50 protein-coding genes and 2 pseudogenes (1 of these 52 running past the window's edge) are annotated in these 57,671 nt (G+C 70.4%); 33 read left to right on the top strand and 19 right to left on the bottom strand.

What is annotated here, in order from left to right; all coding sequences use genetic code 11:
- The 4 genes from VS93_RS09425 to VS93_RS09410 form a co-directional block, all read left to right on the top strand.
- Nucleotides 1-1,162, top strand: partial view of an acyl-CoA dehydrogenase family protein gene (locus VS93_RS09425; RefSeq protein WP_046469583.1) — the 3' portion only. Its footprint begins 479 nt before the window's first position; 1,162 of the gene's 1,641 nt are visible here — the last part of the coding sequence; the start codon falls outside the window, past its left edge; its stop codon occupies nucleotides 1,160-1,162.
- A gap of 309 nt (nucleotides 1,163-1,471) precedes the next feature.
- On the top strand, nucleotides 1,472-3,604 hold the full coding sequence (gene glgX / locus VS93_RS09420) for a glycogen debranching protein GlgX (protein ID WP_046469582.1): 2,133 nt from the start codon (nucleotides 1,472-1,474) through the stop codon (nucleotides 3,602-3,604).
- Between the two features lie 11 nt (nucleotides 3,605-3,615).
- On the top strand, nucleotides 3,616-4,380 hold the full coding sequence (locus VS93_RS09415; protein WP_046469581.1) for a pyrimidine reductase family protein: 765 nt from the start codon (nucleotides 3,616-3,618) through the stop codon (nucleotides 4,378-4,380).
- Nucleotides 4,381-4,626: 246 nt separating this feature from the next.
- A complete protein-coding gene (locus VS93_RS09410) occupies nucleotides 4,627-5,385 on the top strand; it encodes a GntR family transcriptional regulator (protein WP_082126754.1) in 759 nt (252 codons plus the stop codon).
- Nucleotides 5,386-5,600: 215 nt separating this feature from the next.
- On the opposite strand, the gene VS93_RS09405 is transcribed toward VS93_RS09410, so the two are convergent.
- The gene (locus VS93_RS09405; protein WP_052745631.1) at nucleotides 5,601-5,933 is read right to left on the bottom strand and encodes a hypothetical protein; all 333 of its coding nucleotides are present in this window, start codon (nucleotides 5,931-5,933) and stop codon (nucleotides 5,601-5,603) included.
- A 317-nt stretch (nucleotides 5,934-6,250) separates the two neighbouring features.
- On the opposite strand from VS93_RS09405, the gene msrB reads away from it, so the two are divergent.
- From msrB to pssA, 3 genes are all read left to right on the top strand, one after another.
- Entirely contained in the window at nucleotides 6,251-6,652 is a 402-nt protein-coding gene (gene msrB / locus VS93_RS09400) for a peptide-methionine (R)-S-oxide reductase MsrB (RefSeq protein WP_394298810.1), read from the top strand.
- Nucleotides 6,653-6,825: 173 nt separating this feature from the next.
- Nucleotides 6,826-7,479: a phosphatidylserine decarboxylase gene (locus VS93_RS09395; protein WP_046469578.1), complete on the top strand. Its 654-nt coding sequence runs from the start codon at nucleotides 6,826-6,828 to the stop codon at nucleotides 7,477-7,479.
- Nucleotides 7,466-8,302, top strand: coding sequence for a CDP-diacylglycerol--serine O-phosphatidyltransferase (gene pssA, locus VS93_RS09390; RefSeq protein ID WP_269082819.1), 837 nt, complete (start codon nucleotides 7,466-7,468; stop codon nucleotides 8,300-8,302). Before VS93_RS09395 ends, pssA begins: the two co-directional genes overlap by 14 nt.
- Before the next feature lie 108 nt (nucleotides 8,303-8,410).
- On the opposite strand, the gene hemQ is transcribed toward pssA, so the two are convergent.
- Both hemQ and hemG read right to left on the bottom strand, forming a co-directional pair.
- Nucleotides 8,411-9,070: a hydrogen peroxide-dependent heme synthase gene (gene hemQ / locus VS93_RS09385; protein WP_082126760.1), complete on the bottom strand. Its 660-nt coding sequence runs from the start codon at nucleotides 9,068-9,070 to the stop codon at nucleotides 8,411-8,413.
- Between the two features lie 65 nt (nucleotides 9,071-9,135).
- The gene (hemG, locus tag VS93_RS09380) at nucleotides 9,136-10,596 is read right to left on the bottom strand and encodes a protoporphyrinogen oxidase (protein WP_046469575.1); all 1,461 of its coding nucleotides are present in this window, start codon (nucleotides 10,594-10,596) and stop codon (nucleotides 9,136-9,138) included.
- A 151-nt stretch (nucleotides 10,597-10,747) separates the two neighbouring features.
- Between hemG and VS93_RS09375 the strand changes: the two genes are divergently transcribed.
- Nucleotides 10,748-11,764, top strand: a complete 1,017-nt coding sequence (locus VS93_RS09375) for a DUF4349 domain-containing protein (RefSeq protein WP_052745630.1) — start codon at nucleotides 10,748-10,750, stop codon at nucleotides 11,762-11,764.
- A 94-nt stretch (nucleotides 11,765-11,858) separates the two neighbouring features.
- Here VS93_RS09375 and hemE read toward each other — a convergent pair whose 3' ends face one another.
- Nucleotides 11,859-12,884, bottom strand: a complete 1,026-nt coding sequence (hemE, locus tag VS93_RS09370; protein ID WP_082126759.1) for a uroporphyrinogen decarboxylase — start codon at nucleotides 12,882-12,884, stop codon at nucleotides 11,859-11,861.
- Between the two features lie 352 nt (nucleotides 12,885-13,236).
- Between hemE and VS93_RS09365 the strand changes: the two genes are divergently transcribed.
- From VS93_RS09365 to VS93_RS09340, 7 genes are all read left to right on the top strand, one after another.
- Nucleotides 13,237-13,818, top strand: coding sequence for a DUF3000 domain-containing protein (locus VS93_RS09365; RefSeq protein WP_046469611.1), 582 nt, complete (start codon nucleotides 13,237-13,239; stop codon nucleotides 13,816-13,818).
- Between the two features lie 73 nt (nucleotides 13,819-13,891).
- The gene (locus tag VS93_RS09360; protein ID WP_046469610.1) at nucleotides 13,892-15,160 is read left to right on the top strand and encodes an HRDC domain-containing protein; all 1,269 of its coding nucleotides are present in this window, start codon (nucleotides 13,892-13,894) and stop codon (nucleotides 15,158-15,160) included.
- A gap of 190 nt (nucleotides 15,161-15,350) precedes the next feature.
- Nucleotides 15,351-15,596, top strand: a complete 246-nt coding sequence (locus tag VS93_RS33330; protein WP_394298809.1) for a hypothetical protein — start codon at nucleotides 15,351-15,353, stop codon at nucleotides 15,594-15,596.
- 187 nt (nucleotides 15,597-15,783) lie between these two features.
- Nucleotides 15,784-16,227 carry a tetratricopeptide repeat protein gene (locus VS93_RS33325; protein ID WP_394298808.1) on the top strand — a complete coding sequence of 148 codons (444 nt, stop codon included), beginning with the start codon at nucleotides 15,784-15,786 and terminating at the stop codon, nucleotides 16,225-16,227.
- 133 nt (nucleotides 16,228-16,360) lie between these two features.
- Nucleotides 16,361-17,542, top strand: a complete 1,182-nt coding sequence (locus VS93_RS09350) for a thiolase family protein (protein ID WP_046469574.1) — start codon at nucleotides 16,361-16,363, stop codon at nucleotides 17,540-17,542.
- A 106-nt stretch (nucleotides 17,543-17,648) separates the two neighbouring features.
- Nucleotides 17,649-19,751 carry a 3-hydroxyacyl-CoA dehydrogenase NAD-binding domain-containing protein gene (locus VS93_RS09345; RefSeq protein ID WP_046469573.1) on the top strand — a complete coding sequence of 701 codons (2,103 nt, stop codon included), beginning with the start codon at nucleotides 17,649-17,651 and terminating at the stop codon, nucleotides 19,749-19,751.
- A gap of 73 nt (nucleotides 19,752-19,824) precedes the next feature.
- Nucleotides 19,825-20,385: an STM3941 family protein gene (locus tag VS93_RS09340; RefSeq protein ID WP_046469572.1), complete on the top strand. Its 561-nt coding sequence runs from the start codon at nucleotides 19,825-19,827 to the stop codon at nucleotides 20,383-20,385.
- 16 nt (nucleotides 20,386-20,401) lie between these two features.
- On the opposite strand, the gene VS93_RS09335 is transcribed toward VS93_RS09340, so the two are convergent.
- The 4 genes from VS93_RS09335 to VS93_RS09320 form a co-directional block, all read right to left on the bottom strand.
- Nucleotides 20,402-22,615: an MMPL family transporter gene (locus tag VS93_RS09335; RefSeq protein WP_046469571.1), complete on the bottom strand. Its 2,214-nt coding sequence runs from the start codon at nucleotides 22,613-22,615 to the stop codon at nucleotides 20,402-20,404.
- 262 nt (nucleotides 22,616-22,877) lie between these two features.
- Complete coding sequence (locus VS93_RS09330) at nucleotides 22,878-24,212, bottom strand: ABC transporter substrate-binding protein (RefSeq protein WP_046469570.1); 1,335 nt, start codon at nucleotides 24,210-24,212, stop codon at nucleotides 22,878-22,880.
- 18 nt (nucleotides 24,213-24,230) lie between these two features.
- Nucleotides 24,231-25,118, bottom strand: coding sequence for a carbohydrate ABC transporter permease (locus VS93_RS09325; protein ID WP_046469609.1), 888 nt, complete (start codon nucleotides 25,116-25,118; stop codon nucleotides 24,231-24,233).
- Nucleotides 25,108-26,058 carry a carbohydrate ABC transporter permease gene (locus VS93_RS09320; protein WP_236700436.1) on the bottom strand — a complete coding sequence of 317 codons (951 nt, stop codon included), beginning with the start codon at nucleotides 26,056-26,058 and terminating at the stop codon, nucleotides 25,108-25,110. The genes VS93_RS09325 and VS93_RS09320 overlap by 11 nt, the downstream gene beginning before the upstream one ends.
- A gap of 454 nt (nucleotides 26,059-26,512) precedes the next feature.
- Here VS93_RS09320 and VS93_RS09315 point away from each other — a divergent pair.
- The 3 genes and pseudogenes from VS93_RS09315 to VS93_RS31315 all read left to right on the top strand — a co-directional run bounded on the left by VS93_RS09315 (nucleotide 26,513) and on the right by VS93_RS31315 (nucleotide 29,787).
- Nucleotides 26,513-27,788: pseudogene (locus VS93_RS09315) on the top strand (Gfo/Idh/MocA family oxidoreductase).
- Nucleotides 27,788-28,546, top strand: coding sequence for a Gfo/Idh/MocA family protein (locus VS93_RS31320; RefSeq protein WP_338022708.1), 759 nt, complete (start codon nucleotides 27,788-27,790; stop codon nucleotides 28,544-28,546). The pseudogene VS93_RS09315 and the gene VS93_RS31320 overlap by 1 nt, the downstream one beginning before the upstream one ends.
- A 2-nt stretch (nucleotides 28,547-28,548) precedes the next feature.
- A complete protein-coding gene (locus VS93_RS31315; protein WP_338022707.1) occupies nucleotides 28,549-29,787 on the top strand; it encodes a DUF6807 domain-containing protein in 1,239 nt (412 codons plus the stop codon).
- A 96-nt stretch (nucleotides 29,788-29,883) separates the two neighbouring features.
- Here VS93_RS31315 and VS93_RS09300 read toward each other — a convergent pair whose 3' ends face one another.
- Nucleotides 29,884-30,930: a LacI family DNA-binding transcriptional regulator gene (locus tag VS93_RS09300; protein WP_046469569.1), complete on the bottom strand. Its 1,047-nt coding sequence runs from the start codon at nucleotides 30,928-30,930 to the stop codon at nucleotides 29,884-29,886.
- A gap of 228 nt (nucleotides 30,931-31,158) precedes the next feature.
- On the opposite strand from VS93_RS09300, the gene VS93_RS09295 reads away from it, so the two are divergent.
- The 11 genes from VS93_RS09295 to VS93_RS09250 all read left to right on the top strand — a co-directional run bounded on the left by VS93_RS09295 (nucleotide 31,159) and on the right by VS93_RS09250 (nucleotide 43,374).
- Nucleotides 31,159-32,679: a sugar ABC transporter ATP-binding protein gene (locus VS93_RS09295; RefSeq protein WP_236700435.1), complete on the top strand. Its 1,521-nt coding sequence runs from the start codon at nucleotides 31,159-31,161 to the stop codon at nucleotides 32,677-32,679.
- Complete coding sequence (locus VS93_RS09290; protein ID WP_394298807.1) at nucleotides 32,676-33,716, top strand: ABC transporter permease; 1,041 nt, start codon at nucleotides 32,676-32,678, stop codon at nucleotides 33,714-33,716. The genes VS93_RS09295 and VS93_RS09290 overlap by 4 nt, the downstream gene beginning before the upstream one ends.
- A complete protein-coding gene (locus VS93_RS32900; RefSeq protein ID WP_338022706.1) occupies nucleotides 33,706-34,107 on the top strand; it encodes a hypothetical protein in 402 nt (133 codons plus the stop codon). Before VS93_RS09290 ends, VS93_RS32900 begins: the two co-directional genes overlap by 11 nt.
- A complete protein-coding gene (locus tag VS93_RS09285; RefSeq protein WP_338022705.1) occupies nucleotides 34,020-34,778 on the top strand; it encodes an ABC transporter permease in 759 nt (252 codons plus the stop codon). Before VS93_RS32900 ends, VS93_RS09285 begins: the two co-directional genes overlap by 88 nt.
- A gap of 7 nt (nucleotides 34,779-34,785) precedes the next feature.
- Nucleotides 34,786-35,859: a rhamnose ABC transporter substrate-binding protein gene (rhaS, locus tag VS93_RS09280; protein ID WP_046469568.1), complete on the top strand. Its 1,074-nt coding sequence runs from the start codon at nucleotides 34,786-34,788 to the stop codon at nucleotides 35,857-35,859.
- Between the two features lie 54 nt (nucleotides 35,860-35,913).
- Complete coding sequence (locus VS93_RS09275; protein ID WP_046469567.1) at nucleotides 35,914-36,231, top strand: L-rhamnose mutarotase; 318 nt, start codon at nucleotides 35,914-35,916, stop codon at nucleotides 36,229-36,231.
- 41 nt (nucleotides 36,232-36,272) lie between these two features.
- Nucleotides 36,273-37,439 (top strand): L-rhamnose isomerase, encoded by a 1,167-nt coding sequence (rhaI, locus tag VS93_RS09270; protein ID WP_046469566.1) that lies wholly within the window; start codon nucleotides 36,273-36,275, stop codon nucleotides 37,437-37,439.
- A gap of 44 nt (nucleotides 37,440-37,483) precedes the next feature.
- Entirely contained in the window at nucleotides 37,484-39,538 is a 2,055-nt protein-coding gene (locus VS93_RS09265; RefSeq protein ID WP_046469565.1) for a bifunctional rhamnulose-1-phosphate aldolase/short-chain dehydrogenase, read from the top strand.
- Nucleotides 39,539-39,795: 257 nt separating this feature from the next.
- A complete protein-coding gene (locus VS93_RS09260; protein ID WP_046469564.1) occupies nucleotides 39,796-41,250 on the top strand; it encodes a rhamnulokinase in 1,455 nt (484 codons plus the stop codon).
- 217 nt (nucleotides 41,251-41,467) lie between these two features.
- Nucleotides 41,468-42,226, top strand: a complete 759-nt coding sequence (locus VS93_RS09255) for a TetR/AcrR family transcriptional regulator (protein ID WP_046469563.1) — start codon at nucleotides 41,468-41,470, stop codon at nucleotides 42,224-42,226.
- A 110-nt stretch (nucleotides 42,227-42,336) separates the two neighbouring features.
- Nucleotides 42,337-43,374 carry a neutral zinc metallopeptidase gene (locus tag VS93_RS09250; RefSeq protein ID WP_156184745.1) on the top strand — a complete coding sequence of 346 codons (1,038 nt, stop codon included), beginning with the start codon at nucleotides 42,337-42,339 and terminating at the stop codon, nucleotides 43,372-43,374.
- 46 nt (nucleotides 43,375-43,420) lie between these two features.
- Here VS93_RS09250 and VS93_RS09245 read toward each other — a convergent pair whose 3' ends face one another.
- Nucleotides 43,421-44,797, bottom strand: coding sequence for an FAD-dependent oxidoreductase (locus VS93_RS09245; protein ID WP_046469562.1), 1,377 nt, complete (start codon nucleotides 44,795-44,797; stop codon nucleotides 43,421-43,423).
- Nucleotides 44,798-44,909: 112 nt separating this feature from the next.
- On the opposite strand from VS93_RS09245, the gene VS93_RS28985 reads away from it, so the two are divergent.
- Nucleotides 44,910-45,083: a hypothetical protein gene (locus VS93_RS28985; RefSeq protein ID WP_156184744.1), complete on the top strand. Its 174-nt coding sequence runs from the start codon at nucleotides 44,910-44,912 to the stop codon at nucleotides 45,081-45,083.
- An 87-nt stretch (nucleotides 45,084-45,170) separates the two neighbouring features.
- Here the strand turns inward: VS93_RS28985 and dxs are convergent, their stop codons facing one another.
- The 9 genes and pseudogenes from dxs to VS93_RS09200 all read right to left on the bottom strand — a co-directional run bounded on the left by dxs (nucleotide 45,171) and on the right by VS93_RS09200 (nucleotide 56,039).
- Nucleotides 45,171-47,087, bottom strand: coding sequence for a 1-deoxy-D-xylulose-5-phosphate synthase (dxs, locus tag VS93_RS09240; RefSeq protein WP_046469603.1), 1,917 nt, complete (start codon nucleotides 47,085-47,087; stop codon nucleotides 45,171-45,173).
- A gap of 161 nt (nucleotides 47,088-47,248) precedes the next feature.
- Nucleotides 47,249-47,812: a G/U mismatch-specific DNA glycosylase gene (gene mug, locus VS93_RS09235; RefSeq protein ID WP_046469561.1), complete on the bottom strand. Its 564-nt coding sequence runs from the start codon at nucleotides 47,810-47,812 to the stop codon at nucleotides 47,249-47,251.
- 21 nt (nucleotides 47,813-47,833) lie between these two features.
- Nucleotides 47,834-48,553, bottom strand: coding sequence for a sulfite exporter TauE/SafE family protein (locus VS93_RS09230; RefSeq protein ID WP_046469560.1), 720 nt, complete (start codon nucleotides 48,551-48,553; stop codon nucleotides 47,834-47,836).
- Between the two features lie 589 nt (nucleotides 48,554-49,142).
- Nucleotides 49,143-50,404 (bottom strand): annotated as a pseudogene (locus VS93_RS09225) (sugar ABC transporter permease).
- Nucleotides 50,404-51,189 (bottom strand): ATP-binding cassette domain-containing protein, encoded by a 786-nt coding sequence (locus tag VS93_RS09220; RefSeq protein ID WP_046469559.1) that lies wholly within the window; start codon nucleotides 51,187-51,189, stop codon nucleotides 50,404-50,406. The pseudogene VS93_RS09225 and the gene VS93_RS09220 overlap by 1 nt, the downstream one beginning before the upstream one ends.
- A 129-nt stretch (nucleotides 51,190-51,318) precedes the next feature.
- The gene (locus VS93_RS09215; RefSeq protein ID WP_236700434.1) at nucleotides 51,319-52,428 is read right to left on the bottom strand and encodes a substrate-binding domain-containing protein; all 1,110 of its coding nucleotides are present in this window, start codon (nucleotides 52,426-52,428) and stop codon (nucleotides 51,319-51,321) included.
- Between the two features lie 271 nt (nucleotides 52,429-52,699).
- Entirely contained in the window at nucleotides 52,700-53,878 is a 1,179-nt protein-coding gene (locus VS93_RS09210) for an ROK family transcriptional regulator (RefSeq protein WP_046469557.1), read from the bottom strand.
- Between the two features lie 168 nt (nucleotides 53,879-54,046).
- Nucleotides 54,047-54,292: a hypothetical protein gene (locus VS93_RS09205; protein WP_046469556.1), complete on the bottom strand. Its 246-nt coding sequence runs from the start codon at nucleotides 54,290-54,292 to the stop codon at nucleotides 54,047-54,049.
- A 118-nt stretch (nucleotides 54,293-54,410) separates the two neighbouring features.
- Complete coding sequence (locus VS93_RS09200) at nucleotides 54,411-56,039, bottom strand: molybdopterin-dependent oxidoreductase (RefSeq protein ID WP_046469602.1); 1,629 nt, start codon at nucleotides 56,037-56,039, stop codon at nucleotides 54,411-54,413.
- Nucleotides 56,040-56,265: 226 nt separating this feature from the next.
- Between VS93_RS09200 and sigK the strand changes: the two genes are divergently transcribed.
- The 3 genes from sigK to VS93_RS32890 are packed head-to-tail and all read left to right on the top strand — an operon-like array spanning nucleotide 56,266 to nucleotide 57,577.
- Nucleotides 56,266-56,835, top strand: a complete 570-nt coding sequence (gene sigK / locus VS93_RS09195) for an ECF RNA polymerase sigma factor SigK (RefSeq protein ID WP_201776585.1) — start codon at nucleotides 56,266-56,268, stop codon at nucleotides 56,833-56,835.
- Nucleotides 56,832-57,194 carry a zf-HC2 domain-containing protein gene (locus tag VS93_RS32895; protein WP_338022704.1) on the top strand — a complete coding sequence of 121 codons (363 nt, stop codon included), beginning with the start codon at nucleotides 56,832-56,834 and terminating at the stop codon, nucleotides 57,192-57,194. The genes sigK and VS93_RS32895 overlap by 4 nt, the downstream gene beginning before the upstream one ends.
- 8 nt (nucleotides 57,195-57,202) lie before the next feature.
- Entirely contained in the window at nucleotides 57,203-57,577 is a 375-nt protein-coding gene (locus VS93_RS32890; RefSeq protein ID WP_338022703.1) for an anti-sigma factor, read from the top strand.
- The last annotated feature ends 94 nt before the right edge of the window (nucleotides 57,578-57,671 follow it).

Here is a 57,671-nt window from a genome sequence, read left to right as displayed (position 1 = left end):
CTACGACTTCGGGCTGCGTCCGCCGCTCGGCAAGCAGGGGCTGCTGGCCGGGATGTCGATGACCGAGAAGCAGGGCGGCTCCGATGTCCGGGCGAACACCACGCGCGCCGTGCCCGCGGCCGACGGGAGCTACCGGCTGACCGGCCACAAGTGGTTCACCTCCGCCCCGATGGGCGACGTCTTGCTCACCCTCGCCCAGGCCCCGGAAGGGCTCACCTGCTTCCTGGTGCCGCGCGTGCTGGAGGACGGCACCCGCAACGCGCTGCTCATCCAGCGGCTCAAGGACAAGCTGGGCAACCGCTCCAACGCCTCCGCCGAGCTGGAGTACGACGGGGCCGCGGCGTGGCCGGTGGGTGAACCGGGCAAGGGGGTGCGCACCATCATCGAGATGGTCAACGGGACCCGGCTGGACTGCGTCATCGGGTCGGCCGCGGGGATGCGCGCCGGCCTGCTCCAGGCCGTGCACCACGCCTCGCAGCGTACGGCCTTCGGCTCCCTCCTCATCGACCAGCCGCTGATGCGCAACGTCCTCGCCGACCTGGCCCTGGAGTCGGAGGCGGCGACGACGCTGATGATGCGCCTGGCCGGCGCCGCCGACCGGGCGATCCGGGGCGACGAGGCCGAGGCGGCCTTCCGCCGGCTGGCGGTGGCCGTAGGCAAGTTCTGGGTCACCAAGCGGCTGCCGGCGCACTCCGCCGAGGCGCTGGAGTGCCTGGGCGGCAACGGCTACGTCGAGGAGTCGGGGATGCCGCGGCTGTTCCGCGAATCCCCACTGAACTCCATCTGGGAGGGCTCGGGCAACGTGGCCGCGCTGGACGTGCTGCGCGCGATGGGCAGGCAGCCCGACGCCGTGGAGGCGTTCCTGGCCGAGCTCGCCCGCGCCGAGGGCGCCGACCCCCGCTTCGACGGCGCCGTCAAGCGGCTCAGGACCGAATTCGGCGATCTGGACGACGTCGAGTTCCGCGCACGCGGCCTGGTGGAGCTGATGGCCCTCACGCTCCAGGCGTCCCTGCTGATCCGGTACGCCCCGGCACCGGTTTCCGACGCCTTCACCGCCTCGCGTCTGAGCGGCGACTGGGGCCGCGTGTTCGGCTCCCTGCCGCGCGGCATCGACACGAAAGCCATCATCGACCGGAACCGGCCGCGGGGCACCGAATCCTGAAGAATCCGAAAACGGAACAGATTATGCCGTGACCGGCGCCGAATCGGGCGGGCGCGGTTCCGTCCGATCCCCTTGCCGCCGGTCGGGCTCCCCGGCCGGACGCTCCGGACAGCCCGCCCGACCGCGGACCGGTCGGCGGCTTCTCCGTTTCCGGTCCGGTCGCGCCCGCGGGACACGGACCTGTCACCACAATGCCCCCGAAAGCGGACACGATTGCGGTTCCGGTCGGCGAGATGAGGAATACTCAGCAGGTCAGGGCGGAAGAACCCTCTCGTCATGTAACGGAGCGACACAGAGACGTTGGCGTCCATGGTGGAAGTCTGGCCGGGTACCCCGTACCCCCTCGGTGCGACCTACGACGGGTCGGGCACCAACTTCTCGTTGTTCTCGGAGGCCGCCGAACGCGTGGATCTCTGCCTCTTCGACGACGGCGGCACCGAGACCGCGGTGCCCCTCACCGAGAACGACGGCTTCGTCTGGCACGGCTACCTTCCCGGTGTCGGCCCGGGCCAGCGGTACGGTTACCGGGTGCACGGGCCGTACGCTCCCGAGCACGGCCTGCGCTGCAATCCGGCCAAACTGCTCGCCGACCCCTACGCCAAGGCCATCGACGGCACACTGACCTGGCACGAGTCGCTGTTCAGCTACCACTTCGACGAGCCGTCGCGCAAGAACACCCACGACAGCGCCCCCTACGTCCCCAAGTGCGTGGTCGTGAGCCCATTCTTCGACTGGGCCAATGAGAGCCGCCCGCGCGTTCCGTACCACAGGACCGTGATCTACGAGGCGCACGTGCGCGGGCTGACCATGCGGCACCCCGACATCCCCGACCACCAGCGCGGCACGTACGCCGGCCTGGCCCACCCGGCGATGGTCGACTACCTGACCTCGCTCGGGGTCACCGCGGTCGAGCTCATGCCGGTCCACCACTTCGTGCCCGAGCACGCGATGGTGGCACACGGGCTCACGAACTACTGGGGCTACAACACCCTGGCCTATCTCGCCCCGCACAGCGGGTACGCCGCAAACGGCTCCCAGGGCCAGCAGGTCCAGGAGTTCAAGGCCATGGTGAAATCGCTGCACGAGGCCGGGATCGAGGTGCTGCTGGACGTCGTCTACAACCACACCGCCGAGGGCGACCACATGGGGCCCACCCTCTCGCTGCGGGGCATCGACAACCTCAGCTACTACCGGGTGCGCGACGACGACCAGCGCTACTACCTCGACTACACGGGCTGCGGGAACAGCCTCAACGTGCGCCACCCGCACTCGTTGCAGCTCATCATGGACTCGCTGCGCTACTGGGTGACGGAGATGCACGTCGACGGTTTCCGGTTCGACCTGGCCTCGGCGCTCGCACGGGAGTTCCACGACGTCGACCGGCTCAGCACGTTCTTCGACATCGTCCACCAGGACCCGGTGATCTCGCAGGTGAAGCTGATCGCCGAGCCGTGGGACGTCGGGCCGGGGGGGTACCAGGTGGGCAACTTCCCTCCGTTGTGGAGCGAGTGGAACGGCAAGTACCGCGACACCGTCCGCGACTTCTGGCGCGGCCATGAGGTGGTCCCGGAGCTCGCCTCGCGGCTGACCGGCTCCAGCGACCTCTACCAGGAGGACGGCCGCCGCCCGGTCGCCTCTGTCAACTTCGTCACCTGCCACGACGGGTTCACCCTCGCCGACCTCGTCACCTACGGACACAAGCACAACGAGGCCAACGGCGAGAACAACCGCGACGGCACCGACGACAACCGCTCGTGGAACCACGGGGTGGAGGGGCCCTCGGAACACCCCGACGTCGCCGCGCTCCGCCGCCGCCAGGTGCGCAACTTCCTGGCCACGCTGTTCCTCTCGCAGGGGGTGGTCATGCTCTCGCACGGCGACGAGATCAGCCGCACCCAGGGAGGGAACAACAACGCCTACTGCCAGGACAACGAGATCTCCTGGGTCGACTGGAAGCAGGCCGCCGAGGAGGAGGACTTGCTCGACTTCGTGCGCGGGCTGGCCCGGCTGCGCCGCGAGCACCCGGTGTTCCGGCGCCGCCGGTTCTTCCAGGGCCGCCCGCCCCGCGGCGGCGAGCTGCGCGACATCGCCTGGCTGCGCCCTGACGGCGGCCAGATGAGCGAGCAGGACTGGGGCTCGGCCGGCCGGGCCCTGGGCGTCTTCCTGAACGGCGCCGCGATCACCGAGCCCGATCTGCGCGGAAGACGGGTGTCCGACGACTCCTTCCTGATGCTGCTCAACAGCGGCGCCGATGCCGTGGACTTCACCGTGCCCGGCCGCACGTACGGCGCCACGTGGGAAACCGTCCTCGACACCAACGACCCCGACGTGGCCGGCCGCCCGCTCGTTTCCGCCTCCGGTACGGTGCGGGTGGTCGACAGGGCACTGGTCCTGCTCAAACGCGTGTCGCGCCGAAGGGTGGCCGGCGCCGGGGGCGTCTAGGGTCGGGGAGCATGAGCTCTCTCGCCGATTCGGGCGCACCGCACTTCCGCGCGCTGCTGCCGCACCCAGCCCCGGACGTCGACCTCGCGACCGCCTACGCCTACCCCGCCGTTCTGAACCGGCCCTGGCTGCGCGCCAACATGATCGCCAGCGCTGATGGCGGGGCCTGGGGCCCCTCTGGGCGCAGCAGGGACCTCTCCTCAGCCGCCGACCGCACCGCCATGGGGATCCTTAGAGGGCTGTGCGACGTCGTGCTCGCCGGGGCCGGGACGGCCCGGATCGAGGGGTACCGCCCGGTGCGCCCTCGCGAGGTCTGGGGACGGCTGCGGGAGGGCCGCACCGCGACCCCTCCGGTCGCCGTGGTCACCCGCACCCTGGACCTCAACCCCGCCCTGCTGGCAGAGGCGCCTGAGGACGCGCGCACGATCGTCCTCACCACCGAGTCCGCGCCCGCCGCGCGGCGCCGCGCGGCCGCACGCAGCTCCGAGGTCGTCCTGGCCGGCGACGACTCGGTGCGCCCCGAGAAGGCCATGGCGGCTCTGGCGGAGCGCGGGCTGTTCCGGGTGCTCACCGAAGGCGGGCCGCACCTGCTGGCCGAATTCACCTCCGCCGGGCTTCTCGACGAGCTGTGCCTGACGGTGAGTCCGCACCTGACAGGGCCGGGCCCCTCTCGGATCGTGGCCGGGAACGTCCCCTCACACGCCCAAAACCTGGAACTCGGCCATCTCCTGGAGTCGGAGAGCTCCCTGTTCCTGCGCTATACGAAACGCGACTGACCTGCTTCTCTTTCGGCAGGGCACGCCTATGGCCGATTTCGGATGTCCGTGAACCACGCATAAAACATCCGGCAACCGGACATACCCGGAGTGTACCGCCGACGTCGGCCCTCCCTCATCGCAATCGGGTAAGTAATGGAACGGACCAGTATTCGCCCCCGAAAAACACAGTCCCGAGCTGGGAATGACCGACCGAGGACGACTCGATCAGTGTGACGACGCATTCCGGGCGAGAGGATGAACGCAGTGCCGACGTCCGAAAACGATTCCCCTCCGGTATACCGCGAAATCGCCGAGGCCGTACGCTCCGCCATCGCCTCCGGTGAACTTTCGGACGGAGACCGGGTCCCTGGCGAGAACGACCTGATGAAACAGTACGGGGTCGCCCGAGCCACCGCCCGCCAGGCCCTTTCGGTCCTTATCAACGAAGGCATCGTGGTCCCCATCCGGGGTTCGGGGATCTACGTACGCGCGTTCCGCCCGTTGCGGCGGCACGGCCCCCGGCGCCTCTCCCGGGAGCTGTGGGGCGCCGGGCGGGCCATCTGGCAGACCGATGCCGCCGACCGCGACTTCGAGACCGACAACATCACGGTGCGCGAGGTCCCCGCGGCCGAGCATGTGTCACGCGCGCTGGACCTGTCCGCGGATGAGCGGGTCGTGGAACGGCGGCGCCGGTACCGCCTGGACGGGCGCCCCATTCAGCTGGCGACGTCCTATCTGCCCGCGAAACTCGTGGCCGGAACCGCGGTCACCGAGATCGACACCGGTCCCGGCGGCATCTACGCCCGGCTGGCCGAACTGGGCCACGCCCCGGCCCACTTCACCGAGGAGATCCGGGTCCGGATGCCCACCCCCGCGGAGACCGAGGACCTGCAGCTCAGCGCCGGCACTCCGGTCCTGGACGTGCTGCGCACGGCGCTGACCGCGGAACACGTACCGGTCGAGCTGAACGAGATGACGCTGGACGGCGCCGCCTACGTCCTGCAGTACGACTTCGACGCCTGACCGCGGCAGCCGCCCGGGCAGGACGGGGTCCGGCGGCAGCGGGGTTTCCGGCCGGCGATCGGTGGGGGCCCGCCGGCGGGGACGGGGCGGCCGGGCCGCGGAACGGCTCGCGCTCTGTCCCGGAGGGCGTCCGGCGGCTCGCGGGAGGGCCGTAAACGCGGACGGGCCGGGGAGGACGGCCCCGGCCCGCCGTTATGCGCCTGTGCTTCCCGGCGCTAGTCCTCCTCGTTCGAGACCCTCTTGGTCTTCCTGTCCTTGGAGGCGAAGACCAGGTACAACAAGCCGAGGAACGCGGCGCCCACAGCGACCGCCCCGCCCGCTGCGGGGACCACGTCCCCGGTCCGGCTCATTGCCCACTCCGACAGGGCGAGCCCCAGCATGGAGGCGACGACCAGTGCTCCGGCACCGATCGCCAGCATCAACCACAGGAGCTTCTCGTCACTCAACGGGCGCGGCCGCGCCCGGTCGATGCGCGTCGCCGTGGCTGCGGCGGTGAGCGCGACGACCCATCGGATTTCGGTCGCGATCCCGGTGAGGAAGAGCCACACGGGGCGCAGTCCCTCACGGAATCGAATGGTGTGATGATCCAACCATAGACGGCAGTATTGCGCCCATCCAACGCGCAACGACTGCCGGTGCCCCAAACTCAACGGCTGCCGATACGTAACGAGCATCGCCACTTCTCCCGACTGCCTGTAGCCCTGTGGTCCCCCTACCCGGCAAGATCGGAAGCGAACTTCTCAAAGGCGAATATAGGGACATCTATCCATCGGACGGCGTTCGCCCCGCCGAACCGGAGGTCAGCGGAGGGGCGCGGGCGGCGCGTCCGGAGACTGCGGGTAGCGTCCGTACCATGGACGAAGCGATGACTCCGGTTCCCAAGACCGAAAAGGAGTGGCGCGAGCGGCTCGCTCCGGAAGAGTACGCTGTGCTGCGCCGGGGTGCCACGGAACAGCCGTGGAGCGGCGACTACGTCTCGACGGACACCGTCGGCGTCTACCGGTGCAGGGCGTGCGGCGCCGAACTCTTCCGCTCCGCCGAGAAGTTCGAGTCGCATTGCGGCTGGCCGAGTTTCCACGATCCCGCGGACACGGACGCGGTGACGCTGCACGAGGACCGGGCACTTGGCATGATACGTACCGAGGTTCGCTGCGCACGCTGCGATTCCCATCTCGGTCACGTGTTCCACGGTGAGGGCTATCCCACCCCCACCGACGACCGCTACTGCATCAATTCCGTGGCTCTCACCCTGGAGGCATACGACTAAGTGGCATAGCATCCTCCTTCATGGGCACCGTTGTCCGGGAGCCACGCATCACGCCTGCGCGTTCGCCGCCTGCGTGGCCCGTCCGACTCGCCCCCTTCGAGGCCCGCGTTCCCACCGTGCCCGCCCGCTCGAAGGTCCACCAGCCATGTAAGGCTCTTCGACGAAAGCTCCCGATGACCGACCACTCATACTCCACCGCCTCGCCCCGGCCGACCGTCCGCATGGCCCGCGGTTCCGCTCCGTGGCTCGTCCCCGCGTTCGCCATCGCCGGCGCCGCGGTCCTCACGGGTCGCGGATCGCGGCTGCGCACCGCTCTGGCCGTGCCCGCGGTCGGGCTGGCGGCCGGTATGGTCTGGTTCTTCCGCGACCCCGATCGCGGCCCGGCCACCGGACGGGTTCTCTCCGCCGCTGACGGTGTCGTGCAGAGCGTCGACGCCCAACCTGACGGCCGCACCCGGGTGGCGGTCTTCATGAACCCGCTCAACGTGCACGTCAACCGTGCGCCACTTGCGGGAACAGTGACCGGGGTAGAGCATCGTCCGGGGGGTTTCCGTCCCGCATTCGACAAGGACAGCGAGCGTAATGAACGCGTCATCTGGACCTTCGAAACCGAGATCGGTGAGATCACGGTCGTTCAAATCGCCGGCGCGATGGTCCGGCGTATCGTCCCGTATCTCACTGCGGGGCAGAAGGTGGAAAAGGGCGAGAGGATCGGGCTCATCCGGTTCGGGTCGCGGGTCGACGTCTACCTTCCGGCCGGGATCGCCCCGGCGGTGGAGACCGGGCAGCAGGTCCGCGCCGGAGAAACCCGCCTTGACGACGACTGACGGGGGCTTCGTGGACCCTGCCCTCGCGAACGCGGGAGAGCCCGTTCCCCGCACCCGGCTTGCGGTGGCCGACTACTTCACCCTCGGCAACGCGCTGTGCGGCTTCATGGCGGTGTGGCAGCTGGCGGCCGCCCAGTCCGCGCAGCTCTCGGCGGGCCTCCAGGGACCGATGGAACGCAACACCGTCGCGACGGCCGTCATCCTGCTGCTGATCGCCGCGGCATGCGACCTTTTCGACGGGCGCGTGGCGCGCAAGCTCGGCGGCAGCGGCATGGGAGCCGAACTGGACAACCTGGCCGACGTGATCAGCTTCGGGTTCGCGCCCGCGTTCTTCGTCGTCGTCTGGGGCACGATGGCCGGCGACGGCGGGGCCGCCCCGATCATCGCGGCGGCGGCCGTGCTGCTCGCTGTGGTGGTGCGCCTGGCGCGCTTCTCCTGCCAGGCACCGGGCGACAGCTACTTCACCGGGCTTCCCAGCCCCTTCGGGGCCATGGCCGTCATCACGATCGTGCTTCTCGACCCTCCCGTCTATCTGGGTGCCGCCGCTGTCCTGGTGATCGCGTGGCTGATGGTCAGCCGTATCGAGTACCCGAAGCCGCGGGGACGGCTGGCCTTCACCGTGCTGGCCTGGATCCTGGGCAGTGTGGCCTGCCTGACCGCGTGGGCGGTCGACGCCCCCGCCGGCACAGCGCTGCTCTACTCCGGGTCGAGCCTGGTGCTGATGCTCGTCCTGGTCATCCCGTTCTACGTCGTCGTGACACGGCGCCACGGCCGGGGCGAGGACGAGGAGGACCTGCCCCTGCCAAGCACGCAGGGCGGCTGAGGCGAAACGAGGAGCCTTGGCGGGCACGGACCGGGCCCGTCCCGCGGGGACGGGCCCGGAAGCGCCCTCACAGCCTTCTCAGTGGGCACACCGCGACGGTCGTGGCCCCTATCTCGGCGCCACGCCGGCGCCCAGCGCCTCCAACAGCTCCGCGGCGCTGTACCGGCGGCCGGTGTAGAACGGAACCTCCAGCCGGGTGTGCCGGCGGGCCTGCGCACCGCGCAGGTGCCGCATCAGGTCGACGATGCGGTGCAGCTCCCCCGCCTCGAAGGCGAGAAGCCACTCGTAGTCGCTGAGCCCGAAGGTGGAGACGGTGTTGGCCCGGACGTCGGCGAACCCGGCGGCCATCTTGCCGTGCTCGGCGAGCATGCTCCGCCGCTCGTCGTCGGGCAGCAGGTACCACTCGTAGGAGCGCACGAACGGGTAGACGCAGAGGTAGTCGCGCGGTTCCTCGCCCGCCAGGAACGCCGGGACGTGGGCGCGGTTGAATTCGGCCGGACGGTGCACGCCCATCGCCGACCACACCGGCTGGGCCGCGCGGCCCAGCCGCGTGCGGCGGAACGAGGAGTAGGTCTCCTGCAGCCTCTCGGGGCTGTGGCTGATCCACCAGAACATCATGTCGGCGTCGGCCCGGAACCCCTGGATGTCGTAGCAGCCGCGGGTCGTGACGCCCTTCTCGGCGCCACCGTCGAACAGCGCGGTGAGCTCGTCCGCGGCGGCGGTCCGCTCGACACCGGAGAGGTCCCCCGCCCTGAACACCGACCACATGGTGTAGCGGATGAGCTGGTTGAGCTCCTCCGGTTCGGGGGTGTCGTGGTTGCGCTCTCCCGTGGTCACGTATGGCTCCCTTGCTTCGTGGATGGTTGACGTGCGCCGCCGGCGGACCGGCTGGGGACGAGCCCGCGGGCGGCCTCGGTGGCTCCGGCGATGCAGGCTGGGATCCCCACACCGTCGTAGGCGGCCCCACACAGCGCGAGGCCGGGTCGGGCGGCGACCGCCGCGCGTGCCCGGGCGACCCGTTGCCGGTGGTCGACCGTGTACTGGGGCAGACCGCCGCCCCACCGGGTGACCCTCTGGTCGGCGGGCGGCCCGGAGACGCCGCAGATACCGCTGAGATCGCCGGCGGCCAGATCGGCCAGATCGGCGTCGGAGCGCTGAAGGACGGCCTCCTCGCCGAACCGCCCGATCGAGCAGCGCACCACGACCAGCTCGGTGTCCGGGTGCGCCGCCCGCAGCTCCGCGGCCAGCCACGGCCACTTGACGCTGCTGAACGTGACGGCCTTGACGGAGCGGTTCTCCCTGGCCGACACCAGGAAACCGCTGCTGGAGGGCGGCCGCGCGAAGGCCGCCGCGGGGTAGGCCAGCGTCACGACGGCCATGCTCGCGTAGTCGATAGCGGACAGCTCGTCGGCCGCCGCGGGGACCACCGGACGCAGTAGCCGGGCGGTCGCGGGCGCGGGGCAGGCCAGCACAACACCGTCGGCGGTGACATGGCGCGGGTCGTTGGCGCGTCCGACGGTGAGCGTCCAGGAGTCGCCGGCGGCGGTGAGCGCGCGGACGGTGGCCGAGGTCTCGATCCGCGCACCGCTCCGCTCGGCCAGCCGGTCGATGAGAGGCGCCAGGCCGCCGCGCAGCGTGGCGAACACCGGGCCCGTCCCGGTCGCCGACGCGGCCTGCTGCGCCTTGGCGGTGCGCACGGCCCTCATCAGCGAGCGCTCCTCGCGCGCAGCAGGGGCGATCTGCGGCAGGGTGGCCTCCAGCGAGAGCCGGTCGGCCCGTCCCGCGTAGACGCCGCCGAGCATCGGCTCCACCAGACGATCGACGACCTCAGGCCCCAAGCGTGCGCCGATGAAACCGCCGACGGAGACATCACCGCTCACCGACGTGCGCGGCCAGACGAGGTCGCGGGCCGCACGCAGGGTGCCCGCCCAGGAGAGCACACCGCTGCGGACCAGGCCGGAGAGACTCCCGGGCACGCCCATCACCTGGCCGTCAGGGAACGAGCGCAGCCGCCCCCTGCTGTAGAGGGCCGCCGGAGCGGGGGCGGGGTACTCGAGCCGATCGTCCAGGCCCAGTTCGGCGATGAGGTCGAGTGCCTCCGGGCGCCGCGTGAGCACCGACTCCGCCCCGGAGTCGACCGGGACCCCCGCCACTGGCGAGACGTCGAGTTTGCCCCCGAGGCGCGGGGCGGCCTCCAACACGGTGACCTCGGCTCCGGCCCTGGTGAGACGGTAGGCGGCGGTCAGCCCGGCCACACCGCCGCCGACCACCGCGACGTGCGGTTTCGTCTGCATGCTTCCAGCTTTCCAGATCCAGCGGAGTACCGCGGCCCACCCCCGTATCAGCGCGCGGGGCCGAGACCGCGCCGCGGCCCCGCCGACCCTCGTGACCAAGGTGTTACTCGCCGGGTGCAACTCGGGTGAACACCGTCACGTCGGAGGGCACGTGGATATCTCAGCACCCCCACGCGGAACGAGCCGCCTGATCGCCGCGGCTGTCACCCCGATCCTGGCAGCACTCCTGCTCGCCGGCTGCTCCAGCACGTCGGAGCAGCAGGCTGTCAGCGACGCGGACGGGGCCGCCCCCGAAAGGGACACGGCCGCCGAGAACGGCCCGGCCGCCCCGGAGGCGGAGGGCGGGGCGGATGGAGATGCCGGTGGAGACGCCGCGGTCGCCGGCTCCGAGGTCGACGCCCGCGAGCGCGCGGTGGTGCACACCGCGGAACTCACCGTGGAGGTCACCGAGGTCGAGGCGGCGGCCGACGACGCCAAGGAGTGGGTCGGCGACGCCGGCGGCCACGTCGCCGCGGAGAACATCGGCACCGAGACCGGGGAGGGGCCGCGCGCGTCGCTCACCCTGAAGATCCCCGCGGACCGCTACGAGGAGGCACTGGACGACCTCGGCGACCTCGGCACGCAGGCCGACCTGCAGCGCAAGGTCGATGACGTCACCGAGGAGGTCGCCGATGTCGACAGCCGGGTGGAGTCGGCGGAGGCGACGCTCGACCGGCTGCGTGAACTGCTCGACGAGGCCGACAGCGTCGAGGACGTCCTGGCCGTGGAGTCCGAGATCAGCAACCGCCAGCAGGAACTGGAGGCGCTGCAGGCCCGGCAGCAGGCGCTGCAGGACAGCACGACGTTCGGCACCGTGAACCTCTCACTGCTGCCGCCGGACTCCTACCTGGCGGAGCAGGAGAGCGATTCGATCGGCTTCACCGGCGGGCTCGTCAGGGGGTGGCGGGCCCTGGCAACGGCGGCCCAAGGCCTGGCGGTCGTCGCCGGCTGGACCCTGCCGTTCCTCGGTGTCGCCGCCGTCGCGGGCGCTCCCGTGGTGCTGTGGCTGCGGCGCCGCGTCTCCGGTCGACCCGCCCCCGCGGCGGAACCGGTGGCCGCGGGCGACGGCGGCACCGGGACGGACAGCGCGGACGGCGGCGACGACCAGCCGCCCTCCCGGGAGGACTGACAGCCGCGGATGCCCCGCTGCGCGGCGGGAGAGGGCGCCTGTCGCGCTCCGGTTCCGCTTCGCCCGCTCTGTTCCGGGCCGCGCCGAGAGCGGCCTACTGCTCGGTCTGCTCGTGCACGAAGTGGGTGAGGCGGGCGAGCATCTCCGGGTCGGTGTTGGGAAGCACACCGTGGCCGAGGTTGAAGATGTGTCCCTCGGCGGCGCGGCCCCGGTCGAGGACGTCGCGGGCGCGTTCGGCGACGGCCTCCCACGGAGCGAAGAGCATCGCCGGGTCGAGGTTGCCCTGCAGCGCCGTGCCCGGCTGGACGCGCTGGGCCGCCTTGTCGAGCGGCACCCGCCAGTCCACGCCCACAACGTCCGCCCCGGCCTCGCTGAGCAGGCCGAGCAGCTCGCCGGTTCCCACGCCGAAGTGGATGCGCGGCACGTCCAGCCCACCCAGCTGTTCGAAGATCCAGGACGTGTGCGGCAGTACCGATGCGCGGTAGTCCTCAGCGCTCAGCGCGCCGACCCAGGAGTCGAACAGCTGCACGGCGCTCGCCCCTGCCTCGATCTGCACCTTGAGGAACTCCAGGGTGATCCTTGACAGGCGCCGCATCAGATCGCCCCAGAGCTCGGGGGCGCCGTACATCAGGGCCTTGGTGTGCTCGTGGTTCTTCGACGGCCCTCCCTCGATCAGGTACGAGGCGAGGGTGAACGGCCCGCCCGCGAAGCCGATGAGCGGCCGCCCGTCGAGTTCCTCGACGAGGCGGCCGACCGCCTCGGTCACATAGGGGACGTCATCGGGTTCGAGCTCGCGCAGCCGCTTGACGGCGTCGGCGTTCCGGATCGGATCGGCTATGACGGGGCCGATCCCGGTCTTGATGTCCAGGTCGAGTCCGATGGCCTTCAGCGGCACGACGATGTCGCTGAAGTAAATGGCGGCATCGACGTCGTAACGGCGGACCGGCTGCATCGTGATCTCGACGATCATGTCGGGCCGCGCGCACGCCTCCAGCATCGGCACGTCAGCGCGGACCTTGCGGTACTCGGGCAGCGATCGTCCGGCCTGGCGCATGAACCACACCGGTGTACGGGACACCGGCAGGCGCCGGCAGGCGCGGAGAAACGGAGATTCTTGCAGTGTCAGGGTCACACCCCGATCGTGCCATGTGTCGGACACCGGTTGGGGGCGAAAGCGTAGCGTGCTGGCCTGCTTCGGCCACCGACGAAGGCTACAGTTGTTCTTCGTACCGACTTCGTCGCAGAGGGAGTCCAGGATCCCCGCAAAACGCCGACACGCCGGAAAAACTCCGCGAGCGCGCCGGTGAATCGTGCCACCGTCGAGGAGTGCCCGTCGCCGTGCACCCGCCCGCATCGGCGGATCCGTCACGTTGGCGGGGTCGCGGTGTCCCGTGCCCGCATTCCACGGACCGGGACGCCAAGGCTTTATGCGCGAAGTGCTCAATTACAAGATTAAGGCTGACGTTTCCATCATGCCCCCTCTCGGTAGGGTCGATGACGCGCCTCCCGCGTTCCGGCGAGCGGTCGAGAGTCTGCGCGCGGCCACGGTCCGCCCCGAGGTCGTGGTCGAGGACATCCCCGCTCCGCAGCGCCTCGCGCCCTACGCCATCGCCATGTCAGCGAGCGTCCACATCGATGACAACGATGTCGCACTGGGCCGGTTGATCGTGCTCTACGATCCGGAGGGGACGCGGGACTGGCCCGGTCCTTTCCGGGTGGTCGCCTATGTGAGCGCCGATCTCGAAGCGGAGATCGCCGGCGATCCGCTGCTGGGGCAGGTCGCCTGGAGTTGGCTGACCGATGCGCTCAGCACGAGGAACGCCGAGCACCACACTCTGAGCGGCACGGTCACGCGGGCGACCACAGAGGGGTTCGCGGCCAAGGCGGACCAGCCCATGACGACCGAGCTGGAGCTGCGGGCCTCCTGGTCACCGACCTCGGAGGACCTGTCCGGACACATGGAGGCGTGGCTCGCGCTGCTGTCCTCCGCCGCGGGCCTGCCGCCGGTCGATGTCGCCGACATCTCGCAGCACCGCCAGCGCACCGGTGACTGAGGGCCGGGCTCTGCGCATGCACTTTACGCCCCGGAAGCACATGCCCGGTGTCCGAAGCGCATACCGTGGTGCCGTGGCGAACGTGCTGAACTCCAAGACAGATGACCCAGAGCCCGGAGCTCCGCGGGACCATGCGGGCAAGGAGGCCCCTCTGCTGAGCGCGCCTCGCGAGGGGGTGCCGCCGGTCGTCTCCGACGAGGCGCACCTGGCCCGCGTGGTCGAAACGTTCGGGAGCGCGGCGGGCCCGGTCGCGGTCGATGCCGAACGCGCGTCGGGGTACCGCTACGGTCAGCGCGCCTACCTGGTCCAGCTACGCCGCGCCGGCGCCGGATCGGCCCTGATCGACCCGGTCGCCTGCCCGGACCTGACCGATCTCGACGCCGCCTTCGCCGGCGCCGAGATGGTGTTGCACGCCGCGCACCAGGACCTGCCCTGCCTGAGCGAGCTCCATCTGCGCCCGGACCGGCTGTTCGACACCGAGCTGGCCGGCCGGCTGCTCGGTTACCAGCGCGTGGGCCTGGGCTCCATGGCCGAGCGCGTCCTCGGGCTGCGGCTGGCCAAGGAGCACTCGGCGGTGGACTGGTCCACCCGGCCGCTTCCGGAGGACTGGCTCTGTTATGCGGCACTGGACGTGGAGATCCTGATCGACCTGCGCGACGCGCTCGAGGCCGAGCTGGACGAGGCCGAGAAGCTGGAGTGGGCGCGCGAGGAGTTCGCCGCTGTGCTGGCCACCCCGCCCAAGGAGCCGCGCCCCGATCCGTGGCGGCGCACCTCGGGAATCCACAAGGTGCGCAACCAGCGCGCGCTCGGAGCGGTCCGGGAGATATGGCTGGAGCGCGACCGCATCGCCCGGGAGCGCGACATGTCACCGGGTCGGGTGCTGCCGGACTCCGGGATCGTCGAGGCCGCGACGGCCATGCCGCGGACGGCGCAGGAACTCGCCGCGATCAAGCCGTTCAGTATGCGGCTGGCCCGCCGCTACGTCCCGGTGTGGATCAAGGCGATCGACCGGGTGCGCGACATGCCCGTCCCCGAGCTCCCCCAGCCCAGCGTGCCGGGTGACGGCCCCCCGCCCACCAACCGCTGGGCCGACCGGGACCCGGAGGCCGCGAGCCGCCTGGAGGCGGCCCGGGAGACCGTGAGCGCGATCGCGGAGCGTGTCGCCATGCCCACCGAGAACCTGCTGCAGCCCGACGCCGTGCGCCGGCTGGCGTGGGCACCTCCATCGACGATCACCACCGACGCCGTCGCCGAGCACCTCCGTGACAACAACGTCCGGGAATGGCAGGTCGCGCTAACCGCGGAGGCCCTGGGCGAGGCTCTGCACACGGCGCACGGGTAATCTGGGGCCGCTCCAAACCCCCACCGGCTCATAAATCGTACAAGTGGCGTATTTCACGCGGATCGCACACGCGCCGCGGACACGTTCACCCCCATGGAACGGTTTATGTTATGGAATCGTGCTGATATTGATACGGGAGGGCAGGAGCCCGCGGAGTGGGGCACCCGGTCGCGCAGGGACGGTGAATCCGATGTCGGTGTGGCGGACACTGCTGCGCAAAAGCGGCCTGTGGACCGCCGACACGGAGGACGAAGTACGCCACCGCCCGACGGACGGGGCCGGGCACGGGGAGACGCCGGCCATGCGCGCCGCGGCTCTGGAACGGATCCTGCAGGAGAGCATCGAGGCGCGCGGCTCGACGGACCCGCGCAGTATCACCGCCCGCAACAACCTGGCGAGCAAGTACGCCAGATCGGCCGGCGCTCGGCGGCCATAGCCCAGTTCGAGTTGGTGCTGACCGACGCTGCGGCGACTTTCGGCGACGACCACCCGCAGACGGACGTCATCCGGGAGAACCTCGCCTGGAGCTATGAGGACGCGGGCCGCTACGACGACGCTCCGGGCAGTGGGAGAGCCTGCTGCGCCACCGGGATAAGAACCTGGGGTCCACAGCGGGCGACACAGTGGCGGCGCGTACCCGGCTGGCGCAGTGCTACCGCAGGAGCAACCGGCCCGACGCCGCGATCGCGCACTTCGAGCAGGCCCTGGAAGACTCCGCGGCACCGGAGGAGCGGGAGAACCTGCGCATCGGCCTCAGCATGGCGTTCGCCTCGGCAGGCCGGTACAACGACACCGTCCAGCAGTTGCGCATCGTGCTCGCCCAGCGCCAGCGCCGCCTGGGCTCCCGTCACCACGACACACTGGTGATCCACCACCGACTCGGCCGCACCTGCACCCAGGCCGGGCAGGTATCCGAGGCGGTGGAGACGCTCCAGGCGGCCTACCGCGGCGGCCTGGCCGCCGCAGGCGATCCTGAGATCCGGGTGCTCACCATGAAGATGCGCCGCGACCTCGCCGGCGCGCTGAGCGCCGCGGGTCGGCACCGCGACGCGGCGGCGCTGTTCTGACTCTTCGGACCCCGTGCTCCGCGGCACTTCGACGCTTTCTCCGGCTCGGCCCCACCGGGCTCGCGGCACTAGTTACTGGCGAGTAGCATGGAGGGGTCAAGCTAGCTATCCGCTGGAGAAGGAGGGGGCAATCGTGCCGCGAACTGCCCGCGATGTCGTGTTTGTCGACGGGGCGCGGACCCCGTTCGGCAAGGCCGGCAAGGGCCTCTACGCCGAGACGCGCGCCGATGACCTCGTGGTCCGGGTCATCCGTGAGCTGCTGCGCCGCAATCCCGGCCTGCCGCCGGCGCGCATCGACGAGGTCGCCATCGCCGCCACCACCCAGATCGGCGACCAGGGGCTGACGATCGGCCGCAGCGCCGCCCTCTTGGCCGGCCTGCCGCGCAGCGTGCCCGGTTACGCGATCGACCGCATGTGCGCCGGCGCGATGACCGCTGTGACCACCACCAGCGCCAGCATCTCCTTCGGCGCCTACGACGTCGTCATCGCGGGCGGTGTCGAGCACATGGGCCGGCACCCGATGGGCGAGGGCGTCGACCCCAACCCGCGCTTCCTCTCCGAGCAGCTCGTGGACCCCTCCGCCCTGGTCATGGGCAACACCGCGGAGAACCTGCACGACCGCTTCCCCAGCATCACCAAGGAGCGCGCCGACGCGTTCGCGGTGCGCAGCCAGGAGAAGGTCGCCAAGGCCTACGCCGACGGCAAGATCCAGGAGGACCTGGTGGAGATGCTGGTGCGCTCCACCGAGGAGGGCTACGGCCTGGCCACCGCGGACGAACCGCCGCGCCCCGGCACCACGTTGGAATCGCTGGCCGGGCTGAAAACCCCGTTCCGCCCGCACGGCAACGTCACCCCGGGCAACGCCGCCGGTCTGAACGACGGCGCCACCGGTGCCCTCATCGCGGCCGAGGACACCGCCGCCGAGCTCGGCCTTGAGGCCCGGATGCGCCTGGTGGACTTCTCCTTCGCCGGTGTGGAGCCGGAGGTCATGGGGGTCGGCCCGGTTCCCGCCACCGAGAAGCTGCTCGAACGCCAGGGCCTCACCATGGACGACATCGGCCTCGTCGAGATCAACGAGGCGTTCGCCGTTCAGGTACTGGCCTTCCTGGAGCACTTCGGGATCGCCGACGACGACGAGCGCGTCAACCCGTGGGGCGGCGCGATTGCGCTGGGGCACCCGCTGGCCTCCTCCGGTGTTCGACTGATGACCCAGCTCTCCCGGCACTTCGCCGAGCGGCCCGACGTCCGCTACGGCATCACGACCATGTGCGTGGGCATGGGAATGGGCGGGACCGTTCTCTGGGAGCGGGTGTGACGCCGCGTGCGGTCGCGGCGGCCGCGACATCGAAGTCCGGGCTCCCGGCCGGCCGCGCAGTGGGCGCGATGGGCGCAGCGAACACGAACTGGGAAGGAACGCCAAGTTGAGCACCCCGACCGATGCTCCCCAACCGTCAGCGGAGTTGTTCGCCGACGAGGTCGTCACCAAGGCCTTCGCGCGCGACGTGGAACTCCCGTACGGCGCGGGCACCGCTGTCCTGATCACCCTGGACAACGGGCACGACCACACGAAACCCAACACGTTCGGCCCCGGCGGGCTGACCAGTCTCAGCGAGGCCATCGACGCCGCCGCGGCGCGCACCGACATCGCCGCCGTGGCCGTCACCGGCAAGCCCTTCATCTTCGCGGTCGGCGCCGACCTCACCGGTGTACCGAGGATCGAGAACCACGAGCAGGCGCACACGATCGGCAAGCTGGGCCACGACGCCTTCCGCAAACTCGGCGAGCTCAGCGTGCCCACGTTCGCGCTCGTCAACGGCGCGGCCATGGGCGGTGGCGTCGAGGTCGCGCTGCACTGCACGTACCGCACCATCTCCTCCGGCGTTCCGGCGTTCGCGCTGCCGGAGACCTTCCTGGGGCTGGTTCCGGGCTGGGGCGGCACCTACCTGCTGCCCAACCTCATCGGTGCTGAGCAGGCGCTCAAGCTCATCATCGACAACCCGCTGGCCCAGAACAAGACGATCAAGGGTCCGCAGGTGTACAAGATGGGCATCGCCGACGCGATGTTCGAGCCGGCCGACTTCGTCGAGGAGTCCCTGCGCTGGGCGGCCAGGGTCGTCAACGGCGACATCTCCGTGCGGCGGCCGGAGGTCGACAAGGAGGAGGCCTGGACCCAGGCGGTGAACAACGCCCGGTTCCAGGTCGAGGGCAAGCTGCGCGGCGCCGCACCGGCCCCGGTGCGCGCGCTGGAACTGGTCGACAAGGCCCGCCACCGCACTCGCGACGAGGGTTTCGCCGCCGAGGATGACGCCCTCGCCGATCTGATCATGTCCGACCAGCTCAAGGCTGGGCTGTATGCCTTCGACCTGACCCAGAAGCGCGCCCGCAGGCCCGCCGGCGCTCCCGGCAAGGAACTGGCCCGCCCGGTCACCAAGGTCGGCGTCGCCGGCGCGGGGCTCATGGCCGGCCAGCTCGCCCTGCTGTTCGCTCGGCGCCTGGAGGTCCCGGTCGTGCTGACCGACCTGGACCAGGACCGCCTGGACAAGGGGGTCGCCTACGTCCACGGCGAGGTCGACAAGCTGCTCGCCAAGGGCCGGGTGTCCGCTGACAAGGCCGGCCGGCTCAAGAGCCTGGTGGCGGGATCGCTGAGCAAGGACGCCTTCTTTGACGCCGACTTCGTCATCGAGGCGGTCTTCGAGAAGATGGAGATCAAGCAGCGGGTCTTCGCCGAGGTCGAGGAGGTCGTCTCGCCCGAGGCGGTCCTGGCGACCAACACCTCCTCGCTGTCCATCACCGAGATGGCGAGCAAGCTGCGCCACCCCGAGCGCGTGGTCGGTTTCCACTTCTTCAACCCCGTCGCCGTTCTCCCACTGCTGGAGATCATCCGCGGCGAGAAGACCGACGACGCCACCCTCGCCACGGCCTTCAGCACCGCGAAGACCCTGAAGAAAAGCGCGGTGCTGTGCAAGGACGCCCCGGCGTTCGTGGTCAACCGGCTGCTCACGCTGTTCATGGGCGAAGTGCTGAGCGCGGTCGCGGAGGGGACCGAGCCCGAGGTCGCCGACCGCGCCGTGGCCCCGCTCGGCCTGCCGATGTCTCCGCTGATGCTGTTGCAGCTCGTCGGCCCGGCCGTCGCGCTGCACGTCTCGGAGACGCTCAACGCCGCCTTCCCGGAACGGTTCCGTATCTCAGAACAGCAGCGCACGCTGGTCGAATCCGGTAAGACGGAGCTCTTCGGCCCGGACTTCCAGCTCGACCCCGAGATCAAGGAGATGTTCTCCGGCGGCGACAACCCGTCGACCGAGGAGCAGATCCTGAACCGCGCGCTGGAGGCGCTGGCCCGCGAGATCAGGATCATGCTCGACGAGGGCGTGGTGGCCGAGCCCGCCGACATCGACCTGTGCCTGATCACCGGCGCCGGGTGGCCGTTCCACCTCGGCGGGATCACCCCGTACCTGGACAGGAGCGGGGTCTCCCAGAAGGTGAACGGGACTCTTTTCCACCCTGACGGCCCGAAGGCGGTCTAGTCGGCGGATTTTTCAACGCGACTCGGCTCCGGGCCGGTGAGGCCCGGAGCCGCAGCCGTTCTATGGTTGGAATATGGCAGGGGCAGCCGGACCGTTCACCGTCACCCACCGGTTCCAGATGACCTGGAACGGGGTGTGGCTGTTCATAGCCTGCCTGGTCTTCTCGGTCGCCGGGATCGCGCTGATCGTGCGCGGCGAGGCCAGGGGCGACGCACTGCTCGGACTGGTGGCGCTCCTGTTGTTCGGCGGGGGCGGCCTGCTGTCCGCCGCTCCCCTCCTCTCCCGCCGCCCCGTGCTGGTGCTGGACGGGGCGGGGGTGCGCCTGGTCGCCCCGTGGCCGCGCCCGTCCTCCGAGGACGTCTTCCTGCCCTGGGAGGACGTCGAACTCATCCGGGCGGCCACCCAGGTGGTCCTGCGCCGCGGCGACCCCATGCTGCTGCATCATCTGGTGTTCGTCCCGCGCGGCGAGGCCGAGCGCCCCTTCCACCCGCCGGCGCCGTGGGAGCCCCCTTACTCCGTGCGAATCCGCTCGACCTGGGACCGCGCCGTCGAGGAGATCGTCGCCGAGGCCCGCAGGCACCGGCCCGGGCTGGCCTTCGACGACCGCAGGCTCCCGCGGGCGCGCTCCGCGTGAGTCGCGCCGGAGCGCTTCAGCCCATTGGCGCGACCTGCCGCTCCTCCCTCGGGCTCGGCGCGGCGCCGTTCTCCTCCCCCGAGGCCGCCTCCTCGCCTTCGGTGATGCCGAGCCGGTCGTGCAGCCTGCGCAGCGGACCGGGGAGCCACCAGTTGGCGGGGCCGAGTAGCCGCATCGCGGCGGGAACGAGGATCGCGCGCACCAGTGTCGCGTCCACCGCGACCGCCACGGCCAGGCCGATCCCGGTGATCTGGAGGAACAGCAGGTCCGACAGCCCCATTGTCGCGAGTACCACAACGAGCAGCAGCGCCGCGCTGGTGATGATGCTCCCGGTCCGTTGCAGGCCCGCCGCGACCGACCGCGCGTTGTCCCCGGTACGCAGGTACTCCTCGCGCACCCGGCTGAGCAGGAAGAGCTCGTAGTCCATCGCGAGCCCGAACGCCACGATGAGGATCAGGACGGGATAGGTGGGGTCGATCGTTCCCACCGCGTCGAAGCCCAGGACCGGCGCCAGGTGCCCCTCCTGGAAACCCCAGATCACGACGCCGAGGGAGGCGCCGAGGGACAGAAACCCCATCAGCACCGCCTTCAGCGGCAGCAGCACCGAGCCGAACGCGAGGAAGAGCAGCACGAAGGTCACAGCGGTGACGAAGACCAGTGTCGCCGGTATGGCGTCGACGATGGCGTCGACGTTATCGGTCTGCTGAGCCGCCATGCCACCCACCAGGACCTCGTCGGCGCCGCTGGGAACCGGCTGATCGCGTATGCCGCGCACGAGGTCGCCGGTCGCCCGGTCGTCGACCTCGCCCTCGTAGGCCACCGTGATGTGCGCGGTTCCGTCGCCGGTGCGCGCCACGGCCGCGTCCTCCACACCGTCGAGGTCCGCGAGGTCCGCGGTGTAGTCCTCCAGTGCCCCGGTACTGACGTCGCCGGTCACCGCGACGTTCAGCCGGCCGATACCGCCGGCCGGGAAGTCCTCCTTCAGCGATTCGGTGGCGATCCGGCTGTCCGCGTCCTCAGGCAGGTAGCGGTGGTCGGTCGAGCCCAGGTCGCTCTGGAGAAGCGCCGAGGCGAACACCATGAGCGTCGCCCCGACCACGAGCAGGTAGAGCACGGGCCGCCGCATGACATGGCGTGCGAACCGCGCCCAGGGGCCGGTCCGGGCGGCGGCGGTCCCGGTGAGCGTCCGCCGGGCGAACGGCAGCGGCAGCGCGTCGATCCGGCGGCCGATGACCGACAGCAGCGCCGGCAGCACCACGATCGCTGCGAGGATATCGAACAGCACGACCGCGATCCCGCCGAACCCGATCGAGCGCATGATCGGCTGCGGGAAGAACAGCAGCCCGGCGAAGGCGATCATCACGGTGACACCGGAGAAGGCGACGGTGCGCCCCGCTGTGGCCAGCGTGCGCTGCAGCGCCGCCCCGATGTCGCCGCCCCGGGCGAGCTCCTCCCTGTACCGGCTCACGATGAACAGGCCGTAGTCGATGGCCAGCCCGAGGCCCAGGATGGTGGCGACGTTGATCGCGAACACCGAGACCTCGGTGGTGTAGGCGAGGGCGCGCAGCACCGTCAGGGAGCCGAGAATCGCCAGACCGCCGACGGCGAGGGGCATCAGCGCGGCCGTCACCCCGCGGAAGATCGCCACGAGCAGCACGAGCAGCAGCGGCAGCGAGAGCAGTTCGGCGCGGATGACGTCGCCCTCGGCCTTCTCCGACAGCTCCGCCTCCAGCGGGATCGGGCCGCCGAGATAGCTGTCCATCTGGCCGGCGGTGAGGTCGTCCTCGATCTCCTCGAAGGCGGCCAGGCGTTCCTCCTTGCCGTCGCCTTCCAGGGTGATCGGGACGTAGGTGGCCTTGCGGTCCTCCGAGATGAGCACACCCCGTTCGCGATCGGTCAGCCCGTCGTCGAGGTAGCTGGTGACCGAGGTGACCTTCTCCTCCGGCAGGTCGTCGAGCATCTGCTGGACGGAGAAGGCGAACATCTGGTTGTCGATCTCCAGTTCGAGGCTCCGGTAGACCGCGATGACATCGGCGTCGTCGTGACCGAGCTCCTCCTCCAGGAGTTCGCCCGCCCGGGTGGACTCGGCACCGGGGTCCTCGAAACCGCCGTCGCTGACCGTCGCGAAGACGCCGGTGCCCCATACCGCCGCGAAAGCGACGAAGAGCGCGCTCGCCGCCAGTACCCAGGCACGCGCACGATGGCTGAACAGGCCGAGGCTCGCGAACATGGGACCGCCCTCGCATTATGGTGGCGTGAAAGAAACGGCGCCGTGCCGGGCGCGCGGGACCGCGCCGCCGACAGGCGCGGATACAGCGTAAACTAAAGCGCACTGTGTTCACACACGTCAATGTGACGTGACGCATGCCCGGCCACGGCGCACGCTCCCGGGGCGCCGGAGGAAGCCGCGGGGTGTGCCGGGTACGGCCCGAAACAGCACGCCGCCCCGCGCGGGGGCACGCGGGGCGGCGGGTACTCCGAGGAGCGGCGGATCAACCGCCGATCGTGGCCTTCACCTCCTCTGTGAAGGTCTCGGCCGCCTCCTCGGGGGTGATGGATCCGTGCAGGACGTCCTCGTTGACCCGCTTGACGATGTCGACGACCTCGCCCGCTCCCTGGGGCGGCGCCGGGTCGGCGGGCTGGACGTCATCGGCGATCTCCTCCAGGAACTCCGCGCCCTTGGCGTCGCCCTCCGAGAGCTCGTCCTTGATCTCGTCCCGGAGCGTGAGGTTGGCGGGCAGGCCCCGGTCGGCGAGGATGAGCTCCGCGGCTTCGCTGTCGTTGACCAGGAAGTCCACGAATGTCGCCGCCTCCTCCGGGTGGTCGGTGTCGGAGGAGATCGTGTAGTACATGGCCGGCTTGAAGAACGTCCCCGGCTGCTCGTTCTCGCTCTCCCCGGGCCAGCGCAGCAGTTCCAGTCCGCGGTCCGCGGTCTCGGAGAGGTCCCCGACCTGGTTCGACCAGAATCCGGCCATCGCCCCGCTGTTGGTGGCCACCACCGACTGGTCGGGGCCGCCTGCGTTGATCTCGATACTCTCGGCGGCGCTGTGCTCCCCGCCGCCCTCACGGGCCTCCGCGGAGTATTCCCACCACTCGGCGAGGGTCGAGTCGGAGTAGCCGACCGTCCCGTCCTCGGTGTAGAGCGATTCGCCGTGCTGGCGGGCGAAGATCTCGAAGCTGGCGGTGTTGAAGCCGTAGTTCTGCGCGCCGACGACCTCGCCGTCCGTCCCCTCCGATATCTCGATCGTCGTGTCGACGTAGTCGTCCCAGGTCCATGTCTCGTCGTCGGGCATGTCGACCCCGGCCTCCTCGAACGCCTCGGGGTCGGCGACCAGCGCGAAGGCGTTGACACCACTGGGAACGGCGAACTGACCGCCCTCAAGCTCCCCGGTGGGCAGCACGAGCTCGTCAATCTCGGAGAGGTCCAGCTGGTCGCCGTACTCACTGAGGTCCAGCAGCGCGTTGCGGCCGGCGTAGTCGCGCAGGTACTGCTGGTCGTGCTGGATGATGTCGGGAGCGTCCCCTGCGGCGCTGCTGGTCGCCAGCCGGTCCCAGTAGGAGTCCCAGTCGGTGTAGTCGGGCTGGATCGCGATGTCCGGGTGCTTGGCCTCGAAGCGTTCGATGACCTCCTGGGTGACCGCGTGCCGCTCGTCAGCTCCCCACCAGGAGAAGCGCAGCTGCACTGTCCCGTCGTCGCTGCCGCCGCCTCCGCAGCCGGAGACCGCCATGGTCAGCGCGGCCAGCACCGCCACCGGGGCGGCGGGCCGGAGGGACCTCCGCCGCGATCGGCGGCCGACCCGTGGGGTGTTGGGGGATTCAGATCGCATTTCGCAGGGTCCTTTCGGTTATTTGATGCCGGTTGTTGCGATGCCTTTGACCAGGTAGCGCTGCCCGGCCAGGAAGAACCCGAAGATCGGCCCCAGCGCTACGGCCGACATCGCGAAGAGCGGCCCCCACGAGGTCTGGCTCGTCGAGTCGACGAACGTGCGCAGGGCGACGGGGACGGTGTACATGTCCGGGTCCGTGAGGAAGATCAGCTGGCCGAAGAAGTCGTTCCAGGTCCAGATGAAGGTGAAGATCGCCGTGGTGGCCAGGGCGGGCATGGACAACGGCAGGATGATCCGCAGGAAGATCCGCGCGTGCCCGCAGCCGTCGATCCGCGCGGCCTCGTCCAGGTCCCGAGGCAGGCCGCGGATGAACTGCACCATCAGAAAGACGAAGAAGGCGTCGGTGGCCAGCAGCTTGGGGACGATCAGCGGGTAGAAGGTGTTGATCCAGTCCAGTCCCGCGAACAGGATGTACTGCGGGACGATCACCACGTGGATCGGGAGCATGATCGTCATCAGCATGATCGCGAAGAAGAGCTTCTTCCCGCGGAACTCCAGGCGGGCGAACGCGTAGGCGGCCATGGAGCAGGCCAGCAGGTTGCCCACGACGGCCCCGGCGACCACGATCAGCGAGTTGATCATGTAGTGGTGGAAGGGATGCTGCAGGGCGGTCCAGCCGTCGCTGTAGTTGCTCGGGGTGAAGGTGGAGGGGATCAGGCCGGGCTCGCGGAAGATCTCCTCGGTCGGCTTGAACGAGCTGGAGACCATCCACAGCAGCGGGTAGAGCATGACCAGCCCGAACCCGATCAGCCCGGCGTGAATGAGCGCCCGGCGCAGGTGTCCGCGCGGTGTGGTGCGCACGTCGCCGGCAGTGGACGGCGTGGAGCGCCGTGAATCAGTCACCATAGAAAACCCAGTACTTTGCCGCGAAGAAGTTCACCGCGGTGAACCCCGCGATGATCAGCAGGAGCAGCCACGCCATCGCCGACGCGTAGCCCATATCGAATGAGCCGAACCCCTGCTGGTAGAGGTAGAGCGTGTAGAACAAGGTGGAATCGGACGGACCGCCCGAGCCCGAGCTGACGATGAAGGCCTGGGTGAAGGTCTGGAAGGCGTTGATCATCTGCAGCACCAGGTTGAAGAAGATGATCGGCGTCAGCAGCGGGAGGGTGATCGTCCAGAACCGACGGACGGGGCTCGCTCCGTCGACGCTGGCCGCCTCGTAGTACATCGCGGGAAGCTGACGCAGGCCCGCGAGGAAGATGACCATGGGCGCGCCGAACGTCCAGACGTTCAGCACGATCAGAGTGCCGAGCGCGTAGTCGGGGTGGGAGACCCAGCCTTCGCCCTGGATCCCGAAGAAGGCCAGCACCTGGTTGATCAGGCCGTTGGCCCCGAACACGCGACGCCAGAGGATGGCGATGGCCACGCTGGCGCCCAGTAGCGAGGGCAGGTAGTAGACCGATCGGTAGATCGGCAGGCCGCGGACGCCCCGGTCCAGGACCATGGCCAGCGCGAGCGCCATCGCCAGTTGGAGGGGGACCGAGACGAAGACGTAGGTGAAGGTCACCTTGAGCGCGCTGTGCAACCGCGCGTCGCCGAGCATCTCCCGGTAGTTGTCCAGACCGACCCACTGCGGGTCCCCGATCAGGCTGTAGTCGGTGAAGGAGAAGTACAGCGACGCCAGGATCGGGCCGATGGTGATGCAGAACAGCCCTAGGAACCAGGGAGCGAGGAAGGCATAGGCGGCCAGGGAGTCCCGGCGCCTGATGGATCTGTTGTGTACGGGGGCGGCGGACTCGGTGTCGGCGGCCCCGGTTCTGTCTCGCCGCAGCAGCATGGTCACGCTCGCCGTCCGCCGCGGGGAAGGGGCGCCGTGGCACCTGCGGGTGGGGACATCGTGGGGAACCACCGATCTGTTCGAGGTCGTTCGGCGCGCTCGATGGTGCTGACTGTGCGGAACGCCACGTCCGCGTCAACAGCACCTTCCTTGGTAAGCGCTATCCAAAGGGTACAATCAGGCTTTTTAACAGCGCGCAAGCAGAGGTGTCAACGGCACGAAACCCTGTTGTGACCCAGGCCAGGCCCCCAAATGCCCTGGTATGGGTACTCATGGGCCATTCGGTGCAGGTAAAACCTGGTCCACACCCTCGGTAAGCGCACTCCCCGAACCCTCCCCCCGCCTCTACCCAAAGCCTGGGTAAGCGCTTACCATTCGGTGTGTGACCACTTCATCCTTCTCTCCAGCACCTGACCCCGCGACCACGGACACCCCCGAAACGGCGAAGCGCCGGTTCGCCATCGTCGGCACCGGATCCCGCGCCCGGCTCTACACCAAAGCCCTGACCGGGACGCACGCCCATCACGGGAACCTGGTCGCGCTGTGCGACTCCAGCCGGACACGGATGCAGGCCCACAACGCACTCATCACCCAGGCCGGATACCCCTCGGTTCCCACCTACTCCCCCGACGCCTTCGCCCGGATGCTCGAAGCGGAGAAGGTCGACGAGGTCATCTGCTGCACGGTCGACCGCACGCACGCCGACTACATCGAGGCGGCGCTGCGGGCCGGCCGGGATGTGATCACCGAGAAGCCGATGACCGCCGACCTGGAGGCTGCCGCCGCATCCACGCCGCCCAACAGAGCTCGACGGGCCGGGTCACCGTCGGTTTCAACTACCGCTACAACCCCGTTCACCAGCGGGTACGCGAGCTGGTCGCCGAAGGGGCCATCGGCGACGTCGGGTCGGTGCACTTCGAATGGCTGCTCGACCTGCGGCACGGCGCCGACTACTTCCGCCGCTGGCACCGCGACAAGCACCAGTCGGGCGGGCTGCTGGTGCACAAGGCCAGCCACCACTTCGACCTGGTCAACTGGTGGACCGGCGCCCGGCCCGAAGAGGTGTTCGCCTGGGGCGACCTGTTCTTCTACGGCGAAGAGAACGGACGCCGGCGCGGCCTGGCCCGCGACTACGAGCGAAGCCACGGCGCCACCTCGGCGGAGGCGGACCCCTTCGCGGTGCACCTGGACGACAGCCCCGACATGCGAGCGCTGTATCTGGACGCCGAGCATGAGGACGGCTACCGGCGCGACCTCAATGTCTTCGGCCCCGGTATCACGATCGAGGACGACATGTCGGCGCTGGTACGCTACGACTCCGGTGCCAAGCTCAGCTACCACCTCGTGGCCTACTCCCCCTGGGAGGCTACCGGGTCGCCATCACCGGCAGCCGGGGCCGGCTGGAACTCGACGTCACGGAGTTCCCCGACACCACATCGAGCACGGCGGGCCGCACACCGGTGCGCGGCATGCCCCCCACCAAGGAGGAGACCACGGCGGCGCTGCTGCTGCGCCGGCACTGGAAGCCGGCCGAGGACATCCCCGTCGCCACGGGACCGGGCAGCCACGGCGGGGGCGATGCGCGGATGCTCGAAGCGCTGCTGGGAGGCTTCGACGACGACACCCGCGCCGACCACGAGGACGGCAGCGACGCGCTCCTGACCGGGCTGGCCGCGAACGCGTCCATCGCATCAGGGCGTCCCGAGCGGATCTCGGACCTTCTGGAGCGCGGGTGATGGCCGTCCCGGTCGTGGTGGCCGGGGTCAACGGGCACGGGCGGTCGCATCTGGCCGAGCTGCGCCGGCTGGGCGAGCAGGGCCGGGCACGGCTGGTCGGTATCTGCGACCTGGTCCCTCCGGACCAGGAGCTCTCGACGGGGCTCGGGGCGGTGGAGTACGACCGTGACCTCGGCGCGCTGCTGAAGCGCACCGGTGCCGAGGTCACCCTCGTGGCGACTCCGATCCACACCCACCTGCCGCTGGCCCGTACGGCGCTTGAGCACGGGTCGCACCTGTTCCTGGAGAAGCCGCCCACCGCGTCCCTGGCCGAGTTCGAGGAGCTCCGCGCGGCTCTGCGGGCGCACGGCGCGGCCTGCCAGGTCGGGTTCCAGAGTCTGGGGTCCTCGGCGGTGCCCGCCGCACGGGAGCTGATCGCCGAAGGCACGATCGGCGATGTGCGCGGGATCTCCGGAAAAGGGAGGTGGGTACGTACGACGGCCTACTACAAACGCTCCGTGTGGGCAGGGCGGCGGCGTATGGACGGCCACGATGTGGTCGACGGGGCACTGACCAACCCCTTCGCCCATATGGTGGCCACCGCCCTGGCCCTGGCCGGGGCCGGGGAGCTCCCGCCGCCGATATCGAGGTCGAGCTGTTCCGCGCCCACGAGATCGAGAGCGACGACACCTCGTGCCTGCGCCTGCGCACCGCGACGGGTCTCCCGATCAGCATCGCGGCCACGCTGTGCGCGGCCGAGAACTCGACCCCGGAGCTGATCGTGCACGGCACAGCGGGCAGGCTCACGGTGGCCTACAAGACCGACACCCTCACCCTGGAGCGTCCCGGCCGGGCACCGGTCAGCACCGTGCACCCCTGCACCGGCCTGCTGGAGAACCTGGTCGCGCACCTGCGCTCGGATGCTCCACTGCTGTGCCCGCCGGACTCGGTCACCGGCTTCATGTCCGTTATGGAAGCGGTGCGCCTCGCTCCCGAGCCGCGCCCCATCCCGCCCGCCGACCAGAGCGTCCTCTCCGACGAGAACGGTATCCGGCGGGTCGTCACCGGGGTGGAGGAGGCGGTGGCGGCCAGCGCCGAGCATGTGGCCCTGTACTCCGAACTCGGTGTTCCCTGGGCCGCCCGACGAGCACTGCGCGCTGCCGAGGACGCCGGCGGTGCGGCCCTCGCGGTGCACAGGGACGGGGCCGGGATCGATCCGAAGCTGTCGCCCCGCCCCTACCTGCATCCGGTGCGCACCTTCGCCGGGGCCACGGTGACCGAGGAGATGCCCGACGACCACCTGCACCATCTGGGGGCCGGTGTCGCCGTCGCCGACGTGTCCGGGGTGAGCTTCTGGGGCGGGCGCACGTTCACGCGCGACCGCGGCTCGGTGCTGCTGCCCAACCACGGCCGCCAGGAGCACGTCGCGTGGCTGGGCGACGAGGACGGCCTGCTCGTCGAGGAACTCTCCTGGCTCTCTCCCAAGGGCGCGGAACTGATCCGCGAGGAGCGGACGGCGGCGAGGATCGACGTCGAGGCCGGCACCTGGGCGCTGGAACTCGCCACCCGGCTCCGCAACACAAGCGGTGAGGAACTGGTCATCGGCTCTCAGGCGACCAATGGGCGCCCCGGGGCCGGTTACGGGGGCTTCTTCTGGCGGGCGCCCGTCTCCGAAACGGTGCCGCACTGCTTCGGCCCGGGACTCGACGGCGAACACGCCCTGCACGGATCCACTGCGGAGTGGCTGGCGATGGCCGGAAGCTCTCCCCGCGGGGAGCCCTGGACGTTGTGCTTTCTGCAGTCCGGCCCGGTGCGCGATCCGTGGTTCCTGCGCGCGGCGGAGTATCCGGGGGTCGGGACCGCCCTGGCCTGGGACCGGCCGCTGCCGGTCCCTGCCGGCCAGGAGGTCCGCCGTCGCCTCGTCGTACTGGTGAGCGACGGCGTCCTCGCCCCCGAGGCGGTGGCCGGGCTGGTCGACCGGTTCCGGCCGCTCCTTTCCGAACCGGGGCCCGCCTGCTGACCCGGCCTCCCCGGCGAGGCGAACCGGCCGGGTGCCGGGGAGGCGGCGGGCGGCTCCCCCGGCCGGGCCCGGCGCGCGCCTGCCACCGAAGGACGGTCACCCGCGGTAGGCGGCCGTGGAGCCCCGGACGATCAGCTCCGGAGCGAACCGCAGGCGTTCGTGCCGGTGTCCGGTCTCGTTGAGCTCCGACAGGAGCAGCCGCATGGCGGCCCGGCCGATCTCGTACTTGGGCTGGGCCACCGTTGTGAGACCGGGGTGGAGCAGACCGGCGAACCCGACATCGTCGTAGCCCACGACCGACAGGTCCTGGGGGACGCCGAGCCCCCGCCCGCCGAGCCCTTTGAGCACCCCGAGGGCGAGCTGGTCGTTGGCGCAGAACACCGCCTGGGGCCGCCGTTTCGGCCCGCCGGCCAGGAGCTCTTCCACCGCCTTCTCCCCGGACTCGGCGTTGAGCTGCTCGGTGAAGACCGGGCGGACCGCCCCGTCGGGGTCGATGCCGGCCTCTTCCAGGGCGGCGCGCAGGCCCGCCAGGCGGGCGCGGCACTGTTCCAGCCGCGAAGGACCGCTGAGATAGATCACGCGCTCGTGTCCAAGGCCGACCAGGTGCCGCCCGGCGGCCATCCCGCCCGCGTGGTTGTCGACGGCCACGCTGCAGGCGACATCGGCTCCGACGTCGCCGCGGTCCAGCAGTACCCACGGCACGCCCTGCTTCCGCAGCCAGAGAAGATCGTCGACACCCCCGTCGACGGGCATGACGACCGCGCCGGCCGCCCGCTGCTCGGCGAGCAGCCGCACGGAGCGCTGCTGGCGGTCCTGCCGTTCCGCGGAGTTGAGCAGGACCACCGCCAGTCCCTCCTCGCTCGCCACGTCCTCGACACCGCGCGCCACCTCGGTGAAGAAGGGGTTGGTGACGTCCAGGACGAGTAGGCCCACGGAGTCGCTCCGGCCGGATCGGAGGCTGCGCCCCCAGGAGTTGGGCACGTAGTCGAGCTCCCGGACGGCCTGTTCGACGCGCCGCCGCGTGGGCTCGGCGACCCGTTCCGGGCGGTTCAGCACATTGGAGACCGTTCCGGGTGACACCCCCGCCCGGGCCGCGACGTCACTGATACCGACGGACCGGCTGTCGTCTTCACTCTCGGGCAACGGCGTCACTCCGGACTCGAGGGATCGGGACGTTCACGTCGATTAAAACGTGTCAATAGCCAAGTATAGCAACGGCCGTGCACAGCGAGCGGATTCCAGTAACCGGCTTCCTGCCCCCTTACGACCTCGCCCCCCTTGACGGAATCGAGTGAGACATCTAACGTCACCGTTGATTAAAACGTTTTTTAAACGCCGTCGACGACGGCTCTCCGTTCGAAGGAGGGCGCCGTGACCGCTCACCCCCAACCGCCTCCGCTCCTGTCTCTGGTGGGGGTGACCAAATCCTTCGGCACGGTCCACGCCCTCCAGGGCGTGTCCCTGGACGTGTGCGCGGGCGAGGTCCACGCACTGTGCGGCGAGAACGGAGCCGGCAAGTCCACTCTGGTGAAAGCGGTCGCGGGCGTGCACCGTCCGGACGCGGGGCACATCGAGGTCGCCGGAACCCCCGTGTATTTCTCCGCCCCCGCGGACGCCCAGCGGGCCGGCGTCGCCGTGATCCACCAGGAACCCACCCTCTTTCCCGACCTCTCCGTGGCCGAGAACATCTTCATGGGACGGCAGCCGCTCGCGCGGGGCCGCCGCATCGACCGCGCGGCCATGCACGCCGAATGCGACCGGTTGTTCGCCCGCCTCAGTGTGCGCATCGCACCGGACCGGCCCGCCCGCGGCCTGTCGATCGCCGACCAGCAACTGGTCGAGATCGCCAAAGCGCTGTCCTTCGACGCCCGGGTACTGGTCATGGACGAACCGACCGCGGCGCTGTCCGGAACCGAGGTGGACCGGCTGTTCGCGATCGCGCGGTCACTGCGGGACAGGGGCACGGCGGTCGTGTTCATCTCGCACCGCTTCGACGAGGTGTTCGCCCTGTGCGACCGGATCACCGTCATGCGCGACGGCCGGCACATCTCCACCGACCCCGTATCGGACCTGAGCATGGACGCGGTGGTCCGCCGCATGGTGGGACGCGATGTGGACACCCTCTTCCCGAAGGAGGACACCGAGAAGGGCCGGACCGTCCTCGAGGTCGAGGTGCTGACCCGCGCCGGCGTCTTCTCCGATGTCGGGTTCAGGGTCCGTGTGGGAGAGATCGTCGCACTGGCCGGCCTGGTGGGGGCCGGGCGCAGCGAAGTGGTCCGGGCTCTCTTCGGCGTCGACCGCTACGACTCCGGGACAGTGCGCATAGCCGGCTCGCTCCTGCCTCCGGGCCGCCCTGCCGCCGCCATGGCCGCCGGTGTCGCGCTGGTACCGGAGGACCGCCGCAACCAGGGCCTGGTCATGGAGCTCTCGACCGGTCGCAACGCGACACTTACCCGCCGCTGGGCGCTGAGCCGTTTCGGCCTGCTGCGCCGCCGCGCCGAAGAGCAGGCGGCCCGGTTCTGGATCGAGCGCCTCCAGGTCAAGGCCGGCTCGCTCACGGAGCCGGTCGCCACGCTCTCCGGCGGCAACCAGCAGAAGGTCGTGCTCGCCAAGTGGCTGGCCACCGAACCGCGTGTGCTCATCGTCGACGAACCCACCCGCGGCATCGACGTGGGCACCAAGGCCGAGGTCCACCGGCTGCTATCGCGCCTGGCCGGACAGGGAATCGCCGTCGTCATGGTCTCCAGCGAGCTGCCAGAGGTACTCGGCATGGCCGACCGCGTGCTGGTCATGTCCGAGGGGCGGATCACCGCCGAACTCTCCCGCGAAGAGGCGACGGAGGAGTCCGTCATGCATGCCGCGACGACCCGCGCAATGGAGGTGTCCGGGTGAGCGCCCCTGTCGGCGAGGCACCCGTTCAGAGGGACGGCTCCGGGAAGCCTCGCACCGGCCGGCGGGTCCGCCAGGTGCGCGAGCTCGGCATCCTTCTCGCCCTTGTGCTGCTGGTCGCGGTCACCACGCTGTACAACCCCGGCTTCCTGATGGCGCAGAACGTCCGCGACCTGCTGCTTGGCGCGACCCTGCTGACCATCCTCGCGGTCGGCCAGTCGATGGTCCTCATCACCCGCAACGTGGACCTGTCCGTCGGCTCGGTGCTGGGCCTGTCGGCGTTCGCCGTGGGCGTCCTGTTCGTGTCGTTCCCCGGCCTGCCGGTACCGCTGGCCGCGCTGGCCGGAGTGCTGGTGGGTACCGCGTGCGGGCTGGTCAATGGGCTGCTCGTGGCGGCCACACGGGTTCCGGCGCTGGTGGTCACCCTGGGCACGCTCTACATCTTCCGCGGCATCGACCACTGGTGGGCCTCCGGACGACAGATCAACGCCGCGGACATGCCGCCCGCGTTCCTGGGGATCGGCCGCGCCACGGTGCTGGGACTCCCGGTGCCCGCGCTCCTCGCGCTCGCCGTGGTCCTGGCGGCCGGCTGGTGCCTGAGCTCCTATCGCAGCGGGCGCGAACTCTACGCCGTGGGATCCGATCCGCACGCGGCCCGGCTCGCCGGCATACCGGTGGACCGCCGCGTCTTCATCCCCTTCGTGGTCAACGGCTCGCTCGCCGGATTGGCGGGGGTGCTCTACGCGGCGCGGTTCGGCACCGTCGACGCCACGGTCGGCACCGGGCTGGAACTGGAGGTCGTCGCGGCCGCCGTGGTGGGCGGTGTGGCGATCTTCGGCGGCAGCGGCACCGTGTACGGCGCCGCCCTGGGGGCGCTGCTCCTCACCACGATCGGCGCCGCCCTGCCCGTCCTGCGCGTCGACGCCTTCTGGCAGCAGGCGATCGTGGGCCTGCTCATTCTGGTCGCGATCGGTCTGGACCGGCTCCTGGCGCTGCGTACCGCCCGCCGGCTCCGAGGAGGTGGATCCCGTGGCGCCTGATGTCCGCACGCCACCCGCCGGCGGCTCCGCCGCCGCGCGGCGCCCGCGAGGACGGCGGCGAGCGCCCCGGTCGGCGCTGAACAGCCGAGGGGGGTCCGTCATCGGCGCGCTGCTCGTGTCGGTCCTCGCCGCGTCCCTCTTCGTCGAGGGGTTCGCCACCGGGCGCAACGGCGGGTTCCTGATCCTGGACGTCGCGGCGGTCGCGCTGATCGCGCTGCCCATGACCCTGATCGTCATCACCGGCGAGATCGACCTGAGCGTCGCCAGCACACTGGGACTGACCAGCGCCGCCATGGGCCAGTTGTGGGTCATGGGGGTCCCCCTGGAGACCATCGTCCGCTGTGCCTGCTGCTGGGCGCGGCGCTGGGCGCGGTCAACGGGCTGCTGGTGACACTCGCCGGGCTGCCGTCGCTGGCGGTCACCATCGGAACCCTGGCGCTGTACCGGGGCCTGGCCTACGTGGTCCTGGGCGACCGGGCCGTCGCCGACTTCCCGATCTCCTGGACCACCGGGGCGACCGAGCGCGTGGTGGGAACCCCCCTTCCCTGGGTCGCCCTGCTGATCGCCGCGCTCGCGGCGGTGTTCGGTGTGCTGCTGCACGCCACCCCGGTCGGGCGCTCGCTCTACGCCCTCGGCAGCAGTGCCGAAGCGGCCCGCTTCTCCGGCATCCCCGTGCGCCGCACCAAGTTGTGGCTCTTCGTGGCCTCAGGAACCGTGGCGTCGCTGGCCGGAGTGTTCTGGACGCTGCAGTACGGCAGCGCGCGGGCCGACAACGCCTTCGGGCTCGAACTGTCGGTGGTCGCCGCCGTCCTCCTCGGCGGAGTGTCGATCTTCGGCGGCAGGGGCACGCTGCCCGGGGTCATCGGCGGCGTGCTGCTGCTGGGCACGATCCGCAATGCGCTCCAGCTCGCCGATGTCTCCTCCGACGTACTGAACATCGTCACCGGGCTGCTGCTCGTCCTCTCCGTGGTGCTCCCGAACGCCGTCGCGCGAATGCGGCGGCCCGCGCCGCCTCTCTACCGGAACCCGCACCCGTCTTCCGTCCCACACGACAAGGGGTGATCCTCCCATGCTGCCGACCCTGATCAGATACGGCGCGGCCACCGCGGCCATCGCGGGGCTGGTGCTGACCTCAGCGTCCTGCGGTGGCACCACCCGCGGCGACACCGACGACAGCGGTGCCGGCGGCCCGGCCGGTGAGGCCGACCCGAACGCCGAGATACCCGAGGGCCTGGAGATCGCGTTCCTGCCGAAACAGCTCAACAACCCCTACATGACCATCGCCGGCGACGGCGGTAAGGAGGCGGCGGCCGAGGTCGGGGGCGAGTTCAAACAGGTCGGCCCCTCCGAGGCCACCGCGTCCTCACAGGTCAGCTACATCAACACGCTCAGCCAGCAGGGCAGCGACGTCATCGCCATCGCGGCCAACGACCCCAACGCCGTGTGCAGCGCTCTCGGGCAGGCCAAGCAGGCGGGAGCGGTGATCGTCAGCTACGACTCCGATACCGACCCCGACTGCCGCGATGTCTTCATCAACCAGGCCACGGCCGAGGACATTGCGCGGACGCAGATCGAGATGGTCGCCGAGCAGATCGGCGGGGACGGCGAGATCGCGTTCTTGTCGGCCACCCCCAACGCCACGAACCAGAACACCTGGCTGGAGCTGATGGAGGCGGAACTCGAGAAGGACGAGTACTCCGGGATCGAGGTGGTCGACACCGTCTACGGCAACGACGAGGACCAGAAGTCCTTCGACGAGATGCAGGGACTGCTGCAGAGCCATCCCGACCTCGAAGCCGTCGTCTCCCCCACGACCGTGGGCCTCGCCGCCGCGGCCCGCTACCTGAGCGGCTCGGACTACAAGGGCGAGGTCGGGCTGACCGGTCTGGGCGAGCCGAACCAGATGAGCGAGTACGTGAAGGACGGCACCGTCGAGGAGTTCGCGCTGTGGGACCCCGGTGAGCTGGGCTACCTGGCCGGCTACGCGGGCGCCGCGCTGGCTGCCGGGCGGATCACCGGAGCCGAGGGGGAGACCTTCGAGGCGGGAGAGCTCGGTGAGTACCGGATCGGGGAGAACGGCGAGATCGTCCTCGGCCCGCCCACGGTCTTCAACGAGGACAACGTCGATGACTTCGATTTCTGAGGGGCCCGCGGGGCGGCTCCGCCCCCATCGGCCGTGCGCGTGGGAGGAGGGGACATGCAGCGCGTCTGTTTCCTGCTGAAGGTGCGGCAGGACCGGCTGTCCGAGTACCGCGAGCGCCACGCCGCCGTGTGGCCAGAGATGCTGGCGGCCCTGCGAGAAGCCGGGTGGCGCAACTACTCGCTGTTCTGCCGCGACGACGGACTGCTCGTCGGCTACCTGGAGACGCAGGACTTCGCCGCGGCGAAGGCGGCGATGGCGCGTACCGACGTCAACGCCCGGTGGCAGGCCGAGATGGCCCCCTTCTTCGAGGAACTCGACGGGCGGCCGGACGAGGGCATGGCTCCCCTGACCGAACTCTTCCACCTGGAATGACGCCCCGCCGCCCGATCCGACCCGGCAAAGGAGTCCCGCTCATGTCCATCCCCGACGCCGTCGCCTCCGCGCTCCGGCACCAGGCCATCGAACTCCCGTCCTGGGCGTTCGGCAACAGCGGAACCCGGTTCAAGGTGTTCGGCCAGCCCGGGGTGCCGCGCACCCCGGAGGAGAAGCTCGCCGACGCCGCGCAGGTGCACCGCTACACCGGCATCGCCCCGAGCGTTGCCCTGCACATCCCCTGGGACGAGGTCGGCGACTACGGCGTGCTCGCCGCCCGCGCCGAGGAGCTGGGTATCCGGATCGGCACGATCAACGCCAATGTCTTCCAGGACGACGACTACCGGCTGGGCAGCGTCACCAACCCCGAGCCGCGTGTGCGCCGCAAGGCCCTGGACCATCTGCTCCACTGCGTCGACGTCATGGACGCCACGGGTTCGCGCGACCTGAAGCTGTGGTTCGCCGACGGCACCAACTACCCCGGGCAGGACGACATCGCGGCCCGCCAGGACAGGCTCGCCGAGGCACTGGAGGCCGTCCGCGCCCGGCTCAGCGGGAACCAGCGCATGCTGCTGGAGTACAAGCTGTTCGAGCCGGCGTTCTACACCACCGACGTTCCGGACTGGGGGACGGCCTACGCCCACTGCCGCACGCTCGGCGCCAGGGCACAGGTCGTGGTGGACACCGGGCACCACGCTCCGGGCACCAACATCGAGTTCATCGTCGCGTTCCTGCTCCGCGAGGGAAAGCTCGGCGGCTTCGACTTCAACTCCCGCTTCTACGCCGACGACGACCTCATGGTGGGCGCCGCCGACCCCTTCCAGCTGTTCCGGATCATGCGCGAGGTGGTGCGCGGAGGGGGCCTGGACCGGGGTGCGGGGATCGCGTTCATGCTCGACCAGTGCCACAACATCGAGCCCAAGATCCCCGGGCAGATCCGCTCGGTGCTCAACGTCCAAGAGGCCACGGCCAAAGCCCTGCTCGTGGACACCGGCGCCCTGTCCGCCGCCCAGCGCTCCGGAGACGTGCTGGGCGCGAACGCGGTGCTGATGGACGCCTACAACACCGACGTCCGCCCCCTGCTCGCCGACCTCCGCACGGGCCTCGGCCTGGATCCCGACCCGATGAGGGCGTTCGAGCGCTCCGGCTACCTGGAGAGGATCTCCGCCGACCGGGTCGGCGGGCAGCCGGCCGGGTGGGGCGCCTGAACCGGCGCACGCACCGACCGGCACCGGAGACAGGAGAGGACAGAATGACCGAACAGACGACCCGCCCCCAGGTGGCGGCGCTGCTGGAACGCTCGCACCGGCTGGGGGCGGATCCGCGCAACACGAACTACGCCGGCGGCAACGCCTCGGCGAAAGGCGAGGCCACCGACCCGGTCACAGGCGGCCCCGTGGAGCTGATGTGGGTCAAGGGATCCGGCGGCGACCTGGGGACGCTGCGCGAGTCCGGGCTGGCGGTGCTGCGGCTGGACCGGCTGCGGGCGCTCACCGGGGTCTACCCGGGCGTCAACCGCGAGGACGAGATGGTCGCGGCGTTCGACTACTGCGCGCACGGCAAGGGCGGCGCAGCGCCGTCCATCGACACGGCGATGCACGGGCTGGTCGAGGCCGCGCACGTCGACCACCTGCACCCCGACTCCGGGATCGCACTGGCCTGCGCCGCCGGCGGCGAGAAGCTCACCGCCGAATGCTTCGGCGACCGGGTGGCGTGGGTACCCTGGCGGCGCCCCGGTTTCCAGCTCGGCCTGGACATCGCCGAGATCAAGCGTGAGAACCCGGGCGCGATCGGGGTGGTCCTGGGCGGGCACGGCATCACCGCGTGGGGGGCGACCAGCGAGGAGTGCGAGTCGAGTTCGCTGGAGATCATCCGTACCGCCGAGCGGTTCATCGCCGAGCGCGGCGCCGCGCGACCACACCCTTTCGGAGAGGTCATCGACGGCCACGCGGCACTCCCCGAGGCGCAGCGGCATGAGCGCGCGGCCGCGCTGCTGCCCATTGCGCGCGGTCTGGCCTCCACCGACCGGCCGCAGGTGGGCCACTACAACGACTCCGGGGAGGTGCTGGACTTCGTCTCGCGCGCCGAGCACCCTCGCCTCGCCGCACTGGGAACCTCCTGCCCCGACCACTTCCTGCGCACCAAGGTGCGCCCCCTGGTCCTCGACACGGCGCCGGACGCCCCGCTGGAGGAGGCGGCGGCGCGGCTGCGGGAACTGCACGCCGGGTACCGCGAGGACTACCGCGGCTACTACGAGCGGCACGCCGCGGCGGACTCGCCTCCGATACGGGGCGCCGATCCGGCCATCGTGCTGGTCCCCGGCGTCGGCATGTTCTCCTTCGGGGCGGACAAGCAGACGGCCCGCGTGGCGGGCGAGTTCTACGTCAACGCGATCAACGTCATGCGCGGCGCGGAGACGCTCTCGGAGTACGCGCCCATCCCGGAGTCGGAGAAGTTCCGCATCGAGTACTGGGCGCTGGAGGAGGCCAAGCTGCGCCGCAGGCCGGAACCGAAACCACTGGCCGCCCGGGTCGCCCTGGTGACCGGTGGCGGATCGGGCATCGGCAGGTACACCGCACGCCGGCTCGCCGCCGAGGGAGCCTGTGTGGTGGTGGCCGACAGGGACGCCGAGCGGGCGGCCGCGGTCGCCGGCGAACTCGGCGGCGGCGATGTGGCGGTGCCGGTCGCCGCGGACGTCACCGACCCCGCCGAGGTATCGGCCGCCCTCCGCTCGGCCGTGCTCGCCTTCGGCGGGGTGGACCTGGTGGTCAACAACGCGGGCCTGTCGATCTCCAAACCGCTGCTGGAGACCACGGAGGAGGACTGGGACCTGCAGCACGGCGTGATGGCGCGCGGCTCGTTCCTGGTCGCGCGTGAGGCCGCCCGGATCCTGATCGACCAGGGGATGGGCGGCGACATCGTGTACGTCTCCAGTAAGAACGGCGTCTTCGCCGGCCCGAACAACATCGCCTACGGCGCGGCGAAAGCCGACCAGGCCCACCAGGTCAGGCTGCTCGCCGCCGAGCTGGGCGAGTACGGGATCCGGGTCAACGGCGTGAACCCCGACGGGGTCGTGCGCGGTTCCGGCATCTTCGCCGGCGGCTGGGGTGCCGAGCGCGCAGCCCTCTACGGGGTGCCCGAAGAGGAACTGGGCGCCTTCTACGCCCAGCGCACCCTGCTCAAACGCGAGGTGCTCCCGGAACACGTCGCCAACGCTGTCTACGCCCTGACCTGCGGGGAGCTCAGCCACACCACCGGCCTGCACATTCCCGTCGACGCGGGAGTGGCGGCGGCGTTCCTGCGCTGACTCCCCCGGCCCCGCGCCCCGAGACCCACGGGTTCACCGGCGAACCGACGGAATCGGGCACCACGAGGCACCGGCCCCGCACGCAGACAGGGTGCGGCCGGTGTGGGGGACCCCCTGATTCCAGCCAACCCGATCACGCCGCTCCTGTGCCACGGAAACCCCGCACGTGTGGACGGCGAAAGGCCACGCCGGTCCCGGGCGTTCCCGCGCCGGGAGGAGGTCCCAGGACCGGCGGCCGCAAGCAGAAAGGCCGTTCCGTGCCCCACACCGCCACCTTCACTGCCGTCGACCTCGGCGCCTCCAGCGGCCGCGTCATCACCGGTCGTGTAGGCCGCGCCGAACTGCGGCTGGCGGAGGTCCACCGCTTCGGCAACCACCCGGTCCGGCTGCCGAGCGGCCTGCACTGGAATGCTCCCGGACTGTACCGGGAGGTCCTCGACGGCCTGCGGGCGGCCGCCGCGCACGCCCCGGTCTCGGTCGGGGTCGACTCGTGGGGGGTCGACTACGGACTGCTCGACGCGACCGGGGCCCTGCTCGGTCTGCCCCACCACCACCGCGACGGCCGCACCGAGGGCGTGGCCCACGCGGTCACCGACGCTTTCGGCCCCCAGGCCCTGTACGCGGCGAACGGGCTGCAGTTCCTGCCGTTCAACACGCTCTTCCAGCTCGCCGCCGCCCGGGGCGGCCCGCAACTGGACGCCGCCGCCACCCTGCTCCTCATCCCCGACCTGCTCGCCTACTGGCTCACCGGCCAGCGGGGCGCGGAGGTCACCAACGCCTCCACGACCGGCCTCCTCGACGTCCGCACTCGCCGCTGGTCCGCTTCCCTGGCCGAGGCCGCCGGCATCCCCCTTTCGCTGCTGCCCGCATTGCGGCATCCCGGACAACGGATCGGCCCCCTCCTTCCCGACGCCGCGGAGGAAACCGGGCTGGCCGACACCGAGGTAACGGCCGTCGCCTCACACGACACCGCTTCGGCCGTCGCCGCCGTGCCCGCGCTCACCGGGCGGTTCGGCTACATCTCCTGCGGCACCTGGTCCCTGGCCGGGCTGGAGCTGCCCGGCCCCATCACCACCGGCGCCGCACGCGCCGCACGCTTCACCAACGAGCTCGGGATCGACGGTACGAACCGCTTCCTGCGCAACATCATGGGCCTGTGGCTGGTCCAGGAGAGCCTGCGCGCCTGGGACCTGCGCGACGACGCGCTCCCCGCGCTGCTCGCCGACGCCGCCCGCGCCGCGCCGTTCGCCTCGCTGATCGACGCCGGCGACTCCCGGTTCCTGTCTCCCGGAGACATCCCCTCCCGGATCGCCGGGTACTGCCGGGAGACCGGGCAGCCGGCGCCCGATGGTCGCGGGGAACTGCTGCGCTGCGTGCTGGAGAGCCTGGCTCTGGCCCACCGCGCCACCCTGCGCCGCGCCGCTGCGCTGGCCGGTCGGGACATCGAGGTCGTGCACCTAGTGGGCGGGGGTGCCCGCAACGAGCTGCTGTGCCAGTGGACCGCCGATGCCCTCGGCCTTCCCGTGGTCGCCGGCCCGGTGGAGGCCACCGCCATCGGCAACATCATCGTCCAGGCGCGCGCCCACGGCGCCGCGGCGGATCTCGCCGGCCTGCGCCGGCTAGTCCACGACACCCAGGAACTGCGGCATCACAGCCCGAGCGGGGACCGGACGGCATGGGACGCGGCTGCCGCCCGGCTCGGCCTGGAATGAGGCCGGGTCCCGGCATCGGGCAGCACGCCCGCCCGGTTCCGCCGGCGGAAATCGCCCTTCGCCTGCTGTTAGCGTTGGGCGGATAGAGTCGGGCCGGTGCGCACAGGCCGACCGGTACCGGCGCTGGCACTGCACAACTCGCTGGACCGCGCTTCTGTCGCTGTCAGCGCGATGCGGGGCATATCCGTTCCAGCGACAAGCGCAATAAGGAAGACCCGTGGCGAAACAGGGAGCATCGGTGCGGCTCAGCGGGGAGGCGCCAGCGGGCACGGCTCCGTCCCGGCGTGAGCGTGTCCGCGAGGCCACACTCCGCGAGATCAAGGGGATCGCGCGCCGGAATCTGAGCGAGCACGGAGCGAGCGGTGTTTCGCTGCGCGCCATCGCCCGCGAGATGGGAATGACGGCCCCCGGTCTCTACCGTTACTTCGCCAGCCTCGACGACCTGGTGGTCTCGCTCAAGGCCGACTTCTACAACGAACTCGCCGAGGCGGTCGGCAGCGCCGAGGAGTCGCTTCCGCCCGACGACGTCGACGGCCGCCTGCACGCGGCGCTGCGCGCCTTCCGCACCTGGGCGCTGGCCAACCGCGCGGAGTTCGCCCTGCTGTTCGGCCCGCAGTACGACCGGCCGCGCGGCAGCCCCGCTATCGAGGCCGGCCGGCGCTTCGCCGCGACGTTCTTCGCCCTCTTCGACCGGTTGCTGGAGGAACGGCGCTTCACCCCTCCCGATGAGGACGGGATCTCCCCCGCTCTCCGCCGCCAGCTGGAGGCGTTCGCCGAAAGGACCGGGTTCACCACCGACAACGCCTCCAACGGTGCGCTGCACGTCATGATGTCCTGCTGGGTGCGCCTCTACGGCCTGGTCTGTATGGAGGTCTTCCAGCACCTCTCGGTGGTCATGGACGACATGGAGCCGCTCTTCGAAGCGGAGCTCCGCGACATCCTGGAGGGGCTGGGTGTGACGTATCGCGCCCCCTGACGTCTGATTCCGGCCACGGGCGTGGAGGCATCGCGCTACCTTCCCGCCACATGTCCGAATAGGTTGATCCTCACGCTTACCCCCGCGGAGTACAACAGAAGGATCGCCCCTTGGACACCACCCCTGGCGGTGAGCAGCAGATGCCCGGCCCTCCCCGAGGTCGGCCCCCCGGAACCGCACCGCACGGTCTGGCGCCCCCTGCGCAGCACACCGGTGGCCCCGCCCCCTATGCCCGGATCCCGCCGCACGGCCATCCGTTCCCGCCCCCGCCCCCACCGAGGCGGCGTTCGCCCACCGCGGTCTGGGGATCCGTGGGCGGCTCGATGCTCGCCGCTCTGGTCGCTCTGCTGATCAGTTTCGCCCTGCTCATGAACTCCGCGGGCTCGGCCGAGCCCGCGGCCACGGCCGAGGATCCGTCGACGCACTTCGACTCGCGGCTGGACCGGCCGCCGTCCCCGCTCGACCTCGACCTCGAGGAGCACCCGCTCTACGAGATGTCGGCACCGTCGACGGGCAGCTGCGACCTCCCCGACCTCGACACGTCCTCGGCCGACTCCTGGGAGGCCTTCAGCCAGGAGATCGGGCTCTGCCTGGACGAGTTCTGGCAGCCGCACCTGGAGGATCTCGGCCTGCGCACGGACACCCCCTCGTTCCACGTCACCGAGCAGAACCCCGACACCGGCATCCAGGAGGGCGTGACCCTGGCCTACTACGAGGGGGAGAAGCTCAGCATTACTGTGGTGCTGCCCAACGTCACCGAGCTCGCCGAGAACATCCCGGACGACCGGCAGGAGGGCGTCTGGTCCGCTCTGCTGGGGCACGAGTACGGGCACCACGTCCAGCAGGCCTCCGGCATTCTGGACAAGGCGGCCGAGATGGAGGTCGACGCCTCGTCGGAGCTGGAAGCGCTGGAGGCCCTCCGCCGCACCGAGTTGCAGGCCGAATGCCTGGGCGGCATGGCGATGCAGGGGATCGGCGTCTTCGACACCGGTGAGCTCAACGAGATCAACCGGTTTCTGAACGGAGGGAACGACCTGCCCACCCATGGCAGCGCCCGCAACCGCCAGCACTGGTTCGACCAGGGGCGCTCGCAGGACTCCCTGGAGAGCTGCAACACCTACGGCGCGGCTCCGTCGCTGGTGCGCTGAGCTGCGCGGCCTGCGCGGCGGCTGCCGCCGGCCCTGAGTCCCGAGGTCAGCCGTTCGCGCGGAGCGCCCCCATGGCGTCGTAGAACTCGTCCCAGCCGAGCAGCTTCACCCGCTCGCCCCGGCCCAGCGCCGCGGCGCGGTCGGCCTCGGCCGCGTCGATGGCCAGCCAGTCCGCGTAGTCGCTGACGATGGCACCGGAGCCTTGGAGAACCTGCTCCACGGGCTCCGGCTCGGCCCCGCCTCGCGCGGCCCTCAGCTCCGGCGCGTCGTCGAGCAGGGCGCGCACCGTGGCCGCGGCGTCGGACTTGTTCGTGCCGATCACCCCCGTGGCTCCGCGCTTGATCCAGCCGGCCGCGTACTGGCCGGGAAGCACGTTCCCGCCGGAGCCCAGTACCCGGCCACCGGTGTGGGGGACGGTCCGCGCGGTCCCGTCGAACGGGACACCGGCCAGCGGGACGCCCATGTAGCCGATGGAGCGGAACACCATCCCGACGTCGAGCGTCTCGTGTTCACCAGTGCCCACCAGGCGCCCCTCGGTGTCGAGCGTGGTGTTCTCGACGCGTAGCCCCGTGACGCGGTCCTCGCCCAGGATGGCGACCGGCCGCGTCCAGAACCGCAGGTCGATGCGGCGCGGTTTGCCTTCAAAGGGCCGCTCCGCCCATTCCCTGAGGATCCTCAGGTTGGTCCGCGCTGCGCGGGCGGCCCCCAGCATCGCCTCGCTGTTGGGGTCGATGTCGACCTGCTCGGGACGCACGACGACATCGGCGTTGTCCAGCGCACCGAGATCCTTGAGCTCGGGCGCGGTGAACTTGGCCTGGAGCGGGCCCCTGCGGGCCAGCAGATGGATCCGGCGGATCTTGCTGGCCGCGAGGACGTCCAGCATCGGCTGCGGGATGTCGGTGGCGCTCAGTTCCTCCGCGCTCTTGGCGAGGATGCGTGTGACGTCCAGCGCGACGTTTCCGGCACCGACGACCGCGACCTCCTCCGTGTCCAGTAGAAAGCGCTCCACCTCGGTGTCGGGGTGGCCGCAGTACCAGTTCACGAAGTCGGTGGCCGCGACACTGCCCGCCAGGTCCTCTCCGGGGACGTCGAGCCGCCTGTCGACGCTGGCGCCGGTGGCGTAGATGACGGCGTCGTAGGCGCGGGCCAGGTCGTCGCGGCCGATGTGCCGACCGAACTCCACTCCCCCGATGAAGCGCACCCCCGGATGCTCCAAGACGCCGCGCAGCGTCCGGGCCACTCCCTTGATCTTGGTGTGGTCGGGCGCGACACCGTAACGCACCAGCCCGTAGGGGGTGGGCAGCCGGTCCAGCACATCCACGGCCACCGTCTCGCGGTTCTGCCGGGTGAGGGCGTCGGCCGCGTAGATTCCCGCGGGGCCGGATCCGATCACCGCGACGCGCAGGGGGGTGAGAGAGCTCATACTCCCATTCTCACCCATCACGCGCACCGCGGTCCGCTGTCCCGCGACGCATCGGAAAAGAGATGATGGGGCAGACGCCTCACTCTCCGCGGGACCGGACCAAGGGGGACCGATGTCGGAACTCTTTCTCGCGCTGATGATCGTCACCCTGCTCACGACCGGTGTGGTCCTGATCTGGGGAACCGTGCAGACGCGCGGTGGACCGCTGCCGGCCGAGCTGAACCGCGCGGTCGTCGTCCTGGCCGCCGTGACGGTGGTCTTGGCCGCAGCCTCGCTTGTGGCCTGACCACCGCCCCGCCGTACCGGCGAGAAGCCGGGGCGCGGGCCGGCCGCTCCCCGGGAGGGGACGGACCGGCCCCGGTGGCATCCGGCCTCAATTGGCGGGTTCGTCCTCCAGGGACTTCTCGGCGCGGCGGGAAACGGTCTCGGTGAGCCTGCGGGCGAGGTCTTGCGGAGTCAGTCCCATCTCGGCGAGGATGCCGTCGCGCTTGCCGTGCTCCAGGAACTCCTGCTCGACACCGTAGGTGCGGACGGGGATGTCCAGTTCGGCGTCGCGCAGGGCGCGGGCCACGGCGTCGCCGACGGCACCCACCCGGCCGTTGTCCTCGACGACGGCGACAACACGGTAGCGGGCCGCCTCCTCGACGAGCGCGCCGTCGAGGGGCTTGACCCAGCGGGGGTCGATGACGGTGACCCCGAGGCCCTGGGCGGCCATGCGGTCGGCGACCTCGCAGCAGGTCTCGGCCATCGCGCCGACCGCGACCAGCAGCAGGTCCTCGGAGTGGCCGCCCCGTGTGGCGCGGCGCAGCACGTCCATCGAGCCGATGTGGCCGATCGCCGGGGTCTCGGCGGCGGCAGCGCCCTTGGGGTAGCGCAGCACGGTGGGGGCGTCGTCGACCTCGACGGCCTCGCGCAACTCCTCGCGCAACCGGACGGCGTCGCGCGGCACGGCGAGCCGCAGCCCGGGCACCACCTGCAGGATGGACAGGTCCCACATGCCGTTGTGGCTGGGGCCGTCCGTGCCGGTGATCCCGGCGCGGTCCAGGCAGAAGGTGACCCCTTGGCGGTGCAGGGCGGCGTCCATGAGCACCTGGTCGAAGCACCGGTTCAGAAAGGTCGCGTACACGGCGACCACGGGGTGCACCCCGCCCATCGCAAGACCGGTGGCGGAGGTGGCGGCGTGCTGCTCGGCGATGCCGACGTCGTAGATGCGGTCGGGGTAGGCATCGGCGAACGCGGCCAGTCCGGTGGGGTGCAGCATGGCGGCGGTGATGGCCACGAGGTCCTCGCGCTCGGCGCCGAGGGCGACCATCTCCTCGCTGAAGACCTTCGTCCATTCCACACCGCCCGACTTGGGCTCCGACTCGCCGGTCTCGGCGTCGAAGACACCGGTCGCGTGGAACTGGTCCACCTCGTGGTTCTCGGCCGGGGCGTACCCCTTGCCCTTCTGGGTCAGGCAGTGCACGATCACCGGCCCGCCGAAGTCGCGCGCCCGCCGCAGCGCCTTCTCCACCATCTGCGTGTCGTGGCCGTCGATCGGCCCCAGGTACTTCAGCCCCAGGTCCTCGAACATCATCTGGGGCTGTATGGCGTCCTTGATCCCCTTCTTCAGCCCGTGCAGGGCGTCGTAGAGGGGCTGGCCGACCACGGGAGTGCGGTTGAGCGTGGTCTTGGCGAAGTCGAGCGCGTGCTCGTAGCTCTGCGACAGCCGCAACGAGGCCAGGTGGTCGGCGAGGCCGCCCATGGTCGGCGAGTAGGAGCGGCCGTTGTCGTTGACGACGATGACGACGCGGCGGTTCTCACCCAAGGCGATGTTGTTCACCGCCTCCCAGGCCATGCCGCCGGTGAGGGCGCCGTCGCCGATGACCGCGGCGACCGCGCGGTCGCCGTGCCCCTGGAGCTCGTTGGCCTTGGCCAGGCCGTCGGCGTAGGAGATCGCGGTGGAGGCGTGCGAGTTCTCGATGAAGTCGTGCTCGGACTCGGCGCGCGCGGGGTAGCCGGAGAGTCCGCCTTCGCTGCGCAGCCGGGAGAAGTCGTGCCGGCCGGTGAGGATCTTGTGCACGTATGACTGGTGTCCGGTGTCGAACAGGATCGGCTCGCGCGGCGAGTCGAAGACGCGGTGCAAAGCGATGGTCAGCTCGACGACACCGAGATTGGGGCCCACATGCCCACCGGTCCGCGAGAGCTCGGAGACGAGGAATTCCCGGATCTCTCCCGCCAACCGTGGGATCTGCTCGGCGGAGAGTTTCTTTACGTCGTCCGGGCTGTGCATCGACTCGAGCAGCGTCACCCTCGTCATTCCCCTCATCCAGCGTGCGTGCGAACCGAGTGCGCGTCCCCGGCCTGCTCCCAGCACGGCGCGCACTGACCAGCTCTGAGTTTATGAGTCCTATGAAGCGCGTTTACCCGAACATATCTCGGACGTGACCCATAGCGCGGACGCCTTACCCGTTATCCGTCTTCGATCACCGGCTCCCAGTTCCGGTTCCGCAGCCGTTCCAATTCGCCCGCGATGGCGTCCGCGCTCCACTGCGCGTTCAGGCCGCTGGGGTTGGGCAGCACCCATACCGGGATCCCGGCGACCTCGTCCGACTGGGGGCCGATACGGGCGCGCTGACGGCCGAATGCCTGGCGGTAGGCCGTTACACCGAGCACCGCCAGCACAGCGGGGCGGAACTCGGCCACCCTGCGGGTGAGGGCTTCGCCGCCCTCACGCAGCTCGTCCGCCGTGAGCTCATCGGCGCCCGCTGTGGCCCGGGGAACCAGGTTGGTGATACCGAGGCCCCACCGCGGCAGCAGGTGCTGTTCCGAGGGGGCCAGCCGCCGCGGGGTGAAACCCGCGCGGTGCAGTGCGGGCCAGAACCTGTTCCCGGGCCGGGCGAAGTGGTGACCGGTGTAGCCGGAGTACAGGCCGGGGTTGATACCGCAGAAGAGCACATCGAGCCCTGGGGCGATGACATCAGGGATCGTCACGCCGTGTGCGGCCGCCAGCTGGTCCTTTGTCGGTCTCGACATCGCACTCGCAGCCTACCCGGATCAGAGCAGCGAGCGGGCGACCAACGCCAGACCGGAGACCGTCACCACGGTGACCAGGGCTACGCGCATCCGGCCCACGTCGACGATCCGGCGCAGCGGGCTCCCCGCCATGAACCCCGCGACGACGACCGGAACGAACAGCAGCCCCGCCTGGACCTCGGCAGCGGACAGCTGGCCGGCAGCGGCCAGCACGCCGAGCGAGATCACCGCGCCGAACAGGAAGAACCCGGCGAGCGTGCCGCGTATTTTGGGGGCGGGTTCGTGCTGGTAGAGCAGGGCGATCGGCGGTCCGCCGATCGATGTCGCGGTACCGGTGACTCCCGACAGCGTCCCGGCCGCCATCAGAGAGCCCGGGGTGATACGCACCCGCACCGACCAGAGGGACAGGACCACGGCGATGAGCACCATGACCCCAACGGCCGCCCCCAGCATCTCCGGACCCAATACGGCCACCACCCACGCCCCGGCGAGCGAACCGGGGACACGCCCCGGAAGGCCCCAGGTCAGGCCGTGCCAGTCGATGTGCCGCCATTCCCGGACCATGCTGAGCGCCGGAAGCGCGATCGTCGCGATGAGCATCGAGCCCGGCATGAGTGCCGGTTCCAGGAAGGAGATCACCGGCGCGGCCACGAGTCCGAGCCCCAGGCCGACACTGCTTTGCACCGCCGCTCCGGCCAGTACGGCGAGCCCGGCGATCAGGAAGAACGAGAGATCCGGCATGGATCGGCAGCGTATATCTCCCCTAACCCAGTAGGGATTAAGAGGTAGGAGGACCGGATGCTTTTCCTCCAGGGGTCCACCGGTCCCCCGGAACGGGGCACGCCTCTGCGGTCACCCCGTCGATACGGCCTCCACCAGGCCGGGGATCCGCCAGTGCCAGGGGGCGCGGAGGCGGTCACCTCGGTTATCGCCACCTTTCCAGCGTCCGGCGCCGTGCTCTCCGGGGCCCGCGGTTCCACCTCGGACTCGCCGCGATCCGGCGGACCCAGCGCGATCACGTCGCCGACACCGGTCTCGTGCGGTCGGCTCTGAATTCCCATCGGTCAACACTCCCCCGAGACAGAAGGGCCGGTCCACCAGCGATGATGGCGCGCGAACATCTGAACAACGTTGGTACGCCATTAGAGAGGTACTAGAGAAGGGAAGCGGCGCCGCGGGGTACCGCGGGCCTCCTCGCCGCACCGGACCGGAGCGCACAGCGCACGCGAAGGCGCCCCCGGAGGGGAGGGTCTCCGGGGGCGCCTCGGTTCCGGTCGCGCGCACCGGGGAGTGGGAGTGTTCGGCGGCGCGGCCGGGTTCGGGGGGACGGTCAACCTCGGGCGTGCGTCTTGCGGCTGCGCCGGGACATCGCGTCCAGGGTGACGGCGATCAGCAGCACCATGGCCGTGATCATGAACCGGACCGAGGAGTCCATCTGGATCAGGTACAGGCCCGAGGTGATCGCGCCCAGGACGAGTCCGCCCAGCAGCGCCGAGTAGGCGTTGCCGCGACCGCCGAAGAGGCTGGTGCCGCCGATCACCGCGGCAGCGATCGCCATCATCAGCTCCTCGCCGGCGGCCGTGTCCAAACTGGCGGAGAAGGAGCGCGAGACCATGAGGACACCGCCGGCGGCGGCCAGCATCGAAGCCAGGCCGAACACCGATATCCGGATGAGGTCGACGTTGATGCCGGCCCGGCGCGCCCCTTCGGCACTGCCGCCCACCGCGTACACCATCCGCCCGTAGCGGGTCTTGCGCAGCATGAGGTCGAAGGCCACAACGAATCCGACGAAGATCAGGAATGCCAGGGGCACCCCCTTGAACTGGTTCAGGACCGCGACCGCCGCGAAGACGGGAACCGCCAGCAGAGCGGTGCGGAAGAGGACCTCGCCCCGGGCTTCGCCGACAACCCGGCGGCGGCGCGCCGCTGCTCCCCTACGAGAGTGGTGGCGAGGTATACCCCGATGGCGACCGCGGCGATGCCCCAGCCGACCACGGGAACGAAGTAGGTCTGGGTCAGGTAGGCGATCGCACCGCTGTCGCTGACGTTGATCGTGCCGGCGTCACCGAGCAGGTAGAGCTGCGCACCCTGCCAGCCCAGCAACCCGGCCAGGGTGACGACGAACGCCGGGACGCCGACCTTCGCGAAGATCGTTCCGTGGATGATGCCGATGACCAGCCCGGTGCCGACAGCCGCCGCGATCGCGAACCATTCCGGCAGGCCCTGCCGGACGGCGAGGACCGCCAGCACCGCGGCGGAGACGCCGGCTACAGAGCCGATCGACAGGTCGATCTCGCCCAGCAGCAGCACCATGATCACACCGGTCGACATCAGCCCGACGGCGGCGATCTGCACGGTGAGGTTGGACAGGTTCTGCGCCGAGAGGAACCTCTCGTGCAGGGACTGGAAGACGATGCAGATGACGATGAGCCCGACGATCACCGGAATCGGCCCGAGTTCACCGCCGCGGATCCGGCGCATCCCGGCTTCGACGAGGCCGCGGGGCGAGGTGACGGAGACGATCAGCCGCGGATCCGGCGCGGGCGCGTTCGCGGCGTCGTGTCCGGGGGAAACGGGTGTCTGCTGGGCCATCACTCCTCCTCCGTTCCGGACACGGAGACGCGCCCGGATCGCCGTGCGACGGGGTTGTCCGCGGCACCGGTGATGGCCGCCACGATCTCCTCGTAGCTGGTCTCCTGGACGGGGAAGTCCCCGGCGTTGCGTCCCAGCCGCAGGACCGCCGCGCGATCGGCGACCGCCCGCACATCGGCCATGTTGTGGCTGATCAGCACGACGCCGAGCCCTTGGTCCCGGAGCCGCTCGATCAGGTCGAGCACCTGCGCGGTCTGGGCCACGCCGAGCGCCGCCGTGGGCTCGTCCAGCATGACGACCTTGGGGTCGCCCAGCAGCGAACGGGCGATCGCGATGATCTGCCGCTGTCCTCCGGAGAGAGAGGCCACCGGGACCCGCAGGCTGGGCATCTTCACCGACAGGGAGTCGAGCAGCGTCTGGGCGCGCCGCTCCATCTCCAGCTCGTCGAGGGTGCCGAGAACCGTCCGCTCCGAGCCCAGGAACAGGTTCGCGACGATGTCCAGGTTGTCACAGAGCGCGAGGTCCTGGTAGATGGTCGCGATCCCTAGACGCTGGGCGTCGCCCGGCTTGGAGATCGTCACCGGGTGGTTCTCCCATTTGATGGTGCCGCTATCGGCCGGGTTCACCCCGGCGATGACCTTCACCAGGGTGGACTTCCCGGCACCGTTGTCGCCCAGCAGGGCGACGACTTCCCCCGGGGCGACCTGCAGGTCCACCTCGCTGAGCGCCTGGACGGCGCCGAATCTTTTGGATATCCCGGACAGTTCCAGGACCGGTTTGCTCATCAGTGCTTTTCCTCAGGTTCCGCCCGCAGCGGGATGGCTCGGGGTGGTACGGCCGTGTAAGGCGGGTCGGCGCGCAGTGGCTTTCCCGGGGTGGGGCCGGCCGGGCCGGCCCCACCCCGCTGGCGCGGGTTACTGCTCGCCGTTGGCGGTCTTGCAGAAGTCGGTGCTGGCGTAGCGGTCGGTGCAGATCTCCTCGATGCTGTAGAAGCCATCGGAGACGACCGTGTCCTCCACGTTCTCCTCCGTGACGGCGATCGGCTCCAGCAGCACCGCCTTGACGGTCTCTCCGCTGCCGTCCTCGACCTCGGTGAGCCCTTTTTCGTCGTCGCCCTTGTACTCCTCGCCCGTGGCAGCGGCGACCGCCATCCCGGCGGCGACCTCGGCCTCCGGGCGGATCGCCTTGTACACGGTCATGTACTGCTCGCCGGAGATGATGCGCTGGATGCCCGCGATCTCGGCGTCCTGACCCGTGATGGGGGGCAGGTCCTCCACACCCGCGCTCTTCAGCCCGGCGACGATTCCGGCGGCCATGCCGTCGTTGGCGGAGTAGACGCCGACGATGTCGTCGGCTCCGACGGAGGTGATGGCGCCCTCCATCTGTTCCTGGGCCTTGTCCGGCGACCAGTCCGGGGTGTCGTACTCGGCACCTATATCGACGTGGCCCTTGAGGACCTCCATGACGCCGGCCTTGAAGTCGGCGGCGTTGGGGTCGGTCGGCGCTCCGTGGATCACGACGACCTCGCCGTCGTTGACCGTGTTCTCCTCTTCCAACGCCTCGAGGAGTGCCTCGCCCTGGGTCTTGCCGACGGTCTTGTTGTCGAAGGAGACGTAGTAGTCGACGCCGCCCTCGGCGAGGCGGTCGTAGGCGACCACGGGCACGCCCTGGCTCTTGGCATTGCTGACGATGCTGGCGGCGGATTCGGCGTCGACGGCGTCCAGCACCATCACGTCGATCCCCTCGGTCAGCATGGCATCGGCTTGGGCCTGCTGCTTGGCGGTCTCCTGGTCGGCGTTCTGGTAGGAGAGCGTGCAGTTCTCGCACAGCTCTTTGAGGGCCTCTTCGAAGTAGGGCTTGTCGAACTTCTCGTAACGCGCGGTCTTTGACTCCGGGAGCAGTAGACCGACGTTGAAGCCCTCCTCGACACTTGCCTCACCGCCGGCATCGCCGCCGGTGGTGGCACCACACCCGGCGGCCAGCAGTGCCAGTGCCGCAGCGGTGCTGACCGCCGTACGGTGCACGAATCCACTTCGCGTATTCAACGACTTCGACCTCCTGTCGGTGACCACCGGACGGCCTCGCGGACGGCTGGCGCGCCGCTGCGGATACGGGATGACGCCGGTGTATCGGTCGCGTGAAGTCAAACGCGCTGTGACATTGACGTCAACCCTTGAATGCATAACCGAAACGTTACGAGCATTGGGTTCAAGCCGTGAAATAAAAGTCTGCAGGTCACAGCGAGGAAGGCGGAGGGCGCGCTCCCGCGGCGTGCGGGGATCTTTACCCGGCCTTTTACCGCGCCGACTCCTCCACCGACGCCGTGGCCAGGCGCAACGCCCCCAATAGCGCCGCGTCCTCCCCGAGCTCCCCTTGGACGATCTTCAGATCGGACAGCGCGCTACCGAGCGTTCCCAGTTCCATCGAACGCCGCATCGGCTCCAGCAGCAGCTCCCCGGCTCCCGCCAGCTCTCCGCCGATGATCACCAGCTCCGGATTCACGAGGTTGGCGATGAGCGCGGTCGCCCGTCCCAGCGCCGAGCCGGCCTCGGCGATGATCCGCCGGGACCCCGGATCCGACGCGACCGCGGCATCGACCATCTCGGCGAGAGTCGCCGGGCCGGCGGAGTCGTCGTGCCGCGGCAGCATGTCGAGCAGATACGGGGCGCCCGCGATGGTCTCCAGGCAGCCGCGGTTGCCGCACCGGCACACCTGCCCCCGCTCGTCCAGCCCCATATGGCCGATCTCCCCCGCTGTACCGCCCGCTCCCCGCAGCAGCCGGCCGGCCACGATGATCCCGGCCCCTACACCGTGCGAGAGCCGCAGGTAGATGACATGTTCCAGACCACGTCCGCCACCTGCCCGGGCCTCCTCCAAAGCGCACAGGTTCGCGTCGTTCTCGGCGACCACCGGCAGGCCGAGGCGCTCGGAGAGGGCTTCTGCGGGACGGAAGCCGAACCAACGGGGGAAGCAGGACACGCTCCCGATCTCACCGGTCGTGACATCGATGGGCGTTGGAAGCGCTACGCCCATGGCCGTGACCATCGAGCGGTCCGTGCGCGCGCCGCCGAGCAGCGTCTCGGTGAGCCACACCGCGCGCCGCACCCCGCGCTCCGGATCGGCGGCGACATCGTAACCGATCGACTCCCTGGCCAGCACCGTCCCCTGGCCGTCGCCGAGCGCGGCCGTGATCCGCGTCGGCGCGAAATCGATCCCGATGACCGTGCCCGGTGGCCGCACCAGTGTGACCCCGCGGGCACGCCGGCCGTTCGACGAAGTCTCGCGCACGGACACGGTCCCGCATTCACGCAGGTCGCGAACGATATTGGAGATGCTCGCGGCGGACAGCCCCGTTGCGCGCGCGATCTCGGCCTGAGTGAGGGTCCCACTGGAACGCAGTGCCTCGATGACACGCCGCTGGTTCGCCCGGCGCAGTGCCGCCTGCGTGCCCGGTACCGCCTCGACGTCGGCCACGGCCCGCCCCCTTCCTCCTCGCCCGATGGCGCTGGTTGAAGCGAGCTTACAAGGCTTGAAGACACAGGAGCCCGATGCCCCCGGCGCTTCAAGGTACGCGGGGCCGACGCGGCGGCCCCGCGACCCGCTTTCCCCCGCGCCTCCGGCGTGGAGAGGGCGGCGCCCGGTTTACCCGTCGCCCTCCGTCTCCTCCTCGCCGTCCTCCATGGACTCGTCGCCTTCCTCCATGCCGTCCATGGAACCGTCGTCCTCCATCTCGTCCATGGAGTCGTCGTTCGTTTCTGCGTCCTCCTCGGTTTGGACCTCCTCGCCCCCCGTTTCGTTGTCGCAGGCGGCCAGGGGCAGCGCGATGAGCACGGCCGCACTCCCGGCGACGGCCAGGCGGCGCAGCAGGTTCAGCGTCTCAGCGGACATCCGTCACTCCTCCTCTTCCGGTGTTCCTCGGACTTGCAGATGCGGTGGGTACGCGGCGGCGTCCACCACCTCCGCACGGAGAGGCTCCGTGCGGCGTCTCGGGAGCGTCCTGCGACGCTCATCGGCCCGCGACCGTCACGTCGACCGCGTGCTGGCCCGTCGCCCCGTCGGGCGCGGGGTTCGAGGCGCGCGCGGTCTGGGTCTGCCCGTCGCGGTCGGTCGTTCGGACGGTCAGTCGGTGCTCGCCTGGTTCGGCCTCCCATTCGAACACCCACTGCCGCCAGGTGTCGGCCGTGTCCTCGGCCGCGAGGCGGGCCTCCTGCCAGGGGCCGTCGTCCACCCGGAGCTCGACCGCCTGCACCCCGACGTGCTGCGCCCAGGCCACTCCGGCCACCGGAACCGTCCCGGCCTCGACCGTGCCCCCCTCGTGGGGGGTATCGATGCGCGACTGGGGTTTGATCGGGGCCTGCTCCGCCCATCCCCGGGGGACCCAGTAGGCGTCGAAGGCGTCGAACGTGGTCAGTTCGAGCTCCACCAGCCACTTGCACGCCGACACGTAGCCGTAGAGGCCGGGAACGACCATGCGCACCGGGAAACCGTGCCTGCCGGGAAGCGGCCGCCCGTTCATACCGAGCGCGAGCATCGCGTCCCGGCCGTCCATAACGTCGGCCACGGGTGTGCCGATGCTCATGCCGTCATGGGAGCGCGAAACGAGCTGGTCGGCCGGGCCGCCGTCGCCGGGCGGGCGGACGCCCGCCTCCTGTAGCAGCGCCGCCAGTGGAACACCGATCCAGCGCGCGTTGCCGATATAGGAGCCGCCCACCGGGTTCGACACGCACGCCAGCGTGATGTCGCGCTCCATGAGATCGGACCGGTTCAGCAGGTCGTCGAAGGTGTACTCGCGTTCGGTGATCCCGCGGCCGTGGATCCGCAGCCGCCAGGTCGTGGCGTCGATCTGCGGCACCGAGAGAGCGGTGTCGATCCGGTAGAAGTCGTCGTTCGGGGTGAAGAACGGATCCAGGCCGGCCACGTCGAGTTCGGCCTCGTCCGGCAACGGGGCCGCAGGGGACGCCGGCCGGGGAAGGCGCACCGCATTGTTCGCCCGGGCGACCTCCAGCCGGGACGAGGCGTACCAGCGCGCGCCCAGGCCGCCGGCGGCGGAGAGCGCGGCGGCGGAGCTCGCCAGCAGAACGAACCGCCGCCGGTCGAATTCGCCGGGCGCGGGAGTTTCGGCCTCCTCGGTCCGGCCGCCGGTGTCGGGGTCGGAAGCGGCGCCGGCCGGTCCCGGTGTCCCCGGCGCCACTCTCAGCAGGAGGCGCAGCACCGCGATCGCTGCTCCCGCTCCGAGGACGGAGGGCAGCACGTCCAAAGGGCCGCCCTCGGGCCTGGTGAGTGCCGCGACGGCACCGATGGTCCCGAACAGCGCGATCCCGGCGTCCCCGAGCGGGCGCCGGCTCCGCGCCATGACACCGGTGGCCCCCGCGAAGGCGGCCAGAACCACGGCCATCCCCGCCAGCAGCACCGCCTTGTCGGCCGTGCCGAAGAGCGTGATCGCCAGTTCCTTCAACGGCCGCGGGACCAGATCAATGACCGTGGCCCCGACGGCGAGCAGGGGTGTCGCCTCCGGTTTGGTCAGCGCCCCGGCGACCTCGGCGACGGCCAGACCCGCGCCCGCTGCGACGACCCCGCACAGGGCGGCGGTCACCGGGCGGGGTCGCGGGCCGCCCGCCGCGTTCTTCCTCGACATGCTCTGCTGCTCTGACACACCCCTGTTTCGGTACCGCACCCGCCGGGGCGACCTCCCACGCATCACGAATCGGTAACTCCTGGCCTCGCGGAAAGAATTCCGGCACCGGTGTCGCCCTCCGCTTCGCGGCTCCGAATGAAACAGTGGACATGGACAAGAGCGCAGCGGCAGGGGTGAGACGGTGGAACAGGCGGAGCGGGCACCATTAGCGGACCTCCCGTTCGGGATCACCGGGGAGGATGGGCCGCCGGACGACCTGGGCGATCTGCTGCGCCGGACCGCCCTTGGCGACCTGGACGCCTTCGAGAGCGTCTACCGTGAGCTCTCCGGACCGGTGTTCGGGCTGGCGCAGCGGATACTCGTGGACCGGGCCCAGGCCGAGGAAGTGACCCAGGAGGTTTTCACGGAGATCTGGCGGCTGGCCGCGCGCTTCGACGCGGAACGCGGCGGGGTGCGCTCCTGGGTCCTCACCGTCGCACACCGCCGAGCGGTCGACCGGGTCCGCTCCGAGCAGGCGGCGACCAGCCGCATGGAGCGGGTCGGCCAGTTGGTTCCCGAGGCATCCCCCGCCGATGATGTGCCCGACCAGGTCGAGCATCGGTTGGAGCGGGAGAAGGTGCGGCGCTGCCTGCGGCGGCTCACCGAGATGCAAAGCGAGGTCGTCCGGCTGACCTACTACACCGGCTATACCCAGCGCGAGGCCGCTGAACTGCTGCGGGTTCCGTTGACCACCGTGAAGGGCCGACTGCGGGACGGTCTGGTCAAGCTGCGGGACTGCCTGGGGGTGGGCATATGAGCACGGACAACGAGGTCCACGGGCTGACCGCCGGCTATGCGGTCAACGCGCTGACCACCGAGGAGCAGGCCCGGGCCGAAGAGCATCTGGCCGAGTGCGAGGACTGCCACCGCGACCTGGCGGAGTTCCGCGCGACAGCGGTGCGGCTGGCCTACGCCGAGGCCCACCCCCCGGGCGAACACGTCTGGCGGAATCTGCGCTCGTCCGTTCCGAATGTCCGGCAACTGCCGCCGGAGACCGCTGAGAAGGCGCCGTCCCGGGGACCGGCCACGGTCACCTCACTGTCCCGGCGCCACCGGGTGCTGCCTTGGCTCGTCGCGGCGGCATGTCTGCTCCTGGCCGTCGCCATGGGCGGCTGAACCTGGCGATGAGCCAGCGCATGGAGGAGATGCGCACGAACACCGCCGAGGTCGAGGCACTGCTCATGGCCTCCGACGCCAGGATGAAGGAGGCTTCGGTCGCGCGCAGCGACGCGCGGGCGACCGTCTTCGCCTCCGAGCAGAAGGACTCCGTGATGATCGTGGTCGAGGGCCTGCCCGAAGCACCCGACGGGATGGCCTACCAGATGTGGCTGGTCAGCGACGGCGGCATGCGTTCCGGGGGAATGCTGGAGGAGCAGTCGGAGGGGATGCTCAGCGGTATGTCCAAGGAGCTGGGTTCCAGCGAGCAGATCGGGATCTCGCTGGAGCCCGACTACGGCATGCCCGAGCCCAGCGAGGAGCCGATGAAGGTGGAACTCTGATACGGCTCCGCCCCGAAGCGGCGCCAGAGGGCGGGTCCTGGACGCCGCCCCCGGAGCCCGCCCCGGCTGTTCCACCGCGCCACGGCCGGGGCGG

Source organism: Allosalinactinospora lopnorensis, from assembly GCF_000981225.1.
In the GTDB taxonomy this organism is placed as follows: domain Bacteria; phylum Actinomycetota; class Actinomycetes; order Streptosporangiales; family Streptosporangiaceae; genus Allosalinactinospora; species Allosalinactinospora lopnorensis.
Note: the sequence above shows the minus strand (reverse complement) of the source record. Positions and strands in the feature narration are given on the sequence as shown.

Coding starts and splice junctions, on each gene's coding strand:
- glgX (WP_046469582.1), top strand. CDS start 1,472: ATGGTGGAAGTCTGGCCGGGTACCCCGTACCCCCTCGGTGCGACCTAC.
- VS93_RS09415 (WP_046469581.1), top strand. CDS start 3,616: ATGAGCTCTCTCGCCGATTCGGGCGCACCGCACTTCCGCGCGCTGCTG.
- msrB (WP_394298810.1), top strand. CDS start 6,251: ATGACTCCGGTTCCCAAGACCGAAAAGGAGTGGCGCGAGCGGCTCGCT.
- VS93_RS09395 (WP_046469578.1), top strand. CDS start 6,826: ATGACCGACCACTCATACTCCACCGCCTCGCCCCGGCCGACCGTCCGC.
- hemQ (WP_082126760.1), bottom strand. CDS start 9,070: ATGTGGTCGGTGTTCAGGGCGGGGGACCTCTCCGGTGTCGAGCGGACC.
- hemG (WP_046469575.1), bottom strand. CDS start 10,596: ATGCAGACGAAACCGCACGTCGCGGTGGTCGGCGGCGGTGTGGCCGGG.
- VS93_RS09365 (WP_046469611.1), top strand. CDS start 13,237: ATGCCCCCTCTCGGTAGGGTCGATGACGCGCCTCCCGCGTTCCGGCGA.
- VS93_RS33330 (WP_394298809.1), top strand. CDS start 15,351: ATGTCGGTGTGGCGGACACTGCTGCGCAAAAGCGGCCTGTGGACCGCC.
- VS93_RS09340 (WP_046469572.1), top strand. CDS start 19,825: ATGGCAGGGGCAGCCGGACCGTTCACCGTCACCCACCGGTTCCAGATG.
- VS93_RS09335 (WP_046469571.1), bottom strand. CDS start 22,615: ATGTTCGCGAGCCTCGGCCTGTTCAGCCATCGTGCGCGTGCCTGGGTA.
- VS93_RS09330 (WP_046469570.1), bottom strand. CDS start 24,212: ATGCGATCTGAATCCCCCAACACCCCACGGGTCGGCCGCCGATCGCGG.
- VS93_RS09325 (WP_046469609.1), bottom strand. CDS start 25,118: ATGGTGACTGATTCACGGCGCTCCACGCCGTCCACTGCCGGCGACGTG.
- VS93_RS31320 (WP_338022708.1), top strand. CDS start 27,788: ATGGCCGTCCCGGTCGTGGTGGCCGGGGTCAACGGGCACGGGCGGTCG.
- rhaS (WP_046469568.1), top strand. CDS start 34,786: ATGCTGCCGACCCTGATCAGATACGGCGCGGCCACCGCGGCCATCGCG.
- VS93_RS09275 (WP_046469567.1), top strand. CDS start 35,914: ATGCAGCGCGTCTGTTTCCTGCTGAAGGTGCGGCAGGACCGGCTGTCC.
- rhaI (WP_046469566.1), top strand. CDS start 36,273: ATGTCCATCCCCGACGCCGTCGCCTCCGCGCTCCGGCACCAGGCCATC.
- VS93_RS09265 (WP_046469565.1), top strand. CDS start 37,484: ATGACCGAACAGACGACCCGCCCCCAGGTGGCGGCGCTGCTGGAACGC.
- VS93_RS09245 (WP_046469562.1), bottom strand. CDS start 44,797: ATGAGCTCTCTCACCCCCCTGCGCGTCGCGGTGATCGGATCCGGCCCC.
- VS93_RS28985 (WP_156184744.1), top strand. CDS start 44,910: ATGTCGGAACTCTTTCTCGCGCTGATGATCGTCACCCTGCTCACGACC.
- mug (WP_046469561.1), bottom strand. CDS start 47,812: ATGTCGAGACCGACAAAGGACCAGCTGGCGGCCGCACACGGCGTGACG.
- VS93_RS09230 (WP_046469560.1), bottom strand. CDS start 48,553: ATGCCGGATCTCTCGTTCTTCCTGATCGCCGGGCTCGCCGTACTGGCC.
- VS93_RS09220 (WP_046469559.1), bottom strand. CDS start 51,189: ATGAGCAAACCGGTCCTGGAACTGTCCGGGATATCCAAAAGATTCGGC.
- VS93_RS09205 (WP_046469556.1), bottom strand. CDS start 54,292: ATGTCCGCTGAGACGCTGAACCTGCTGCGCCGCCTGGCCGTCGCCGGG.
- VS93_RS09200 (WP_046469602.1), bottom strand. CDS start 56,039: ATGTCGAGGAAGAACGCGGCGGGCGGCCCGCGACCCCGCCCGGTGACC.
- VS93_RS32895 (WP_338022704.1), top strand. CDS start 56,832: ATGAGCACGGACAACGAGGTCCACGGGCTGACCGCCGGCTATGCGGTC.
- VS93_RS32890 (WP_338022703.1), top strand. CDS start 57,203: ATGAGCCAGCGCATGGAGGAGATGCGCACGAACACCGCCGAGGTCGAG.